Genomic DNA, 57,478 nt, shown 5'->3' with positions numbered 1-57,478 from the left:
GACGGCCATTACGTTCCTGTTCGGTGGTCTTTACTGCGCTTCAACCAACAAGCACATCCGTGTGGTTTTGATTTACGACGCCCTTTCTCCCGGCCTTCGGCGTGTCTTCGATGTCGCCATTTCCATTGCCTGCGCGATTGCCAGTGCCTTGTTCTCCTGGGCAGGCTGGCTGGTTGTGGAGCGCGCCATCTGGACACCCGCTGGTGATTTCCGACTGGAGACCTCCGGCTCGGCATGGAACCCGCCAACACCAGGTCTGCTGAAACTGTTCCTGCTTGGCATCCTTATTCTCATGTGCCTGCAATTTGCAATTCTGGCCGTCAACTACGCTAAGAAAAAATGACCGATTTACTCGTCCTGATCCCGGATTTTAAAGCTCTGGGCATCGAGCTGGCCACGGTTCTGATGTTCGGCTCATTGCTTCTGCTGCTGCTGACGGGCATGCCTCTAGCCTTCGTCACACTGCTTGTTGCTCTCATCTTCGCTCTGGGCTGGTTTGGCCCCGGCGCGGTTCCGCTAATCGTCAGCCGCATCTTCAGCTTTGTAAACTCTTTTGTCTTTGTCTCGGTTCCCATGTTCGTTCTCATGGCCGCGATCCTCGATCGATCGGGAATAGCCAAAGACCTGTTTGACGCCATGCGCCTTGTTGGCGGCCGCTTGCGCGGGGGCATCGCCATTCAAACACTGCTCGTCGCAGTGGTGCTTGCCGCGATGTCCGGCATTATCGGCGGGGAGGTGGTGTTGCTCGGCGTGATCGCACTGCCCCAGATGCTGCGCCTTGGTTACGACCGCAAACTCGCCATCGGCGTTTGCTGTGCAGGCGGCGCACTGGGCACGATGATCCCGCCCTCCATCGTTCTGATCATCTATGGCCTAACCGCTAGCGTTTCGATCGGTGACCTGTTCACGGCAGCCTTCTTCCCGGGTCTGATGCTGGCCTGCATGTATGCGGCCTATATCCTGATCCGCGCTTATAGCAACCCGGATGTGGCGCCGATTCCGGAAGTGGGTGAGATTCCAGTTGCAGAGAAGCTTCGACTGCTGAAAGGCCTGTTCCTGCCGATCCTCGTCGTGGTGTTCGTGCTTGGCTCGATCTACGGCGGTATTGCGAGCGTAACTGAAGCCTCGGCGATCGGCGTGCTGGGTGTAACACTCTCAACTATCATTCGCCGCGAGTTCACCGTCAAACTCATCATGGGAGCTGCAAAGCAAACCCTATCGACCGTTGGTATGATCGTCTGGATCGGTGTTGGCGCTTCAGCACTGGTCGGCGTTTTCAACTTGATGGGCGGCATTCGCTTCGTTCAGGCGCTGATAACCGGCATCTCGGATGACCCAACCGTTGTGATCCTGTTCATGATGCTCATCTTGTTCGTGCTGGGCATGTTCCTGGACTGGGTTGGTATCGCACTGCTCACCATGCCGATCTTTGTGCCGATCGTGATCCAACTCGGCTACAACCCAATCTGGTTTGGAGTGCTGTTTGCCATGAACATGCAGGTAAGCTTCCTGTCACCTCCGTTTGGCCCCGCAGCCTTCTACCTGAAGAGCGTGGCACCGCCGGACATAAGTCTGGGTGAGATCTTCCGGGCGCTGCTCCCGTTCATCATGATCCAGATGGTGGCCGTCGCCATGCTGATCATCTTCCCGGGCATTGCAGTGAGCTAACGCCAAACACCGCGAAACAGCAAAGAGCCTGCTGCACCACAGCAGGCTCTTTTTGGTTTTGGCGTTATTTTTGATAGGGAAGCTGACTATTTGCGGACAGCTCACACGTCTTACAATCCAGAGACCCTAACCAAGGATCCCGGTATTGGGGAACCAATGGGACCAGACCATCCAGAACACGCCATTTTGCATGGGGACCTTGCTAAGCTGCCCTGCTGGTGTATTCCCGAAGAAGTCCACTTCGGTTACGTCTACAGTCTCACCATCAATCCGGCGGTCAAACAACGTCACCACGTCCAAGTCTTCGTCGTAGTAAAGCAGAAACGGTTGCCCATCGAGCTCGAACGCAAAGAATGGATTCTGCTCTACGAACTCTTTGGTGATCGCAAACTGCCTGTCGTTCACGTTCAATCCCCACACCTGTTCTTTGTGCGGCAAGCGCGTGTCCTTCAAGTCCACTGTCGGAAAAATAGGTGGCTCCGCTTCGTCAAAATGTTGCTCCAGCGGCCCTTCAAACAAGTTCTGCAGGAATGTGTCCACGGGGCGGTTAAACTGGTATTCGAAAACAGTTGCCTCGGGATAGACCGTCTTGAACGTTTCCCAGCTCATCATGTCATTCGGATATTCGGTGACTTTGCCTCCGGAAAATTCCTTCTCTCCGGTGATTTGCTGGATCAACTCACCTGAGTTGCTGTCTTTCATCAGAAGGTTGTTGTGCACCTGAATAAGGATGGCCAGATCCATCTTTTCGCCGTTGCTGGACTGGTCGATGACAACCGGCAAATTCGAGAGCGCGCAGAACGTCATCGTGACATCTTCACCACCAATGGTATCACCGGCGATATGCGGGATCTCAAGATGATGCCTCGGGAACCCTCGAACATCACCGTTGATTTCCACGGCGTAAATGACGTCGTCCGGCTTCATGAATTTATCCGCTTCCTCAATACTCACATATTCAGCAGTGGTCTGAGACGATGGGAACATGGTCGGCAAGAGGAAATTGGCTGCAAAAATGCAAAGGAATACACCGACAGTCGCAAGCCCCATGAGGTACCTATGCATGAGTGCGTAACGTGCATTCAAGACCCACATGACCGCGAGCAAAATGAGGTTGATGCCGATGTAGACCCAGCGGTGCTCATAGTAGGTGATCAGCCATTGGCGCGGCCAATCCAGCAATTGCCCAACCTCTGTCATCAACATGGCAGCAAAAATAGCCATGAAAGCGGTGACCAGCCCCAGGACAAGGAAAACCCATATGAGCCCGGCGCTTGGCGTAATTCTTGTCTTCGTCATGTCGTTGCCTTTTTCCCGTGATCCTAGACAACAGAGGTAAGGCCATTGCAAATGACCTTGGTTAAAATTCTATGTAGTTGATTTTGGAGGGCTGTTCACACCACAGCTTAAGATGTCGGCCACTTGCTTCTAGTGCGCGAACATAGCCGCAGTGCCCGCGGCGCGAAAACCTCTGTTCAGTCGCTGTCAGTTAAACAATTTCGCAGAAGGTTCATTATGGAACTTATCACTCACAAAAACGGTTGGACGAGTTTGTTCAGCGCCTACTGCCAAGCTTTTTCTCTGGTTTTCATCAGCGGGTATGCAATGCATGTAAGGTGGTAATGCAGGTGTGTGGTTCCGGGTTGTCTTCAACAACCTCCTACCGCTTCAGTTACACTACCTAGGCAGCGTAACTGAAGCGCAGACAATTTTCGTAGGCCAGTTGCACCGAAGACCTGCGAGTTTCCAAGGGCGTTCACACGGGACCGATATTCGGCAAGTTTCACGCCTAAGTTCACGGAGTTGGACAAACTTACTGCGAGTTACGCAGCAGCCTGTCTTATGCTCCGTGTACGCTTCTCACAGCCGCATGTCCCATTACCAATGCCACAAGGTGCCATCTTCGAGCCGGTTTACGGGCAAGTATGCTGGCTCATACGGGTATTTTTTTGCGAGCTCTTCATCTATATCCACGCCGTGGCCGATTGCTTCGCCAGGGTGGAGGTAGCCATCGGAAATGCTCCAATTATGTGAAAAGACTTCGAGTGTTTCCGGTGTGTACTCGGTATATTCCTGAATGCCGAAGTTTGGTGCCCATAGGCCGAGTTGCATGTTGGTGGCAAAGCAAGCAGGAGACATATCCATCGCGCCATGACAGCCCGTGCGCACGTTATAAATCCCGGCAAGGTCCATGATACGGCGCAGTGAAGTTACGCCGCCAGCATGAACAGTTGTCATCCGAATATAATCAATGAGCTGTTCTTCAATCAGCAAGCGCGCATCCCACACCGTATTGAACACTTCGCCAACGGCCAGTGGAGTCACCGTGTGTTTTCTGATCAAACGAAAGCCTTCTTGGTGCTCAGCTGCGACCGTGTCCTCAAGCCAGAATAGTCTATATGGTTCAAGGTCTTTGCCTAAGCGCGCGGCTTCAATTGGCGTCAAGCGGTGGTGGGTATCATGCAGTAATTCCACATCCCATCCATGGGTCTCACGCAGAGCGGAAAACAGGTTCGGAACATGGCGTAGGTACTTGGAGGTTGACCACACTTCTTCATTGGGTAGCGCATTTAAAGCGGCGGTGTTGGTCGATGATTTATCGGTCCCATATACGGCAGGCAAGCCAGGGATTCCGACCTGCGCACGGATGGCTTTGTAGCCTTCGTCCATACGCTTCCCAACGGCCTCAACTGCTTCAGAAATTTCGCTGCCCTGCGCATGTACATAGCAAAGCAGCTTGTCACGGCTGGCGCCGCCAAAGAGCTGGTAGAGCGGCATGTTTGCAGCTTTGGCCTTGATATCCCAAAGGGCGGTATCAATTCCTGCGATTGCGGCCATTGTTACCGGTCCGCGGCGCCAATAGGCACCTTTATACAGGTACTGCCAGATATCTTCGATCCGACTTGGATCTTTGCCAATCAAGAGCGGAACGAGATGGTCCTCAAGGTAGGCAACAACCGCCTTTTCACGGCCATTCAGAGTGGCGTCGCCAATCCCGGTGAGCCCTTCATCTGTAAAGATTTTAACGGTGACGAAGTTCCGGCCAGGGGAGCATACGATTATTTTTACGTCTGTGATTTTCATATTGGCGTCCAAGGATTAGGCAGTAACTTCAGGTGCAAAACGAAAGCGATTGTGAAGGCGCCTGTCTAATGGGTCGGGGTTTGGTATGGCTGATAAGAGGGCTTGGGTATAAGCGTGTTGCGGATTGTTGATCACCTGATGCGTTTCACCAGTTTCTACAATTTTTCCGCGATGCATCACCGCCACTCGATCGCACATGTATCGGATTACGGACATATCGTGAGAGATGAACAGGTAGGAAAGTCCAAGCTCATCTTGCAGCTGCATCATCAGATCCAGCATTTGCGAGCGAAGAGAAACGTCCAACGCCGACGTCGCTTCATCTGCAATGATGAGACGGGGCTTCACGGATATCGCTCTGGCAATACCGATACGCTGGCGCTGGCCGCCGGAAAAAGCATGCGGGTAACGCTCTCGCCAGCTTGGAGGTAATCCAACCTGCTCCATGAGCGCGCAGACCTGCTCTTCAAGCTCTCTGCCTTTGACACCCATAAGATTGAGCGGCTCGGCGATAATCTGGCCAACAGTTTTACGGGGATTGAGGGACCCAACAGGGTCCTGAAAAATCATACGGATTTCGCGGCGCACAGCTTTAAGGTCAGCCTTATTGGCACCGGCAACTTCGCAGACGCTGCCATCGGAGCGTTTAAAGTCGATCCGGCCTGAAGATGGATCATAAATCCTCAGCAAGCACCGGCCGATGGTTGTTTTTCCTGACCCCGATTCCCCCACGATGCCCAGGGTTTCGCCGGAGTGGACCGTCAAGGACACATTGTTTACAGCGTGGTGACCGTTATCAAAAACCATTGACAGGTCAGAGACCTCTAACAGTGGCTTATATTCTGTTGAGGCATCTAACTGCTCGGCGCGAACTTCAGCTTTTTTCTCAAGCTTCACGACCGAGCTGATCAGGTTCTTTGTGTATTCATCCTCAGGGTCATGAAAGATTTTTTCGACTGATCCAGTTTCTTTTACCTTGCCGCGAAACATGACCAGCACTTCATCAGCGATCTCTGCAACCACGCCCATGTCATGGGTAATGAACATGACCGCCATGCCATTTTGTTGCTGCAGCTTACGAATGAGGTCGAGGATCTCCGCCTGAGTTGTCACATCCAGCGCTGTAGTGGGTTCGTCCGCAATCAAGAGTGCCGGATTACACGCCAAAGCCATGGCGATCATCACCCGCTGGCGCATCCCGCCCGAAAACTCAAAGGTGTATCGGTCGATCGCTTTCTCCGGATCTGGAATCTCTACCTGCTGAAGCAGTTCAATGACCCGTTGCCGGCGCTCTTTACGAGATAGCTTGAAATGGAGCTTAAGCACCTCCGCAATCTGATCACCAACCCGGTGTACAGGCGAGAGAGAGCTCATGGGCTCCTGAAAGATCATTGCAATTTCATTGCCGCGAACAGCCCTGATCTCCTGCCCTCGCGGGTTCAGCTGTGCCAGGTCTGTGATCGAACCATCGGGACGTGTCAGTTGGATTGATCCACCTTCAATCCGTCCCGGCGCATCTACAATTTGCAGGACAGAGCGCGCAGTTACAGATTTGCCTGACCCTGACTCGCCGACAATGCAAAGGGTTTTGCCACGTTTCACCTCAAATGAAACATCATCAACCGCCCTGAACATGCCTTTGCGTGTCGGGAAGTACGTTTTCAGGTTTTCAACTTTTAAGATGGTTTCTGCCGAGGCACTCATGTGGTCGCTCCGTATGGATCTGCTGCATCGCGAAGGCCATCACCGAGGAAGTTCAAGGACAATACGGCGATAACAATCGCAGCTGCCGGCGTAAACAAAAGCCAAGGGGCCTGAGCAACAGCGCGAATATTCTGAGCTTCTTGAAGTAGCGTTCCCCATGAAATGATCGGTGGCTGAAGCCCGATGCCGAGGAAGGACAACGCCGTTTCCGACAGGATCATCGTTGGAATTGCAAGTGTTAGAGTTGCGATGATGTGACTGATGAAAGACGGTACCAGGTGGTGGAATATGATGCCGATCTCACTCATGCCATCAAGCCGAGCCGCGATCACGTAATCCTCGTTTCGAAGCGAAAGGAACTTGCCGCGCACTTCCCTTGCAAGGCTGGTCCAGCCCAAAAGCGATACGATGAGCGTGATACAAAAATATGTTTGTAAGGGAGGCCAGCTCACAGGTATGGCGGTCGCCAATCCCATCCAAAGCGGGATTGTTGGGATCGAACGAAGCAACTCAATGAAACGCTGGATCAACACATCTACCCAGCCGCCGAAGAAACCGGATATGCCGCCAATGGCAACTCCAAGGACGAGGCTAACCACGACCCCGACAAGGCCAATCGACAGGGAAATTTGTGCGCCATAAAGCACACGGGAAAGAATATCCCGGCCCAGGCGATCCGCGCCAAACAGGTAAAGACTGTCGCCGATTTTTGGGTCTTTAATCCCGAAAAGCTTGGTTTCCATTGGAATTACGCCGAGAAGCATATAGGGCTTGGCGGGCACGAAAAATCCCAGGAACACCGGATTATCTGGATCTGCCGTAAATTCCCGCCGCAGCGACTCTTTGTTGAGCGTCATGCTCAACCGGCTCACATTGGGGGCAAACGATCCATCATGAAAGAGATGGAAGCCTTGCGGGGAAGCATATGTAAAGCGCGCGTTTGTGCTGTTGGGGTCAAAAGGTGCGATAAATTCCGCCAGCGCTGCAACAACGTACAGGCTGATGATCACAACCAGACTTATGACCGCCAAACGGTGTTTCTTAAAGCGCAACCAAAACAGCTGCCACTGACCGGCTGTCGTTAGATCTTCGCCGCGTGTAACAGTTTCAACTGCTGTATCGATGTTTGAATGCGTGGTCATTGAAGCCTAATCCGAGGATCTGCGAGGGCGAGAAGGATGTCTGATATGAGGGTGCCGATAATGGTGAGAACAGAAACCAAGAGGATGAGCGACCCAGCCAGATACATGTCCTGAGACAGCAAGGCGCGCAGAAGCAAAGGACCTGTCGTCGGTAAGCTCATGACAACGGAGACAAGGATTTCAGCTGAAACCGCTGCGGGCAAAATCCAGCCGATGGCGGATATAAGCGGGTTCAATGCAATTCGAACCGGGTACCGTATCAACAGCTTCAGCTCTGAAAGCCCTTTCGCCCTTGCAGTTGTAACGTAGGGCTTGCGCAGTTCATCCAGCAGGTTTGCGCGCATGATGCGCAGCAACGCGGCAAGAGATCCGGTACCGATAACAACAACTGGCAGCCAAATATGTGTAATCAGGTCCCATAGGCGGCCAAAGCTCCACGGAGCGTCGGCATATTCAGGTGAAAACAACCCGCCTACGCTTTTTCCGAAGTAAGTTGACACAACGTACATGACTGCCAGCGCCAAAACGAAGTTCGGCAGTGCCAGGAAAACGAAAGCCAGAAAGGTCGTGACATAGTCACCAATGGAATACTGGCGAACTGCTGAGAGGATGCCAATCGGAATGGCGACCGCCCAGGCAAAACACAGCGTCAGTACGGCTAAAAGGAATGAGTAGCCCAGTCGACCCCAGATGAGCTCAGCGACGGGTCGTCCATACTCAAATGACAAGCCGAAGTCTCCGGCCGTGACGATACCGGCGATCCATTTGTAGTATTGGATGTAGATCGGTTGATCGAGACCATATCGCTCTCGCAGAGCTGCCACGGTCCCCTGCTCTACCGCCCCACCTTGACTGGCCCAATCAGCCATCAAGGTTGTCATAAAATCTCCTGGAGGAAGCTGGATAATCCAGAAGGAAATTATGGAGACGGCGAATATCGTCGGAACCGCGTAGATCAGACGCCGTATTACAAAGTTAAACATATTTGCTTGCCCGAGAGAAATTCAGAAGTGGGTTCAGGCGAAAGACAGCAGCTTTCGCCTGAACCCGCAGTTATTACTTGCCGCCTTCAAAGTACCATGAGCTGAGCGTCGGAGCCGGATGCCAGAGGGTTCCGTTGATCGCTATTGGTTCAACGATATTCTTGAGATCGTTGGAAACCATCATGTACTTCAGACTTGGCTGCACGATGCCGATTGTTAGGAAGTTATCAGCAGAAAGCTCGAGGAAATCTTCCATCTTCGCTTTGCGGCTTGCATCGGAGCTAGCGGTGGTCACTTCATCATAAGCTGCCATGAGCTGCTGAATGTTCTCTGGTGGCTGTTGGCCGTTATCATGATCTGCGTACCAGTCTGCCCACTCAGGAGCATAAAACACATCGGCGCGCTGATAAGGCATATAGCAGCGAACATCGGTGTAAACCTCTGACAAGCCGCCTACACAGTTCCAGATGTAAGCATCCTGCTCGTTGGCATTCCACATTGTGGTCAAGCGAGAGCGGTCGGTTGTCCTGATCTGAATATCAAGACCAACGTCTTTCGCATATTGCTGCACCATCTGCATGACGTCTGGATAAGACAGCCCGAAGACGTCAGCCACCATGAAGTTTACGGTAAAGCGTTCGCCGTTTTTATCTAACCGGTAGCCCTCAGCATCTTTCTTTCCCAGCACCTTATCCAGATACTGGTTCGCCAGTTCCGGATCATACTCAGTAAATTGCTTGGATGCCTTCTCGTTGTACAGCTCATGTCGCTCACTGACTGCAACTTGCGACGGCGTTCCCTGACCGACGTAGATCAGATCGATGATCTCCTGGCGATTAAGCGCATGGCTCAGACCGATGCGGAAGTCTTTGTTATTGAAGATTTCGTTTTTGACCGGATCATCAATATTGAGGTTCAGCAGCAAGACCGCATCGTTTGCCGGGATGTCTTCAACATCGACAAACCGATAGTTGCCGGTTTCTGTGCCATCATAGAGAACCGAGCGGAATGTGGCGTTGTTGATATGACGGAAGGCAAAGTCAAACTCGCCAGCAGTCATCTTCAGCACCATCAGCTGAGGATCATCAATCTTCGCCCATGTAACCTTATCAATGTACGGAAGCTGATTACCGGCCTCATCAACCTTCCAGTAATACGGGTTACGGGTCGCGGCAACGCGGTTTCCGTCTGCATAAGGAACAGTCAGAACCCAAGGGTTCAGAGTCGGAAGCTCAGTGTTCTGCCAGAATGTTGGCATGAAGCTCGGAGACACTTTTGAATGGAACAGAGAAACCCAATCACTAGCCGTCGAGCTTTGCTCCAAGATTGCCGGAATTCCTTCCGAATTGTACCTCTCGTGGAACTGTTCCAGATAATGTCGCGGGTAAACGATAGGTTGGTGCCCTTGCCCATAGGCAAGCTGCTGCATGAACAGTCCGTAGGGCACGGTAAATTTAAACTCGACTGTTACGTCATCAATGCGACGTACCTTGACCGGCTCTCCGCCTGCCACAAATACGGAATTGGGGCTTGGTGTGAGCGCCTCATTCATGAAGACATCTTCGTACCAGAACATGATGTCATCTACAGTGAATGGCGCACCGTCGCTCCACTTCAGCCCTTCGCGCAGTTTAAAGGTGAAGGTTGTAGCATCGTCAGATACGGTCACCTCTTCCGCGATTGAAGGCTCAATTTTAGTCCAGGACGTATCCCAGCGAACGAGCGTTTCATTCGCTACGGTTCGCGTGAGATTATATTGATCACCATTGGCAAGAATGGTTGTACGAAGGGTGCCGCCATAATCCCCAATACCGTCAATGCTGGCCTCAACATAAGGATTTGCAGGCAGCCGTTCTGCGACTGGTGGCAGGTCCCCGGATTGTACTTTTGACTCTAAAATTGGTGCCTGCGAGTAATCAGCTGCAAATGCAATGGCTGATGTGGCCAGCAATGCGCCCAGCAATGAGCCCCCAAATGCAGCCTTCTTAAATGTATAAGTTCCCACTTTTTTACATTGCCTCCCGGACAAGTTCCCTCGCATCGACTCCGTGATTTGCGGTAGATTTTCTGGCCTTTGTACTTCCCAAAACTCAGCGCAGAATTTGCTTTGATGCCCACCCAGATCATCAGCCAACGAGATCAATATGCGTTTTCTGTGTACTATAACGAGCAAATCGTACATTATTTTTCTGGAACTATGTATATAATTGAGTATTATCCACACAGATATTTCAGCGCGGCGCTGGAAAGGGGAAATTATGCAGGTATATGAGCGGATTACGCTCCTGGGACTGGCGTGATACCGAGAACAGGAGAGAGCCATTAGCGAACTGGCCGGGGGGCGGGAGTGCGCGCAGACCAGATCATTCACTGGGAAGAGCAGATCACTTTACCCATGCCAGTTGTGTCTGGGGCTTGCAAACAAGTCAGCCAACAGCCTGAAGGCGCCGTTGATAGACACACGCATCACTTGACTGGCATAGGCCCGATCAGGCTTATTACTAGCAGTTGCAGCACATTATCTCTGCCACTGCATACGCGGAGCGGAGCCACTTAGATACGGCGCACAACGCGCCGAGCAAACAAGGACGACCTCTGGCATCGGCATGAGCAACACATTTTCAAAGAGAGACAAACAAGAGCCTTACCCATGATCATACAGGGACAAGAATCAAAACCACCTTCAAAGACCACGGTATATTCCAGGCTCCGGGACGAAATAATTTTGGGCCGTGTGAAGCCGCACGACCGCTTGAAGGTGACGGAGATCGCCAAGAGGTTTGGCTCCTCGACCAATCCGGTACGCGAGGCACTTCAGCAATTATGTGGTGAAGGTTTTGTCGTCATGACCCCCAATCGGGGTGCACGTGTGCGTCCGATGGACGAAAATTTCGTACGAGACATCGTCGAAATTGAAATGCTGCTTGAACCGAAGCTGACCAGCTGGTTTGTCGAAATGGCAACAAGCGAGGACCTGGCAGAGCTGGAGGCAATTTGCGGCCAGATAGAAGACCTGAACTTTCAAGATAGCCTTGCGCACAACAAGCTGGATATGGATTTCCATCTTGTGATGTACAAAAAACACTACAATCAACACGCTCTTGAGCTGTGGCGTCGTCACAGGGATATTCTCTCAGCTATCAGCCAGCAATTCCCCAACTCAACCTCTCTGAAGCGGCAAAAAGAGATACTTGAAGAGCATCGGCTCATTATTAAGGCGGTTAGAGAACAGGATATTGATCAAGCCGTTGAAGTCATTTCAAAGCATGTTGATGGCGCTGGAAAGCATGTCATTGAGCAAATTAGATTACTCCGCAATGGCAGTCCTGAGGGCCTGATGTAAAAGTAACTGAGTGATGTATTGAAGCGGTTTTCTAGGTTCTTAAGCCCAAACAAAGCTTTGCACCAGAGCCCCAATCTTACGCGCCATGCCGCAAAATAATAAAAAGGTCTCCCAGATGGCCCCTTCAGAAAAAAAATCAATCGCCTGCATTGGGGAATGCATGCTGGAAATCGCGCCGGCCGGGGGTGGTTTGTTCAAGCAAGCCTTTGCTGGAGATACCTTCAACTCTGCGGTTTATCTAGCGCGACACTTCAGCGATGAATTGACCGTCTCTTACATCACCGGTCTGGGACAGGATGCGTACAGTCACAAGATGATGGCTGCATTTGAAGAAGAGAACATTCGCACAGATGCTATCCAGATTATTGCGGACCGTTCTCCAGGGCTCTATTTGATCGAAAATGACAGTTCCGGCGAGCGCTTCTTCCATTATTGGCGCTCTGCCTCAGCTTCCAGATACATGTTTGACGGCTGGACATCCACCGACATCGCAAAGCTCTTGCGCAACTACGATTGCCTTTATCTCTCCGGCATTTCACTTGCAATTCTTGACGAAACGCAGCGGCAAAACCTGATTGAGGCGCTGCATACTGTCAAGCAAAACTGTTTCATCGCATACGATCCAAACTACCGCGCCAACCTATGGCCAGATACCGACGCTTGCCGGAAAACCAACAAACAGCTTGCTCAATTAGCTGATATCGCACTGATCTCCAAAGAGGATCACATAGCCCTGTGGGACTCTGCATCCTCCGGCACCATCGCAGCCGAATGGGCATCTTGGGGCGCAAAAGAGGTCGTCGTCAAAGACGGCGGCGCAGACTGTCTGATCTTAACGGACAAGAATGAAACCCATGTCTCCGCTCAAGACAACATCACCCCTATCGACACCACAGGAGCAGGAGATTCCTTCGCCGCAGGCTATGTAGGCGCACGCTTACTCGGCCGCTCCCCCTCTGAGGCAGCCACAGCCGCGCATTCCATCGCAGCAAAGGTAATTCAGCATCGAGGAGCGATTATTGCGCAAAAAACGCGCCGTAAGAACGTGAGCGATGGCTGAATGACGAAGACAAGCGTGCAGCTTGCCAGGAGGTATTGCGCGGCAGCATCCTTCCCTCAGGAAACAAGTCGATGAGTTACTAGTTTATCTATGCACAGAACGCATGCTATTCAACTTGGCATTGCCAGTGACGCTCTTGGACGGCAAGCGCTCGAGAAGCCGCAGAGAAAAACTGAAATGGAGGCCCTACGACCTTCTTAGGCAGTCCAGCTTTATGACTTAAAATTCGAGTGCTTGTTTGACTTGTTTAACGGTCATTTTGCTGACACGCAAATTGGATTGTACCGTCACGCCTGCAATATGCGGTGTTAAAATCAAGTTGGGGCAATCATCAAAGATGGATGCGTTGCCGTAAGTTAAAGGCTCGTTTTCGAAAACATCTAAGGCCGCGCCCGTCAAGCTAAGGTCTTTCAACTTTCTAACCAAAGCGCCTTCATCAACCACACCACCACGTGCGGTATTGATCAAGACCGCATTGGTCTTCATTAAATCAAGCTTTTCCTCATTCACCATATGCCGTGTTTCATCGGTCAGTGGAACGTGCAAGCTTAGGGCATCTGCCTCCCTGAAAACCTCATTCAGCTTGCATCGCCTCGTTGTTTGCCAGCCTTCATCATTTGGCGCCAAATACGGGTCATATGCGATAGTTTTCATTCCAAGTGCACGAGCCTTTTCCGCAACTGTTTTTGCAATGTTACCAAAGCCAATAAATCCCATGGTCGTCTTTTGGATTTCGTTGCCCATCGACAGGCTCTCACGAGGCCAGTTGCCGGAAAGCATTAGGTGCTTGGCAAACACCACATTGCGCTGCAGAGTTAAAACCGCGCCAATCACGTATTCTGCGACCGCGTGAGCATTTGCCCCTGTTGCGGCTTTGACTTGAACCTTGCGCTTCTGACAGGCAATCAGATCAAAATTATCAAGACCAACACCAAGCCGGCCAACTACTTTCAACTTGGGGGCTGCATTGAGGAGCTCTTGATCAACAACCGTTTTATTTCTCACAATAAGCGCATCGGTATCATGAACGGCCTGCAATAACCTTGGGCGATCGTTTGCGAGGGCTGGGTCATAGAGGATAGAATAACCGCTCTCGAAATCATCGAGAGCGGTTTCAGCCATAAACTCAGTTATGACTATACGTTTCATTTTAGGCGGACCTGTACAGCTTCGTCATCGAAAATTCGCGGTGCCCAAGTGCTTCTGCAGAGGTATACCGACCATTTGCAGTGCGAATGATTGAATCAATCAAAGCATCACCGGCCTGGTCAATGGTCTGCGTTCTCGTCAAGACACCAGTTACATCCACATCAATGTGCTCAGACATTGTACGCAGCGTGCGCGGGTTACCTGAAATTTTGATGACCGGTACAATCGGATTGCCGACCACATTTCCCTGTCCAGTTGGGAATGTATGAATGACGTAACCTGCTGCGGCCATCAAAACCACGCATTCAGCCGCCGCTGAGGAGGTATCCATATAATACAGACCCGGACCTTTTTCCGGAGCGACTGCCGGTCCGACAGCATCGATGTATCGTGACGTTTTGCCAATCTTCTCAAGATTGCCCAGGGCTTTTTCTTCGATAGTGGTCAGACCACCAAGAATATTCCCCTTGGTCGGTTGGCTGTCAGATAAGTCATCGGTCTGGTGCGCAAAGATCACATCGCGGGAGTACGCTTCCCAGATTTTCATGAACTTTGCGCCAGCTTCCGGAGTTGCGGCACGCTTCTCACAGATATGTTCTGCCCCAGTGATCTCAGAGGTTTCTCCAAAACAGCCGTAAATGCCATCTGGCAACAACTTGTCATACATATTGCCAACAGTCGGGCAAGATGAAAGACCTGTTGTTGTGTCGCTCTCTCCGCACTTGGTAGAAATCCAAAGATCGGATAGGGGGCAATCTTCCTTCTGCAGTTCCGTTGCCCAATGAACAAATTCTTTTGCTTTTTTGGAGGCTTGCTTGATCGTTTCAAAATCGCCGTTCTGCTCAATGGAAAAACCCTCCACAGGTTTGCCGGTCTTGGCAATTCCATCAACGATCACTTTGGTCCATTCCGGTTCAATCCCAATCACAACAACCGCTGCAACGTTTGGATTTGCGCCCGTGCCAATGATGGTGCGGAAATGAAGATCCAGATCTTCCCCAAACTGCAAACGGCCATAGGCATGAGGAATTGCCATAGTCCCTTTGACATTGTTGGCAACAGCTTCACAAGCTGCGTTTGAAATGTCATCGACTGGCAAAATTAGCACGTGATTGCGGACGCCGACGCGACCATTTTCGCGGCGCCAAGCTTTTACTGTTTGGTTTTTATACTGAGACATCTTACCACCGTTTAGTTTTGCAATTATGGGTGTGAACGTGTTCGCCAACGGCAACAGGCGCAACTATTCGGCCAATGTCCTCACCGTACTTCGTCACCGTCTGGCCTTCTGACAAATCACTCAGAGCAACCTTGTGGCCAATCGGAATGTCAGACTTCACGACCAGCCTGAAATCTGAATTGTCAGCGGTGACGACACAGAGCATTTCTGTGTTGGCTTTCAAATCCTCGACAACAACAACACCAACGTTGTCCTCTTTGTCGTGAACCAATAAATGCGGATGATCCATTACAGACCCTTTCATCTGCTTTGAGGTTAAGTAATTAGGGGAGCGCGACCCCCAAAAGTTGCGTGAATAAAAGGCAGCACGCGACGATTACAAAGGCGACTGAGCCAATCAGAACCAGCTTGTGTTTGGTGGAATATTGGTCATGCTGCGCAGGGATAATGAGCACTAAGCCCATCATTGTTGTTGCCCCAATAAAGCCTATGGTTGGAATGAGAAATGCAGCAATAAGCATCACGACCGGAACGCTTAGCATACGCACCAACGAGCCTTTAATCGGCGTATCGACTACTTGTTTGGTCGTCAGAGTTTTTAAGAAAGCCAGAGCAACCAACACCAGCATTGCAGTCGCAATGGTGCGTGGAAAGACAGCTGCATCTACATTCAGGTCGTTTGATTGGACATAGAATATCAGGCCAACAGCACCCATTATCGCAATGCCAAATAGATCAAATCCAACCTTGAATCCGTCCGCCTTACTTTCACTTGTCGGAAGAACGGCAGGAAAAACACGCGGCAGTAGCAATGTTTTTAAATACGGCATGAACGGGTAAAGAACGCTGACCAATGTTAGGCCAATGATCACCATAGAAATTGGCCGGCCAAAGAACTGTCCGGACAAGTTGCCCATGGCATCACCAATCGTCCAGCTTTGAACAAAACCCTCTTCTGCAATGCGGCCTAAGATAAGACCCAAAACAATCGGTGAGGCAGAGAACCCACGTTTTGACGCGATCCATCCAATCACCCCTAAGACAATCATAATGATTGAATCAGAGATATTGTTTCTGATTGCGAAACTGCCAATCACCGTCATAAAGGCAACCAGTGGAACCAAGGCAGCTTTTGGTGCTTTGACAATCGCTTTATAAGCGTAGCGGCCAATCAACAAACCGGTCGGCAACATCAATAGTGTTGCAAGAAGCAAGCCGAAAATGAAAGTGTAAACCACACTCGCACTATCGGTAAATAACGTAGGACCGGTTCGCACGCCCTGAACAAGTAGTGCACCTAGAATGACAGCATCTGGCGGAGTGCCCGGAATACCCAGAACCAGAGTGGGTATGAACCCACCTCCAACGGTCGCGTTGTTCGCAGACTCCGTTGCAACGATACCGCCTGGATTACCCGTTCCAAATTTGGGAGCAGCTTTGTTTGTGCGCTGAGCTTCTGAATAGGCAATTAAGCCAGCAATCGATCCGCCAGCACCAGGAAGGGCGCCAACAAAAGTTCCGATAATGGAACTGCGCACGGCGTTTAGTTTGTTGAAGCGGAATATTGAAAACGCTTCTTTTAAACGGAAATCTGCTGTGTTCTGTTTAACATTCAGATGTCGATCTGGTGTTGCAACCAAGTCAATCAAAACCGGGATGCAGTAAAGTCCGATCAATGCAGAAACGATTTCTACGCCGCCAATGAGCGTTGTGGACCCGAAAGTGTAGCGGACCTCTGCACTTACCTCTGAAACCCCAATCATGGCCAGAAGGATCCCGAAACACGCGCCGATCAGGCCTTTTATAAAGTCGCCATCTGAAAGGCCCGCAATCAAAGACAATCCGAAAACTGCAAGCCAGAAATATTCAGTAGATCCAAATGCAAGTGCTGCTTTTGCAAGGGGCGGCGCCAGAAACAGCAACGCCAAAGCCCCGATCAATCCACCAAATACGGAAGACAGGCAAGCAACAGAGACAGCAAGATCACCCTTGCCTGATTTGGCCATCGGGAAGCCGTCGAATGTTGTTGCAATGGCTGATGGAGTGCCTGGTGTGTTGAGCAAGATCGCCGCATAAGCGCCGCCGTAAATCGCTCCTGTATAAATCGCCCCCATAAGGATCAATGCGGAATCTGTCGGCATTGTGAAGGTAAGCGGAACGAGAACAGCAACAGCCATAGTTGCCGTTAGTCCTGGAATGGATCCAATAATCGTTCCTGCAGTCACCCCCAGGAGCGCCAGAACAATGTTAAATGGGGAGGCCGCCGATAAGATGAAATCAAGCATCGTCTATTCCGCAGATTGGAGAAGAAAACGGCGTGCACCAACTCATGCACGCCGTTCTAAAAGCTAATCGATAATACCTGCAGACCGCGCGGCACTTATGTATTCACTCGATTTCTCAGCCATGAAGGAATCCATTGATTGACCGTAGGAAACGTCAATCATGGCAAAACCTGCATCAATCATCTGCTGTTGGAACATCTTATCATTGTTGATTGCAGCAATGGCGTCGGACATTTGCTGGCGAGTTTCCTCGGACGCGCCTTTTGGAACAGCAACGCCGCGATAGGCTCCAGACACCATATCAATTCCAAGTTCTTTGAATGTTGGAACATCCGGGAATGCAGGATGGCGATTGTCCATAGCAACAGCTAAGAGCCGGACTGAATCGCCCTGTGCTTTTCCAACCGTGGTATATCCCCATTGGGCCGTAACCATATTGCCAAGCAAAGCGGTGACTGCCGCACTCGTTCCCTTAAATGAAACGTAGGTGGTGTTTACTCCTGTCTGCTTGTCAAAGTTGACTTGAGCAAGATGGTTCGCCGTTCCCTTGCCTGATCCGGAGAAGATTACTTTTTTGGGGTTACTCTGTGCGTCATCAATCAGATCTTGAAGCGTTTGATATGGGCTGTCTGCTTTAACAACGACTGCATCTGGCGTGTAGTGGAACCAGTAAACTGCAGTAATGTCGTCAGTCTTAAACCCAACATCGCCCTGTTCAGGTTTCACAACAATATGGGGCAAGTTAATGCCCATCATCGTGGATCCGTCTTCTTTCAGACTATTGAGACGTGACCAACTGACAGCACCGCCACCGCCCGGTTGATAGGCAACAACAAGTTGCTGGTTATAGAGCTTTTCGAAATAGGGCTGTTGTAATCGCGCGGTGATGTCTGATTCACCACCTGGATTGAATGGAATGACGTAGTTGACAGAACCTGATGGAAAATCTTGAGCAACAGCATTGCCAGATAGCAAAACCGTGGCTGCGATAAAAATATGTCTGAACCTCATATGTATCTCCCCCGAATATATTATTCTAAGATATTGATATGATTATTATTTTTATTGATTCCTGATCATGCAGCAATTACGTAATTGACTATCTTGTATAGTTATTCTTATATAAGAGTCAATATGGATACACCGACCTTTGGCAAAAGGAAAATGTCTTGAGTGACAAATTGTACCTAACTGTTTTCGATGCAGTTGTTCAGCGGATCGTAAGCGGCGAGTATCCGCCGGGTTTGCAATTGCCAAATGAATTCAAGCTCGGTCAGGAATTTAATGTAAGCCAGGGCACTGCGCGCAAAGCCCTTATCGAACTGGAAAAGAAAAACATTGTTCAGCGCCGCCAAGGGCGTGGATCTTTCGTCACACTACAGACACCTGAAAACTCGTTATTTAAGTTTTTCCGGTTGCGGGACGAAAACGGAAATCCCGTCACCCCAAACTTGGTCAATCAAACAGTTCTTAAACGTCGGGCAACAGACAAAGAGCAAAATACTTTGTACGGGAAGCCCAAATACGTTTTTGATATCAATCGGTTTCGATCATTCAAGAATCAGCCGCTCAGTTTTGAAAACTGCGTTGTATCCGCTGACCTGTTCCCGGGACTCGATAGCCGAGGACCGTTGCCGAACACACTTTACGTATTGTTTCAACAAGCTTATTCGATTGTGGTGATCAGCGCAAAAGATGACATAACCGCTGAGCCTTTGGCAAAGAAACCTGCTGAAATCATGGAGATGGCGACCGGCATACCTGCTTTGGTTTGTCGCAGAAAGGCATTTGATATTCTGGAACGCGTCGTTGAGTTACGCACCAGCATATTTGTAACAAAGGACATGCACTACAGCGTTGAAATGTGATGAGAGGCGCTTGCCTCCCCGTCGTTATATTGCAGTCAGCGTGTAAGGCAGCGTTGTTCACGCCAGATTAGTTCGTGAGGGTAGACGACACGAACTGCTCAACTTCTCATTTGCGGGTTAGACTTGATCCCCTCACTGTCTCTCCCGATGCTGCAAGGCGACCTCAAGGACCCCCTTATGGAATGGACTTTCCTGATTTTGACGACATTTTTTGCTGCGACCCTGCAAGCAGCAACCGGTTTCGGCTTCGGGTTGGTTGGCGTCACAATCTTTGTCATTTTGTTGCAATCAACCAGCGCGGTTCAGATCGTTATCATCGTGACCTTTGCCATGTCGGTTTTTCATTGGCTCAAGATTAGATCACATGCGCCAGACCATCTGGTGAAGAAAATTATGCTTGGTTGCATGGTGGGTTACCCAATCGGCGTTCTGATTTTCAGCAATTTTGACCTCTACGCACTGAAGCTTTCTGTCGCCCTTCTTATCCTTGTCGTCAGCGCCCAAAATCTTTTCGAGATTCTGAAAACCCGGCGCGGAGGAACGCCGAACTTTCTGCCAATGCGCGGCAGGCATTTTGCGGGCGTCGGAGCCGTATCTGGCATAATGGCCAGCGCGCTTGCCATGCCCGGGCCTCCCGTCATCGCCTATCTGGCGCAATGCGAACTGGACAAAAACGCCATTCGTGCAACCGTAATTACATGTTCGACTTTCTCCTATGGCGTAGCGCTTATCTTGCAAGCATCGTTCATCGGCATCGATACAACGACGATGACCACATCAGCTATTCTCATCCCCATTGCGCTTATAGGTACTTTGTTCGGCGACTATATTGCTCGCTTTATCAACCCTACCCTTTTCAAAAACATTGTGTTGGTCGTTCTGCTCTTTAGCGGCCTGAACATGGTTATCAACTTGTAATTATTTGGGAATTTGCGGAGGATACGAAGAAATGCTGTCCAAGAAATTTAATAAGGTACAGCTTGGTCACTTGCCAACTCCATTAGAAAGCATGCCGAACCTGAGCAAACGCCTGAATGGTCCAAACATCTGGATCAAGCGGGATGACACAACGGGCCTTGCCATGGGGGGCAATAAGGTTCGTCAGCTGGAATATTACTTCGGAAAAGCTGAAACGGATGGCTGCAATGCGGTTTTGACAACTGGTGCGGTGCAGTCTAACCACGTCCGTCAGACCATCGCCGCCGCCCGCAAGCTGGGCTGGTATGTTGAAGCGCAACTGGAGCGCCGTGTTGAAGGCCGGAAGCCTGAGTATAACACCAGCGGCAATGCTTTTCTCGACAAGCTGATGGGCGCTAAACTGCATTACTACCCTGTCGGCGAAGACGAGCACGGCGCTGATAAAGCCATGTATGACCGCGCCGAAGAGCTGAAAGAAGAAGGCTACAAACCCTATGTGATCCCACTAGGTGCCGTGGGTAAAACGCCGTGGGGTTCATTAGGCTACGTGGAATGCATGGAAGAACTCATTTCGCAATCTACGGCAACGGGTCTTAAGATCGATGGCATTGTGGTTCCAACCGGCTCCGCAAATACTCATGCAGGCATCCTTGCCGGACTAACTAGCTTGGGCGCTGATATTCCCGTCTACGGTTTTTGTGTGCGCCGCGACAAGGTCGCCCAAACAGAACGCGTTCTTACTAAGACCCGCAAAGTGCTGCAGCTTCTGGGTCTTGATGAATCTCTCGTCACCGAAGACTTGGTGAACTGTGAAGATTGGGTGTTAGAGCCGGGCTACGGGCAACTAAACGATGCGACGGAAGAGGCCATCGAGCTTGCCGCTTTCGAAGACGCCATTCTGCTAGACCCCACTTACACAGGTAAAAGCATGGCCGGATTGATTGGAATGATCCGCGATGGAGCATTCACCGAAGATCAGAACATCGTCTACCTGCACACAGGCGGCGCCCCTGCCCTGTTCGGCTACCCGGAACTGGTTGAAGAAAAATAAGAGAGCAACGGGGGGAAACAGGAGGTGAGTAAGCCCCCATTGGGAGGCTGTTCTCCTCAATCCTGCGGGTATTTTGGTCCGCAGGATTATGAATGCAGGTCGGCGCTCACCGTCAAATGGTTACGTCAGTCAACCAGAAAGACGAAGGCAGATCGCTCTAGCTATCATCAATCAGGGCTAACGCAGGAAAATGGTGCATAGTGTCAAACTCGCAAAACTCCAGAGGTCCGAAATCTACCTGCCGGACCGAGTCAAGATAGGTATCATACAAATCCGTTGCTGCATCCCAATAGGCCTCCGCCGCAGCAGTCTCAAGCCACTTGGTCTGATAGGACAGCGTAACGTGGAATCGATAGCTCGAGATGTCCGCTCTATAAATACCCGTCAAATCTTGAAGGCTGTCGCGGATCTGCTGTAATGCACGCGCATCTTTTTCGCTGGCTGGTTCCATGCGGATCCGGTTTGGGGAATCTGGTCCAACAGGTTTCACCGAAACCCTCTGAGGTAACTGCAACATCTTGAAGCGTCTAAGATAACACTCTGTTATCTCCCGCAGACCTGTTCCTCTTTCAAATTCTTTTGGCCAACCGTCCGAGCCAAGCGGAGAACCGCTGACCCCACAAAACTGCGTCATATGAAAACTTGGCTCAGGCAAAAAGGTAAAATGAGAAGCTTGCGGCAGTTCCTTCAAGCCGCGCTGCATTTTACAAAGCGCCTCGTAAAAATACGTCCTCGGATTAACAGAATAAATGAAGGTGTTTCCTGGAAAATTGAGCGGTTCCCCAGAACTTGTGAACTTTCCTCCTCCTCCCGGCCGAGATATTGACGGCGGGAGCTCGTCCGACGAATTCGCTCCCGTCAAATTGTCAATAACAATCGACCTTTCGCGTGACGGCGAGCGCGCGAGCGACTTAAGCATTTGCAAATCTCCACGCGTCCTCAACTATTGATTTGAGATCGCTCCGCATTGGGCGCCAGTTCAGCAGTTGATTTGCAACACTTGGATCTGCGACGAGAACCGCCGGATCTCCCGGACGACGTTCAGCCTCTATAATTTTCACAGGCTTTTTCGATATTTCCGCAACCGCATTGATGACCTGCAGGACGCTATATCCTTGGCCAGTCCCCAAATTAGCAGCATGAAAGCAGCCAGTATTCTGCCCTTGAAGGAAGTTTAAAGCAGCAACGTGCCCTTCTGCCAGATCGTAGACATGAATATAGTCTCGGATACAGGTCCCATCGGGTGTTTCATAGTCTTTTCCAAAAACCGAAATGTGCTCCCTGACACCCTGCGCTGTCTGGATAATCAATGGAATGAGGTGTGTTTCCGGATCGTGCCGTTCGCCTGTCCGACATTCTGGATCAGCGCCCGCTGCATTAAAATATCTCAGTGCAAAGGCCTGCAATCCATAAGCGGTGGCAGCTGACTCCAATATGGTTTCTACCATGGCCTTGCTGTGCCCGTAAGGATTGATTGGAGCTTTACTCAGAGTTTCAGACAACGGGGAGCTAGTGGTCTGGTCACCGTAGACGGCTGCCGTAGAAGAAAACACGATCCTCTTAACATTGGCATCTTGCATCGCTTCAAGAAGAGCAAGGGTGGAGGCAACATTGTTTTGATAAAATGACAGGGGATCAACAACGGATACACCTGCTTCGATGAGTGCCGCAAAATGCACCACTCCCTCGATCTCATGTTTTTCCATAACCTCGGCGAGCTTTGCCCGGTCCTTCAGTTCGCCTTCTACGAAAACATCACCAAAGCAGGCATCTCTGTGACCGGTCGAGAGGTTATCGTATACAACAACCGTGTAGCCCGCTTCTTTGAGAGCGAGGGTGGTATGCGAACCAATGTATCCCGCACCACCGACAACAAGTATATTTTTTGTTGAACTCATTTTTGTTTTACTGCCTTTTCAAGATAGTGCACTTTGCTTTGGTCCCGCAATCGTTCGGCAGCGATCTCTGGCGTTATATCTCGTTGCGCATCGGCCAATAGCTCATATCCCACCATGAACTTTTTCACTGTCGCTGACCGCAAAAGTGGCGGATAAAAATGTGCATGCAAACGCCAGTGAGAAGTGTCTTCTTGATGACAGGGTGCCCCATGCCATCCCATTGAGTAGGGGAATTCAGTTTCGAACAGATTGTCGTATTGCACTGTCAGGCGTTGCAAAGCACCAGCAAGATCCTCAGATTGTTCTGGCGACAGGTCAGACAGCCGGGCTGTATGAGTTAATGGCAACAGCAATGTTTCGAAAGGCCAAGTCGCCCAAAATGGTACAACACATAACCAATGCTCGGTAGAAAATACCACGCGTTCGCCTGATTTCAGTTCTCGCTGAGCGTAATCGTCCAGCAAGTTCCGACCAGTCTTCACCAAGTATTCTTTTTGATGCTTATCTTCGAGAGAAACGGTCGTCGGAACGGAATCGGATGCCCAGATTTGTCCATGAGGGTGTGGATTTGAACACCCCATAGCAGCGCCTTTGTTTTCAAAAATCGCCACCCATTCGTATTTTTTTGACAGCTCGTCATATTGTGTCTTCCAGCAATCAACCACTTGTCTGATACTGGACTTAGAGAGGCGCGGCATCGAAAGGTCATGCCGCTCGGAGTAACAGATAACGCGGGCCTCTCCGTTCACTGCCTCTGCTCTCAGCAGCTCGTCACTCGGAAAACTCTCTAAATCACCATCGGGGAGAAGTGCTGGAAAATCGTTGGGAAAAACATAAGGGCCGCAATAGTCGGGGTTAGTGACACCATTGATGCGGGTATTTCCCGCACACAGGTAGCAGCCTTCGTCGTGTTTCGGAACTTCTGATTGCGGGGGCTGCTCGACTGCCCCTTTCCAAGGGCGTTGCCCTCGCTGTGGAGAGACCAATACCCATTCACCGGTGAGTGCATTAAATCTTCTATGCGGTTTCCCAAAACCCGCAAGATGGCTTTCCGGCAGTTCGGGCGACGCGTTCTTATTGTGATAATTCATGGGATTGGTCCAATGATAGCTTGATTGGAGACTGGCTCTTGTCGGCTGTATTTCGTTCAACGTCACGCTATCTGGCGCACACCCGTGCCCATGTGAGATCGACCGCCCAGCAAAGTGGAGGTTGCATTGACGTTAATCGTTAGCCCGGATCAGGGGGCGCTTTTATTTGAAATCGGGATACATGGCAGACCGATAGGTAAGTATCGATCTGCCATGAGCTTTAGAGACGAAATGCTCAGCGTTCGAAGATGACGTTGTCGATGAACAAATCAGCGACTTTGTTCTGGAATGGCTGGGCCGCCCACTCTGCGCGGAACTTACGTTGCGCTGCAGGTACGAGTGCAAAACTATCGTCTGCGGCTTCGTTCATTGGTGCAGTACCGAAGTCACGGTTAAACGCAGTTTGTGTTTCTGGAGACGTCAGCCAATTGATAAATACCGCAGCTGCTGCCGGGTTTTCTGCATTTCGCGGAATTGCGACACCATTGCCACCGCCGTTCATGCCCATTTCCGGGATGTAGAACTTGATGTCTTTACGAACCTGTCCACGTTTTTGGAGGCCTGAAAGATGATCTTCCCAAGCAGGCGCCATCGCAAGCTCGCCATCACTAATCCTGGTAATGCTGTCAGAATTGGATGTTGTTATCAGGTAGTTTTCTGCATGCTCATTGAAAAAGTCGAAGCCAGATTGCAATGCGGAAACTTTTTCATCTGTGACTTCTCCATTCGAGAAGTCCTTACCTGAGATAACGCGCAGCACATTTTGATAGAAGGATGGTCCAGAGCCACCGTTCTGATAGTTGAAGCCGAATTTGTTTGGATACGCATCCCAGTATTGTGCAATCTCTTCCGGTGTTTGAGGCAGAGCGGTTTCATCTACCTGTGCAGGATCATAGGCAATGCCTGTCTGATTGCCCCAATAAGCCCGTATATAGTCACCACCATCAAGACCGCCGAACTCGGACACCCGGCCATCATCTTCGGGCAGCATCGTCAACGGAGAAAACAGGGCTGATGCATCAAGTGTCTGAAACGCGTCGGATGATGCAGCAAAGACATCAATGTCTCCGGTTTCACGATTACGTTCAGCTAAAAGTTTCTCGTTGTTTCCGGTATCGGTTCCCTCCGGAATAACAACATCAATCCCGTATTCCTCCTCAAAGGATTGAATAGCACGGCGAAGGTCGTCTTTCAGATGCCAGACATACCAGGTCACTTTGCCTTCTTCTTTGGCCTGAGAAACAATTTGATCCCAACTCATGCCAGATAGGTCATTGGCAAATCCGGCGGTGGTGCCGACTGTCAGGGCAGCTGCTGTAAGTAGAAGTCTCTTTAACAAGGATTTTCCCCCCATGGTTTTTGTTATCCCTATCAACCTTTGCCCGATGACAATGTTGGATTAGCGGATTTGAGAAGCCATTCCAAAACCAGCATCAAAATCACATTCGGGACGACAAGGATTAGTGAAAGCACTGCCGCATTTGGGCGCACAAAATCTTGACCAAGTGCGGAGAAGAGCAGCGTTGGGATTGTTACGATGCTCGGAGAGCCAACGATGAATGCGATAGCGAACTCTTCAATTGATTGGATGAATACAATCAGGAGCGCCGCAAAAATCCCCGGCTTCAATGCAGGTAAATAAGCAACGCGGAACCTGGCCCAGTGACTTGCCCCAAGATCCCTTGCAGCATCGATATGTTCCTGACGGACCTGTTCAAAGCTCACCGTCAAGATCCGAATTGCATAAGGCAAAAACAATACAGCATGCGCAAAGAGGATCGCACCGAACCGCCAACCGGTAAAACCTAACTGGAACAGCACGCTCGAAAAGAAAATCGAGGTGATAAATGGAGGTACGACAAGCGGTAGCAGACAAAGCGTCTTGGCTACTTCACGACCTGGGAACTTAAAACGGCCAAGTGCGAACGCGGTAGGCGCTGCCAGCAGCAGGCACAAAACGGCGGCTGATGGCGCCAGCGCATATGACGTGAACAACGCACTTTTTAGCGATGAGTTCTGCCACATATCGATCCAGCGATAAAATGACATGGCAGGCGGCAAGAGCTTGTCAGCTGTCCAAGGCTGGGATGGATCCACCAGAGACCAAAGCACTGCCATAGTGAAAGGCACAACAAGCCACAAGGTACAGATGACGAGCAACGAGATCATCAATACCTTGTTTAGTTTACTCATAGTCATGTCAGGCGCCTCCGCAACATCAACCTTGCACCAATGGCCATAAGCGCCGACCCGATAAGTGCGATCATCATAAGAGAGACACCGACTACTGCTGCGGAGTTCCAGTCTCCGCGATCTTTAAAGGTCACCATTAACTGAGACATGGACTGAAGATTTGTAGGTCCTGCAATCACCTGAAAACTGAAATCCGACACCGCTCCGATAAAGATGATGACCAGAGATGCCTGCATGCCTGAGACGGTAAGCGGTGCAATGACTTTGCTGAAACGCGCCCAAGTCCCGGCTCCCAGATCTCGCGCTGCGTCGAGCACTTCATCGGAGATCCCCCGGACTGCGCCGGTCAACAGAAGGAGAGCAAACGGCAGGTTCTTCCAGGTTTGAAGGATCAGGACACCAATCGCGTTGGAATCGTTCTGCATCCTTATGGGCGCGTCAGAGAAACCAAGCCACTGGATGAGCTGGTTGACGATACCATTGTAGGAAATGATATTGATAAACAGGAATGCAGCAACCAAACCGGGGATCAGCAAGGGCGCTTTGAGAACAGCCCCAATGGCCATAGAGCCTGCGAACGGTTTTCTGAGCCATAGCGCCAACGGGTATGCCAATGCGACCGAGAAGATCGCGCTAAGCACACCCACATAGATCGAATAATTGATTGATCTGGAGAAGAGCTTTCGCCCGATCATATCCGACCAGAATTGCGTGGTGAAGCCACTCTCACCTGTTATGGTATAGAACCCGAATGACTGAGCAACAGCGATATAAACTACGGTGCCGATCAGCACCAGGATTAGACCGAGCCCCGGTGTGAGCAACGCGGCTATCAGGAGCCACTTACGCGCACTCATGCTGTACGCTCCAAAAGGATCAGCTGCTCGGGAGGAATTGAGATATTTACCGTATCGCCTTCCTGGGCAGAAGTTGCTCTGCTTTGGACACGATAAGACACACCTTTGGTTTCAATCATCAGATCAGTAAAATGACCCTGAAACGCCCGGTTAATTACTTTGCCCGTATGCCCCGCGTCCCCTAACACTGCACTTTCGGGGCGCCAACATAGATCGACATCTTTTTCCTTCGGTGGCGTTGATGTCGCCACATCGTAAGTCCCCATGGCTGTTTCAACACGCCATAGACCGGGCTGTACTTCTCCCTGAACTGTTCCGGAGAAAACATTTGCATCACCAATAAAGTCAGCCACAAAACGCGTTTTCGGGGCGTGGTACAGAGCCTCAGGCGTGTCAATTTGCTCGACCCGGCCACCATTGAGCACAACAACACGGTCCGACATCGCCAGCGCTTCGTTCTGATCATGTGTCACATAAATCGCTGTGAGCCCGTATTCTTTCTGAATCCGCCGGATTTCAATTCTGACCTGATCACGCAGTTTGGCATCCAGATTTGACAATGGCTCATCAAACAGGATCACGCTCGGCCGCATGACCAACGCTCTTCCCAGAGAGACACGTTGTTGCTGCCCCCCGGAAAGTTGATTGGGCAACTTGTCCATCTGGGCATGCAGACTGAGTTTCTCCGCAACGTCGTCCACACGCGCCTTACGGTCATGCGCTGAAATACGTTTTTGGCGAGGGCCAAACTCCAGGTTTTCTCTGACGGTCAAGTGTGGAAATAGTGCGTAAGATTGGAAACAAAGGGCCGTGTCACGCGCTTCAGGCGGCGTGCGGGTTACATCTTTTCCATTGATGTGGATAGTGCCCTCGGTCGGATCAAGAAAACCAGAAATAAGCTTGAGAAGTGTTGTCTTTCCGCACCCCGAAGGACCAAGCAACGTCACAAACTCTTCTTGTTCAACCTCTAATGATAGCTTCGCTAACGCAGTAAACGCCTCGAACTGTTTGGTCAGCTCGTCTATTCTTATTGCCACCATCACATTTACCCACCCCTACTATGATGATTATTACCCATTGTATGTGAAATTATTATTACTCATGTCAAGTAATAATAGTTGCAGAATCGGCGAAAAAGACTAAAGAACTAGAGCGGGGGCCTTGTGAAGGCTTTGAAATTATCGGTCAAAACAAGTGTATTGATGTGTTGAAAAAAATTAATTTATTAAGCTCAAGCGAAAGAGAGATACTCTCGATAGTGCAGCGAGAAGGCAAAATTGCGCGCGCGGCCATCACTGAGCACTCCAAATTGTCACAGCAATCGGTCCACCGGGTAATCGACGGTCTCGAAAGCCGCGGTTTCCTGTCTTATAGCGCCGCAATCAACAAAGCACGCGGCAAGCCAAGCCCCATGGTTGAGATCGCAGCAAATGGTTACGCCACACTCGGCATCTCATTTACTACGGAAAACGTCGTAGTATGTTTCATGAATTTGAAAGGCGAAATTTTGGCGCAATACGACTTGGGAACCAACCCAAATGCGCCTCGCGACGTTCTGTTGGCGCTTCAAAACAGTATAGAGGCAGAGCGAAATAACGCTTTGCGACATCGGCAACTACTGGGTGTCGGTATTGCCATGCAGGGTATTAGAAGCGGCTCGGACAACAAGTTTCGTCCACCAGAACCACTTGCAGCATGGAGTGACATCCCGCTAGCTACGCTGTTCGAGGATAGGCTTGGGCTTCCAGCCTTTGCAGAAAATAACGCGACCGCCAGCGCGACAGCCGAACATTTTCTAGGCGGGGGACGAGATCACGTTTGTTTTGCGTATCTTTCTTTCAACTACGGGTTCGGGGTAGGCCTCTTTTGGAACCACCAGCCCATCCAAGGCGGGTTTGGTAACGCCGGAGAAATCAGCTCAATCTACTCGCAGGAACAGGCCGTTCATCGCCCCGCACTTGGCGAGTTGGTCAAGAGATTGTCTCGTCACGATCTGCGTATTCAAGGGATCAACGATATCCCGTTTGATGCGACGAATGTGAATTCTATCGTTAAGAGTTGGTCGGAAGAAACAGGCCCCTATCTCAGACAATCCCTTATCTCGATAAAAGGTGTTCTTGACCCCACCGCCATATTCTTCGGCGGACAGGCCCCTTCAGCACTGAGAAAACTTCTGATCGCAGAAGGTCACGCAGCCTTTACAAACCAAACATCCCGATGCCCAGTCTTAATCGAAAGCAGATTAGAGGGCGACGCAGCTCACTTAGGCGCAGCCTTCCTACCACTGCACAATTTGGTCTTCTAGGGCGCTCAAGATAAGCTGACCGGCAATGCAGCATCCAATCGATGAGCAATTCTAGGCATTCATTTGTCCTGGGAGGAGCGCTTTCACTTCTTCGGGAATGATAGATTGCCCAAAGTGATCACTCAGCAACTGGATTGTGGGCTGAAGGGTATTCTCAAAATGGTTGGAGTGTTTGAATAAGCGTGCGGCTACATAATAGTTGTACAAAATTATTGCGGTTGCATCCCTTGCGGTAATTGCATTCAAACTCTCCTCGGCCCGCGCTGCGGGGGCGGATGGAAAAGCCCATGAAATTGAGAGGAGAGGCTTTGCTGCGGGCCTACGTTTGTACAATGTTTGCAGCTGGTGATCTAACTTCTCTTGTTCACCAGCCGCCAAGTAAGCCTGGCATTTCAGTACGAGTATGTAGGCTTCAATTTCCGAGCCTTCTTCACACAATTCCAAGGCTTGATCGAATAGTTGCAGCGCGTCGTCTATTTCGCCCAAAAAACTGCGCATCTGCCCCATTGCAGCGAAGGAAGCAACTACCGTGGTGGCGGTCTGATAAGAGGCTTCAGAAAGCTCAACAGCCATTCGGCGATAGCCACGATCAATAAAAAACAGAAGCTTGGCCGCAATCATGACCAAGTGAGGCTGATCTTGGATATGAGGCAGGGACGCAGAAATAAGACGTTCGATATTTTCCTCGTCTTCGGATCTTGGATCGTCAGGTCCCATGAAAATCTGATGCCCCATAAAAATATACTTAGAATGAATATTGGTGGCCTTCATGAGTTGAGCAGCGGCATCATCTGGATCTACTTCAATCACGCGGTTCAATCTACGCTCACTCTCCTTCCAGTTCGCCTTAACTCCAGACGTATCAATTGAAGCGTCATGCATGCTTATAGGGAGAGGCGCCAAGTCATCCGGATGTTTGGCATGAGCAACCCAGATATCCTTAACAACACACTCTGCAACCTTCTTAGCCACAAAGTATTTGCTTCGTTTCTCGCAAGAATTATCATTGATCACGTGCCTTTGAATCGCAATTAGCTTGGCCGTTTGAAAGTTCTTCGTATGTACCACGCATTCGAGGATATCGCCCTTTCTTACGAAAGCTAAACTGGCTTCGAATTTGGGAGGATCGGTTACAAAGGCATGTAGAGGAGGGCTGTTTGGGTCCAACACGACTTTGTTCGAAGGCCCGATTTGATGCGTGAGCTCTGCAAGGAGAAGTTTACTAAACTCTTGGGCTAGCGGCGAAGAGTCTCCGATATAGGAAAGGCCCCTTATAGGCCCAACAACTAAATAAGCCCCCGTTCCCAAGGGTTTGTTAGACGCCTTTTTAGCAACCCATATGTACCCTTCCCCGTATTGGGTGGCAATGAAACTGGGCTCGGATGGTCGATCATCCAACTTGCGGCGAAGCCGATTCACTATGAAATCTACATTCCGGTCGGCCTTATCAGAACCAGGCTCAGAGATTGCATCCAGGAGCTGGTTTCTGGTCAATAGAGCGCCGGCGTTATTGAGCATGTGCAACAACAAGAGCCTTTCCGAGCGCGAAAACCTGACGGTAAGCCCATCTTCTCGCGTAGCAGTTAGGAAATTTTGATCAAAAGTTGCGGTTCCGATTTGGATTGAAGCCTGGGTCATTGAAATCCATCAAATTAAAATCCCGATTTGCATGAAGTAAAGTACTCGGAATTAGGCAATCGGTCCTCTCCCAGATTTCGGTACAGGCAGAAGAAAGCTTATGAAACAAACGGTGCTTGCGGGATAGCTGTTTGGCAAGAGGAGGCCCCCTGCTCCTTCCAAACAAAGACATTCAATTTGCGCAAACCGACACTCCCAACCTCCCTGGTTAATTTTGACGAAAACACCAGTTCACACCTGAAACAACGCTTCGGGAGAGGGCCACCATAAGTAATCACGTTAGAGAAAAACCCATATGCAAATAATTCTGCAACAATTCGCGCACATCTCAAGGTAATCCGAAGTCTACCGTTCTTCTGATCAGGAAACATCGTTTTATACTAAGGTGAAACAATGATGACAATTGCATACTCAGAGATGGAAAATACAAATCCTGTAAATTCAGCCAAAGAAATATTTTCTGCGGTCAGCGCTCAGAAGTTTAACCTGAATGAGCCAAAGATTTCTCAATATAACCCGGCTGATGAAGTATCAAAATTTCCGTTTAAGGCGCTCTCAAGAGAGTTTAACGATGTGAGAGCAGGCGCTTATGCAGAAGCATATGGTCCCTCAATTCAGGGCAAAGGAGACGGCAAAGTCCTTCTCTATACTCTTATCGGGACCTCAACAGATAATGGGGCGATATCCTTACACCATAAGGCTGTCCTATTAGTTCCTGAGTATACAGAGACCGAATTCTTCAAGAACTTCCCACAATCAGTTCTCAATTATCTCAAGAGACTGGGCAAGCATGTCAGCCGCGAAATTCACCGCCACCAGACGCGACGCGCAACTGCCGTATTGCTGGGTCTGGAAACCAGGCTCCTGGATGACATTGGAATTAAACGCAGTGATGTGGTCAGTGCACTCGCCGAAAGTGGTAGCGAAGATGCTTCAAGGAAGCTAGCTGCAAGGGCAAAAGAGAATAGCGACCAGATGTGGGCTGAACTTACCAAAAAGCAGAACTCCAACAAAACCGAATGATCAGTTCGGTTTTCCCGGATAACCAGGTCGCAGGTTCCTAACATGCGATGCATGCTCTGATTGCTGCTGGTTTGACTGCGGCCTGGTACAATACTCCGAAAAGGTACATTTAGCCCAGTCGGAGTTCTCTGCTCTCAGGGAATAAATGCAAAGCTGATCATTGTCGGTAATTTCGGCTGCAGCGGAAGACGATTGCGCTAGAGCTTCAATTTCAACGCACAAAACCCGCAATTCTTTCAAACCAACGCACATTACAACGCAAACACGTACAGAGAGGTTCACTGGCTCGAGATCAAAAGCGGATCTCGCGGGGCTTTTCCGCTGTGCTTAGCGGAACCGTTATGGAACCAAAGAACCTGAGTTCACGGCTCCAACAGCTTTCGAATGGACTTTACCAGCGCTTGTTTTGTTTCTGCGCTGTCGGCATTTTCTGTCAGGAGCCAGCGGGTTAACAGTCGGTGCGCCATTCCCATGACCATCTGCCCGAGCAATTCTGGCGGGGTTTCATTCCACACTGAGCCGTCAGTTTGCCCTTGTACGATGGTTTCCGTGGCTTCGGTATTAAGGGCCGCATGCACCGACTGGCTCCGCCCCACCCAATAGGCCTGCGGGATATTCAGGAAAACAATGCGCGCGATAATGGGATTGGCAAAGTAGAAATCACACCAAACTTCCAAGAAGGCCAAATATTTGTCGACTGTGTTTTCTTCCGCTCTGGCAGCTTTCAGGCCTTCTGCATGCAGGTCCTCCAGATCTTTTTTGATACACGCAAAAAACATCTGTTCCTTGTTGCCGAAGTACTTATAGACCGTTTGCGGACTCACTCTGGCTTGCTGACAAATCTGCCGGATGCCCACATCCTGATACATCCCGGAAGAAAAGATCTCTAGGATGGTTCGACGCAATGTTTCGAGTGCTTCCGGTTTAATTGTTCTGTGATCAACGTCTACTGTCATTCCAATTGGCTCCCCCCAATCGCGCGATTGTATCCGGTTTTTGCCTGTCTCATAGACGCCTTCTCCGAAGATCTACGAAAAAGAACACCGACTTAGGTCAAGACCAACAGTGTTTCGCACAGCAACATTGCGGAAACCGTGTGTAATATTCGCAGATTAGTCAGTTCTATGCTTCTTACACAAAAAGAAGCAAGAGCACGAGAGTACGCATGACTGTTTGCTCAACTGTCTGATCGCAGTAATGTTAGTGAATCATCGGCAAATCAAGGGGGGATACTGCCATGAGTGACACCAATGGGAGCCACAATCAGCAGTTTTCAAGTTTCAAAGAGTTCTATCCGTTTTATCTGGCAGAACACCAGAATGTCGTCAGTCGGCGGCTACACTTTACTGGAACAGCGTTGGTGCTTGCTCTGGTCGTCTATATTCTGGCGTCTGGCCTCTGGGGATTTCTGCTTGCTGTGCCAGTCGTTGGCTATGGCTTTGCCTGGATTGGGCATTTCTTCTTCGAGAAGAACAAACCAGCCACCTTCAAATACCCGCTCTACAGCCTGCTCGGCGACTTTGTGATGTTCTTTGACATCCTGCGTGGCAAGGTTTCAATCCGAAAGTGAACAAGCTGCCCACACACAGCAGATCGACGTCGTATTTCAACGCCAAGCAATTGTGCATGGGCAGCTTATAGGTAATTAGATCAATCAGGACAACAGCTTAGTAGGTACCAGGCTCGAAGGGACTGTCGATGGCATAGACCCAGTTTCCGTTTTCATCCCGGCGGAGAACTTCCAAGGCGTGGGATTCTGCATTCACAGAGCCATCGGGTGCAGTGATGCGCCAAAAGGCTTTCACAAGTGCGCTGTCCTCCGCTTCGTGAATGGTGCTGCGCACATGGTCCAGCTTGCTGGTCGTCGAAAAGAATGGGCGCAGCACTTCTTTGATGTTTTCCCAGCCGACGACATCAGGCTGTCCCGGTCCTTGCACCAGAACACTGTCTTCGTCATAGAGCGCAGCAAGCCCGTCAACATCCTGATTATCCCAGGCTTTATGGAACACTTCAGCAACTGCCGCAGGAGTTTTAGCCACTTCTGGCTGCGCAAATGCGACCCCGCCCATAGCGGCGAGTCCGATTGTGGTAAGGAGTAAAATCTTTTTCATCTGCTTTCCTTTCTTACTTCAATCATAGTTTGACCCCGTGGAATGATGGGACGGAGTCCGGGTGCGCAAAGTTCAGCCAGCTGTTTCAAGTTGCTGCTGAACAAGCGCGGAAAAGTCTTCTGGGCGGGAGTAATAAGCGGCGTGGTCAAGACGGCGCATTTGCCCGGCACTTTCAAGAACAAACGTTGGGAACCCTGATCCGCCAGACTTGGCCAGGAGCGTCCGCGTAGCCTCAACGTGGTGCTCGACATCTGCTTCGGAAATATTCGCGAGCCAACTATCAAAATCTGTTTCCGAATAGCCCGTTAGTGCTGCCACTTCGCGGAGACCATCCAGTTCGCAGATATTAACGCCATTGAGAAAGTGCTGTTTCTGCAATTCCTTTAGAAAAGGAAGTGGATCGTTGGTACCAAATTCAACGGCCAGTTCACCGCGAATAATTGTGTAGGAATCAACCCGTTCCGGATTGCCTTTAATGAAAGCATCCATGAAGGGCTCTCCAAATACCTGTCCGGTCAACTCAGCAATTTTTGCGGCAAATGAAGGAATTGCGCTGCGCAAGTCACTCGATAATGCAACCGGTCCTCGGATCATGCCGCCGCCGTGAAGTTTCAGCTCAATATCCTTGGGTAGATTAAGACGAAGCGCTGACACCAGCGGGTCTGCTGCATAACACCAGCCGCAGAGAGGATCATGAATGTAATGGAGTGTTCTATCTTGCATTATGTGCCTATTGCCTGCCGATAATTGGTTAACTCGGGATCATGCATATTGTATATACTGGCTAGACAGTTACACGTAAGACAGGCATTCATGGATACTCTGTTTAGGAAAACTAACCAATGACAGCTGAGCTTTATCGCGCAATGGCAATCTTTGCGAAGGTCGTTGATTTGGGTTCGTTTAGCGCTGCAGCGCGCGACTTAAATGTGACGCGCTCTGCCGTTAGTCAGCAAATTCAGCAGCTTGAAGACCGAATTGGAACAAGCCTGCTCAACCGGACGACACGGTCGCTGAGTTTGACCGAGGCTGGAAGCGAGCTTTACCAGGAATGTACCGTTATCGCTGAAGCCGCAGACCGCGGGCTGCAGCGTGTTGCATCCTTACGTGATCGACTGACCGGTGATTTGCGCATATCCTCGCCGGTAAACTTTGGCATTACAAAGCTCATTCCTGCACTTAATGATTTCATGATGCAGAACTGCGATCTCAACGTCAGGTTGGAGTTTGCTGACGATATTCGCGATATGGTGCAGGACCGAATTGATATCGCCATACGGGTCGGCACTCTTCAAGATTCAGCGTTTATTGCGCAGCGTTTGACACCTCTTGATGAGGTGCTTTGCGCTTCACCACACTACCTTGAGAAAAACCCGGCGCCTACTTCGGTTCAACAATTGGAACAACACCACTTTGTGCTCCTCTCGCTACTGGGCGAGCCACAATACCTGCATTATTTTGATGACAAAGGTGAGTTGCAGCGCACACGGCTGAGGGGGCGCACCATTACAAATTCGGTCGCTGCATCGATTGATCTGGCAAAGCGTGGCTTCGGAATCTTGCACGCACAGCACTATGACATTGAGCAGGACCTTGCCCAAGGCACCTTGGTCAAAGTGCTCGACAAACTCCCGATCCGCTCATCTAATGCTTATGCGGTGACCTTGCGCCGCGACAATCGCCCCACAAAAATTACGCGTTGCATAGCTCACTTGGTCAACTACTTCACAAACGAGCAACGAAAGAACGCAACGATGTAAGGAACGAAATTTACTCGCACCATAAACTGCGAACTTCAGGAAAACTGATCCTGCCGCAATCCTTGTGTGTTGCGCCAAGCCCTCGTCGATAGCGTCCTCAGGATCAACTCGTCAGGTCCTGCTCAACTGGGGAAGTCCTTCATCCCAATACGGAACGTCGCCGCCAATCTCTTCAGAGATAAATTCGATGAAGGCGCGGACTTTGGAGGGGAGATATTTTCGTTCCGGGAAGACAGCGTACATGGTTTGGACGGGAAGTTTGTATCGAGGCAGTATTTGGACAAGTTGGCCGGATCTCAGATACTCCCCTGCAGTGAATGTGGTGAGTCTGCCTATGCCGCAGCCGCCAAGGACAGCAACTGCCAGAGCGTCTCCGTTGTTGACCTGAAAATTGCCCGAAGTTTCAACGCGTATGACACCTTCTGGTCCTTCTAACGACCATTCCTGATGATCGCTGAAGTAAGCGTAATGTAGACAATTATGTTGATGCAGGTCTTCTGGAACTGTGGGAGCTCCATGCTTCTCAATATACTTGGGCGATGCGGCGAGCACGTTATAGCAGGGCGCAATTTTCCGGGCGATCAACGATGAATCGTCAAGGCGCCCTCCCCTGATTGCTAAGTCAAATCCACCATCAATCAAATCAACCCGGCGATCATCCATTATCATATCAATGCTGATTTCTGGATTGAGTTTGAGGAACTTTGGGATGAGCGGCGCGATGTGCAACCTGCCAAACGTCATGGGTGCATTGAGTTTAAGTCTGCCCTTTGGCTTACCCTGCAACTGAGAGACCGCCTTTTCAGCCTCTTGTGCTGCAGCTAACGCATCAACTGCTCGCGCATAATATTGCTCGCCCGCTTCCGTAAGACTGATGTTGCGCGTGGACCGGTTTAAAAGCCTTGCTCCCAGATACTCCTCCAGCAGTGAAATGCGTTTGCTGATCGCAGACTTAGAAACTCCCAATTGCCTTCCAGCAGCTGCAAATCCTTTGTTCTCAACCACCGCAACAAACACCGGCAATGCACCAATATGTTCCAAATTCAGCCTCTAACCGTTCTCTTTTGCTCACCTATTAGTTTCTATATTAGACGATTATCACAGTAATGGAAACCAAGTAGCCTCTCAGCATCAAAAGAGGAACGTGCTATGGCTATGATGCTTATTAATGGTGAACTGCGTGAGAAACCCGTTTCAACTGACGGTAAACTCATCCGATTTAACAGCGATATCCGTCACTGGATCGAGCCCCATGAGGGTGCTGAATTTCCTGTCGAGGCTGGCAGGTACCATCTTTACACCTCTCATGCCTGCCCTTGGTGTCACCGCGCCATGGTGATGCGTGCATTGACGGGATTAGAGAGTGCAATATCTATAACCGAGATGCATCCCTTCATGGGCGAAAAGGGCTGGCAGATCGATCAATCATTATTTGACGAAGCTGCAGGTGTACCAAGGGATGAGTTCATCTTTGAGGTCTATCTGCGCGCCCTCCCCCGATACACCGGTCCTCTGACAGTTCCGCTCCTGGTAGACAAGAAGACGGGCAAGATCGTCAGCAATAACTCCGCAGATATTATGCGGATGCTGAACACATCCTTCGGCGCTCTCGCTTCTTCACCCGTCAATTATCATCCTGATGAGCTATCTCACGAAATTGACGAGATTTCTGGCTTGATACAGAACACTGTAAACTCAGGCGTTTACAAAGCTGGCTTTGCCACGTCACAGGCTGCCTACACAGAAGCCGTAAGCGAGTTGTTTGATACGCTAGATAAGTTAGACAACCTGTTGGGTTACCAAAGATATCTGGTAGGGCATCAGATTACAGAGGCTGACTGGAGGTTGTTTGCGACACTAATCCGGTTTGACGCGGTTTACGTCACGCATTTCAAAACGGACCTGCGGAGAATTGCAGATTACACGAACCTGGGACCGTATCTGCGCGAGCTCTATCAAATCCCCGGCATCGCAGAAACAGTGAACTTCAAGCGGATGCGGGAGCACTATTTTCGCAGTCATCTGCAGATAAACCCGAATGGCATTATCCCTATCGGACCAGAGCTGGACCTGACCAAACCTCATGGCCGCGACCATATCGGCATTATCCAAAAAGGAGCAGCATGATGAGCAACGGTGCTGTTCTCTCCATTTCAGAAAAACCCGGTAATCCAACGGGGTACATCATCCTTATTGGAGCGATTGTCGGCGTGAATTATGCGCTCGCCAAACTGGTGATGCAGGCAGGCGTAACTGCACTGAGCGCTACATTGATGCAGATGCTTGTCGCTGGTTTATTTTTGTATCTGTTGCTTCACTATAAACAGGAGAAAATCTTTCTCAGACTGCGCCACATTAGATACTACCTGCTGAATGGCTTTCTCGGCGTCACTATACCATCTCTGGTGGCCTACATTGCGCTCCAGCACATACCTGCCTGGTTACTGACGGTTATGACCACCTTATCACCGATGGTGACTGCAGCCCTTAGTTCTGTTCTTGAGCGTAAATTGATTGCCCCTCAGCGGTTGTTCGGTATCTCACTCGGCTTGATTGGCATCAGCCTTGCGACATTAAGCGGAGCTCAGGTCGCACATTTTGATCCCAAATGGATCCTTGTAGGCGCTGGAATGCCCTTATCTCTCGCTATTTCAAATATTTACCGAAACAAAGCCTACCCAACTGATACGAGCCCGATTGCGACCGCAGCAGGTACTTTGTTCTCTCAAGTGCTATTGCTTGCCCCTGCACTATTGCTACTCGATAGTCTGACCAATGTTGTCGAGCCTTTGCAAAGTATCTGGTGGGTCCTGCTTACAATCGGCTTCTTATCAGCCGGAAGCTTTGCATTGACATTTTTCATTCAGAGCAGAACCGACAGCGTGGGCTTTAGTCAAGTTGGATACTTTGCGACCGTATCAGGCATTCTAGTCGCAGCGATCGCCTTCAAAGAACCAGTCAGCATCACAATTTTTGCATCGATCGCTGTGCTGTTTCTGGGCCTTGCACTCACCAATGGTCATGTTCAGTTCCCACGATCTCGCCTCAGATAAGCTCTGACCAAATTCTTAGCAGGCGCACCTGAGTGACTGCTCCCAACCCCGAAATAAATCATAGGAAATTCCATGGTACAGCTTGTAGAAGTCTCCATTAACGCTCGTGAATTTTCAGAGCAGCTATATAAAGCCGTCGATTCCCTGAGTGCAGAAGGCGTTGGCGCCTTTCTGACGCCAAACGTTCGTTTCCAGCTTGGCAATTTTGATGAAATAGTTGGATATGACGCCGTTGTTGAAGCAAACCGGGCCTTCTTCCAATCCATCGTAGCTATGTCTCACACAATTAAGGATGCGTGGACAGTAGACGAAAACGTCATCTGTACTGGGTATGTGCACTACACCCGCCACGACAAGAGCACACTGCAAATTCCCTTCTCTGCAGTCTTGAAGCTCAAAGACAATCTGATTTCGGACTACCAAGTCTACGTGGATGTCTCTCCGCTTTAATTTGACGTGAGCGCTGCGGCCTCACGTTTGATATGCCCATGATCCAAGATGTAGCGAGGCACCTCATTGTTCCTCGCTACATTCGTTTATCCGCTGCAAAGCCATTCAAATCCCCCTGAGATCTTCCAATTCATGTCACCTGAGAACATGAACTATTCTTACCTCTCTCAAGTCTACGGAATTTGAAACCATCCCCCTTAGGGGCCACAAGACAGGCGGTTCGATGGTACGAGCATCTCAGGCCGGTTTTCGTTCAGACATAGAAGGGATGAGAGGTCTTGCGGTCCTTGCCGTACTCCTCTTTCACTTCAAATTGCTCGGTGTCGAAGGCGGTTTTGTCGGGGTCGATATCTTTTTTGTTCTTTCCGGCTACCTGATGACACAAATTGTTATGTCACAACGGTTTATCTGGACACCTAGCGGAGTGTTGGGGTTTTATCGAAAGCGCTTCTGGCGGATCGCCCCTGCCTACTACGTGACCTTGATTGTCACCATGCTCACTATCTTTGTCTCAGGTTGGACCTACGGGCTGCCAGAGCTCTATGATAATCTGGTTCCAGCTTCAATATTTGCCTATAACATCACCGCCCCTGAAGGACCGGGATATTTCGCTACGACTGCCAACTTCAAACCATTTCTGCATACCTGGTCCCTAGGGGTGGAAGTTCAGTTCTATCTTGTCTGGCCATTGATCTGCTTTGGGATACTGAAGTGCTCCCCCAAAGCACACATTCCGATCTTTGTATGTATCATCGCCCTTTCCTTTACTGCCTCGTTGATCCTGGCATTCAACGATCCAGATGTCGCCTATTACTCCCTCCCCACACGCCTGTGGCAGTTTGCACTCGGGGGCCTGATCGTATGTCTCAAGGAGAGGCAGTTCGATTGGTCCGGGGCGTGGCAGGTTGCTTTGTCTCAACTTGCCGCAAGCGCAGTCATTATATTCAGTATCTTCACAGCCAGTGGAGCGGCGTGGCCCTCGTTCCCTGCGCTTGCGCTAACTGTGTCAGTTGCCTTCTTGTTGCTTTCTGGCAATCTGCGCGGCGCAATCATATCATCAGCCTTAAGTTGCCTTCCCCTACGCCTTCTAGGCAGGGTCTCCTACAGTCTATACCTCGTCCATTGGCCTGTTTTTGTCCTCTCCTATTCCTTCATTGAGGATTACCCAAGCAGCCCAATTCTCAGGGGCTTAGGCCTGTTAATCTCACTTGGGTTGGCGATTGTTTTATACGTTGGAGTTGAGCGACCCATGCGCGAATTGGGAAGGAAGCCCGCACGTTTCAGAGAGCTATCTGCACCAGTTGGCGCAACGACGCTCCTGCTGATCATGGCCTTTGTAATCTCAGACACCGACCGGATGAGATGGGTCTTCCCGGAACAAAACCTAACCCACGTATTGGCCGTCAATTACCGCAATACGTTCCAGCAACACTACTGCAACACCCCAGGATGGAACGGCAATTTATGCGCCCTTGGTGATCAGCAGAAACAGCCTGTGCAAAGTGTAATCTGGGGAGACTCTCATGCCGAGCACTTCGCGTTTGGAATGAACGACGTCTTTTCGAAACGAGAGAAGAGCTTACACCTGTTTCAAAAACCCGGCTGCGCCCCAGTGAAAGATCGGGGTAGCTGGAGCTCAACGAACGCACGAACAGAGTGCAACACCTACAATGCGCGCGTCTTGGAGTTCCTGAAGAATGAACTCAAACCAAAGCGGATTTTTATGGCTGGGTACTGGAGCGCGAACATCTCAACGGAGGTTGATGGCGTTACCAAAGAGGACCCGATAAGGGCCAAGCAGTTTTTCTCCAGTCTCGAAGAGGTGATTACTCAGTTTGACGGGGCTGCAACAAGCATCACACTTGTCAATCAGGTCCCGGGAATAAGCAACGGCAAACATGTGCGCCCGTGTAAGTACGGCGCGATCAATGCCGAGAAGTGCATTCTGAACCTTTCTGAAACCGAAAAGCAAAATGTCATTGCCCAATCCCACCTCCAAAACATTGCGGAGCGCTACGATAATGTCGACTTTATTGATCCGAAAGCAGTTTTCTGTCCCGATGGCATCTGCGAGTTAGTTAAGGAAGGTCGGTTTTTATATCGTGATCACAATCACCTGAACCAATTCGGCTCCAGGATCATCGCAGAGCAACTCTTCAAATAAGTCGTAGTGCAGAATGCTTGAATATGAACTGAGGCAGTATCCTAACGCTTCGGCATCCTAACTCACAGTTTGGCGGTATCGGGGCTTCGGGTGACACCTGAAATTTCGGTGCTTGTGCTGGTCACATGGGTAACCAACAATGCGCTATGACCAATACATAGCTGAACCCCATGAAAAACCTGAGCCTTGCCTTTTTCCTGCTCATTACGTCTTCCAGCCTTACATCTGCAGGCGTGAGCTTTGAACTCAACATCGCAATTGCAAACATGTGTGAGAAGCTGAAGGCCTGTGCGTTTGAGAAAATGGGTATCGACGCCTCCACAAGGCAGCACCCCACAGCAACCGCTATCAACAACAGCGTCAATCAGGCCTGCGCCCTGATCAAGGCAGATTTCAGCAACGTGATAACAACACGGGCCCAGAATCAACGCGCAATAGCCTGCGTATCATCGGTCACAAGAAAGACATGCGCCGAACTCAGCCAACCCAACGCCCCCAGCCCAACCGCCTGCAAAGGCTTCCAAAGCTTCAGTGGCCGCTAGATCTGGAATATCGCGATGGATTGCACACTGGCGGTTAAGCCACGCTACCCACTTCCCTATACACGCTCACTATAACGCTCCCGCAGGATGTTTTTTTGGACTTTGCCCATGGTGTTGCGTGGGAGATTGTCGATTAGCAGGAGCTTTTGGGGATGTTTGAAGCGGGCGAGGCGTTGCTTTACGCTGGCCATGATCTGGTCAAGGTCCGGTGCATGGTCCTTTTCCGGCACTATGAGGCCAAGGGGAGCTTCGCCGAAATCTGTGTGGGGCACGCCGATGACGGCGCTCTCCAGAACACCGGGTTGTTCATCAAGCACAAGCTCAATCTCTTTTGGGTAGATGTTGTATCCGCCTGAGATGATGAGATCCTTGTTGCGCCCGACAATATGGACATAGCCGTCTTCATCTATCTTGCCCATATCACCGGTGATGAAGAACCCATCTTCGCGCAATTCTGTTGCGGTTTTCTCCGGCATCTGCCAGTAGCCTTTGAAGACATTACGGCCCCTGATCTCAATGACACCGATACTACCCTTCTGCAATTCCACACCGCTTTCGGGGTCGGTGATTTTTAGTTCAACACCCGGAAGCGGGAAGCCAACCGTTCCGGCCCGCCGCTCTCCATCGTAGGGGTTGGACGTATTCATATTGGTCTCGGTCATTCCGTAGCGTTCCAGAATTCTATGACCGGTACGCTGCTCAAACTGTCGATGGGTGTCGGCCAATAACGGCGCGCTTCCAGAGGTGAATAGGCGCATATGCGTTGTGAGCTCTTTGGTGAAACGATCATCCCCCAGCAACCGGGTATAGAAGGTCGGCACGCCCATCATTGAGGTTGCCTGCGGGAGCCGTTCCACGATGGCATCCTGATCGAACTTGGGCAGAAAGATCATGGAACCACCAACCGCTAGAATTACATTGCTCGCCACAAACAACCCGTGGGTATGGAAAATTGGTAGGGCGTGCAGCAGCACATCCTCTTCGGAAAAGCGCCAGTAGTCGACCAGTACGTCCGCGTTGGAAAGCAGATTGTCCTGTGTCAGCATAGCCCCTTTGGATCGTCCGGTCGTACCGGATGTATAGAGGAACGCCGCAAGGTCCTGCAGGTCCCGGTCTACTGTTGTAAACGTGCTCGGCTGCGCACTTGCCTCACCCATCAATGAGCCTGAGCCACCACCGTTCAGGGTCTCAAGAAGCACACCTGAACCTTCAGCCAGCAGGCGAAGCTGATCTGCCTTTGCTCCATCACAGACGAGCAGAGAAGCACCACTATTTTCAAGGAAATAGGCAAGTTCCTCGCTGGTGTAAGCGGTATTGAGCGGCAGGAAGACAAGCCCCGCTTGCACGCAGGCCCCGTAAAGCGCCAACGCTTCAGGGGACTTTTCAACTTGCACAGCCACCCGGTCATCCGGTTTTAGTCCATGATTGACAAGCACATGGGCAAGCTGGGCGGTTGTGGCAAGAAACGCTCTGTAGGAAATCGGGGTACCATCCTCAAGCAGCAAAAAAGGTTTGCTTTTGCCGGCATGGATCCCGAACAAACGATCATAAAGCGGGTTAGCCATGAGAGTACCTTTCTCTGCTGCAACGGGTCTTCATTCCGCTGGCACGGAAACTGATTCATCCAGACAAGAATAATCAGATCAGGATGCTGTGAACAGACAGCCTGTAAAGCTTTCGAGCCGTTGGTTTGGTCAGGATTTGTACAAGCGGCCCTTGCGTTCTATGGTGCTGTTTCTGTTTGGGAGAACTCATTTCACAATGAACGAACGTACCATTTTCACGGACCCTCATCTGGCTCAATTTTACGAGCTGGCACCGCATGATCGCACCGATCACACCTTTTGCAAAGATCTTGCCAGTGACGCAGATTCAGTCCTTGATTTGGGATGCGGCACCGGCGAACTGACGGTTCAATTGGCAAAGGGCCGTCATGTGGTTGGATTGGATCCTGCTGCTGCCATGTTGGAGATTGCGCGCAGCCGTCCTGGCGGTGATCAGGTTACCTGGGTTGAAGGAGATGCACGCCATTTCGAGCTTGGTGAGACGTTTGATCTGATCTGCCTGACAGGGCATTCCTTCCAGTTCTTTCTGACTGAAGAAGACCAGCGTTTGGCACTCAGCAAGATTGCCATGCATTTGAAACCAACTGGCCAGTTTGTCTTTGACACCCGCAACCCAAATTTTCCGGGAAGGAAGACCCGCAGCAAGAGCGAAACACTAAAGCGGACGCAGCACGAAGAACTGGGTGAAATCGAAAGCTGGAACATATCCCACTACGACGAGCCAACGCAGGTTTTGAGCTTTACAAACGCCTACAAGGATCTGGAAAGCGGTCAGGTATTCAGCGCGCCCTCGCAAATCAAATATACGGCAAAGGAAAGGCTAGACCAGCTTTTGCAAGAAGCTGGTCTGCGCGTGGAAACATGGCTGGGTGAATGGACCGGTGAGCCTTTCCATGCCGCCTCTCGCGAGATCATTCCAATTGGGAGGAAAGCCTGAGTTTATCGCTCAAAACGCGCCAGTGCGAGACCCACACCTGAGCCAATAAAGAGCAGACCGGTGAGCTTGTTACGCAAGTGGCCGATGCTTCGGAAGAGCGGTGTTGCGGAGCGTGCCAGCGCTGCCCAGCATAGATCTCCGCACAAGACCACAGCAAGGTAGAGTAGTGCAGGCTGCGCCAAGGCATAGGTGGCACTCTGATCAGCCACAAACTGCGGAAGAAAGGCTGCGCTGAAGATAAGCGTCTTAGGATTGATCATGGCAAGCAGCATGCCCTGCCAGAATAAACGGCTCAAAGGGGTGGTGCTCGCCTCAGCATTCTGCAGCATCTCCGTCCGTTCACGCCACGACTTGATGCCAAGATAGACAAGATATGCAGCGCCCAGCCACTTCACCCATAAAAATGCGTCGGCGACCAACGCCAGCAAGGCTGAGAATCCGAGCACAACAATACTGAGCTGAACAGCAACGCCAAGAGTGGTACCAAGCACTGTAACTGCGCCGAAGCGGAACCCATGGCTGATGGTATTGGCAATGATGAGTGCCACGTTGGGGCCTGGAATGGCCACCAAAGCTGCTGTCGCAAACACCAATGCAAAAATCATTTCAATGGACATGAGTTCCCCCCTAAAACAATCGTGGAGAGGCTAGAGGGTTCCCTGCCAGGTTGCAAGACAGACCTTTAGCAGCCTGCCCTCGCTGTTTTGCAAGCCTTAGTGAACAGCGCCAAGTTTGTCCGGATTTCGCTGTGCGTAGATGGCGTTGACTTTCATGTCCTCATCATAGCCAAACGTGAAGACAGTCGTGATACCGCCGCCGTCTACGGTAACCAGTGACAGGCTGGAGTTGAGTTCTTCCACCCAGGCTTTGCCACTGCGCGTTGCTGGTGAAATCGCCTTGTCGATAAAGTCAACCACCTTTTCCAGTCCCATGAGAGGTTCCGGAATGGCATTGACCTTGCCGCCGCCATCAGAGATGAGGACAACATCTGCAGCAAGATGTTGGGATAGTTCTGCGGTTTCGCCGGTCTCCAGCGCATTTTGGAACATACCGATCATCGCGCGCTGCTTCTCCTCAGGTACGGTGAAGCGATTGGCTTTTTGCTGAACGTTGGTCTTTGCCCGCGAAACCAGTTTGCGGCAACTGGTTGGGCTGACTTCCAGTATCTCAGCTACTTCTTCATAGCTTGCGGAGAACACTTCGCGCAGCAAAAAGGCGGCCCGCTCTTTGGGAGCCAGACGTTCCATCACCACAAGAAACGCCGTGGTGAGGCTTTGCGAAAGCTCCACATGGTCTTCAGGCGTGTCCAGCGTTGCGGTGTGTAAGGGTTCTGGCAGCCACATACCGACGTAATTTTCGCGTTTTTTACGTGCTGATTTGAGCTGATCAAGTGCTTTACGCGTGCAAACCGTCGTTAGCCATGCATCGGGATTGTCAATGTCCGCTTGGTTGGCAGACGACCAACTGAGGTAGGTTTCCTGCACCACGTCTTCGGCTTCGGCGGTTGTTCCGAGCAAGCGGTAAGCCAGCCCCATTAACATGGGTCTGGCCTGTTCAAATGCATTCAGTGATTTATCTGTGTTCATGCTCAATGGTTCGATATTGCTACCCGGTTCCAAAGATTGATCATGCCGATCATTGCCGTCATGGTGGAAATTTCCTGATCGCTGTAATGGGCCCTGAGTTCTTTTCTCAAGCGAGGCAGATCTTCTTCTTTGTCCAGTCTCGTCAGCGCTTCGGTCCATTCAAACGCCAGCTTCTCTTTTTCTGAAAAATCATCGGAGTGGCGCCAGATGATGAGGTGATCCAGACGATGGTTGGTTTCGCCAGCCTTGCGGGCATCACGGGAATGCATCTTCACACAGAAGCCGCAGCCGTTGATCTGGGAAGCACGCAGCAAAATGAGGTGGTGAAGCTTCTCGTCAAATCCGGTGGCGGCAATGGCCGCTTCCACGCCCTCAAGGGCCTTCATGATCTGGGCACCGCTTTCGTAGTGGTTGATGGTGTTATCGGTGTTCATAGTCATCTCCAGTGATTGTTTTGTTGTCTTCACAGGCTCGACGAGGCAACTGCTGCAGATGTGACGTGGTGATGAGAAAAAAGCGGAATCTTTTTTGGCAGCGCGTTAAGGAGCTGGATGGCGGTAGACTAAATCATCCGGATCAAGGCAGGGCGCATCGGGGTCGATCACCGCACCCATCCGTTCGGCCAGCTTGCAAGAACGCTCGTTTTTCTGGTCGATGTAGCTGACAAGCGTTTTCAGGCCAAACTCCTCAAACCCCCATTGGCGCATCCTCAAGGCAGCTTCCAGAGCATACCCATGCCCTTCAAAACCGTCATACAGGAACCATCCGAGCTCAGTTTCTGGAAAAAGTGGGCCGTGATTAAGACCGACCTGACCAACGGTTTTGTCCGTGGTTTTGTCATCAATCATCAACGCCCCATGGCCAAACAACGTCCAATGGGCAATGTCGTGGCTAAAAATGCCCCATGTGACGTATTTAGGGGTTGGCCCCCCCATAAAGCGCGAGCGTTCAGACCGCATCAATTGCTCATAAGCAGGCCAATCCTCGATCGTCATCGGCCTCAAGCGCAATCTTTTTGTTTCAAGTGTCGGTATCACAGTCATTTGATCAGTCCAGCAATGCAAAAAATGAATCTCAAAGTTTAGTATATGCAGCGAACAATATTCCGGTTGGTGTTTTGAGAAAAGCAATTTTTAGTTAGGCACACAACCGGTTTAGGTGCTGGACAATACGCTCGGAAGTTACGTCCAATACCTTGTTTTTGATGGGATACTTGACTTTAATGGGGTGCCACCCATTTGTTGAGTAGAAGAGTGCAGTATAAATAACTGCCCGTACCCATTTGCATACAATATTTACGGAGCCACAATTTCATGAGTGACAGCCAAGAATATACCCCACCAAAGGTTTGGAAGTGGGACCAGGAAAGCGGCGGCCGGTTTGCAAACATCAACCGTCCGATTGCGGGCCCAACCCATGACAAGGACCTGCCGGTTGGCAAGCACCCACTCCAGCTTTATTCGCTGGCGACACCTAATGGTGTGAAAGTCACCATCATGCTGGAAGAGCTGCTGGCTGCTGGCTTTACCGAGGCAGAGTATGACGCATGGCTGATCAAGATCGGCGACGGCGACCAGTTCTCGAGCGGATTTGTTGAGGCCAACCCAAACTCCAAGATCCCGGCGCTGATTGATCACAGCACCAAAACACCGACCCGTGTCTTTGAATCCGGGTCTATTCTGGTTTATCTGGCAGAAAAGTTCGGCGCGTTCCTGCCAAAAGACCCAGCAGCGAGAACAGAAACGCTCAACTGGCTATTCTGGCAGATGGGGTCAGCTCCTTATCTGGGCGGTGGTTTCGGCCACTTCTATGCGTATGCGCCAGAAAAATATGAATACCCGATCAATCGCTTTTCCATGGAAGTGAAGCGCCAGCTGGACGTGCTGGACCGCAATCTGGCCGAGCGCCGCTTTATGGCTGGTGATGAGTACACCATTGCTGATATGGCGATTTTCCCATGGTACGGCGGTCTGGTGCTGGGTTACCTTTATGATGCCGCCGAATTCCTTGAAGTAGACGACTATAAAAACGTCAAGCGTTGGGCAGAGGAAATCGCAGAGCGTCCTGCGGTTAAACGCGGCAAGCGCGTGAACCGTACATGGGGTGAGGAAAGCCAGCAGGTACCGGAACGCCACGATGCGAGCGATCTGGACACAACGAAAGCTTCCGAAAACGCATAGTTTCTGCGTTGGGCGTCAAAAAATACAAAACCCGGCTTCATTAGAGCCGGGTTTTTTCTATTTGAGCTCACAACTCCTGACCGTTCCCAGGTGACAGCCATTTCCTCGCGTCCGTAAGCCGGACACCTAAAACATTGTACCAAGCACCAGCGGTATGGTCGGTATCGCGGTGAAGAAGGAAACAGACGCCAGGAATATCAACGAGATGACATTCAGAACCACAAGAACGATCCCCATGCCGAGCTCACGCCCCTTGAAGGACCTGATCAGGTACAGGTTATAGAGATTCATTAGAAGAAAGACTGCGATAGACAGCACCGAAAAGTCGGGGCTGCTCTGAATTGGCAGTGCAATCAGGATATTTCTCACAAGACCAATCAGGTAGTCATAGGCCCAGGGGATGAGAATATTGTTGATCGCAAGCAGATGATATTTATTGCGAAAATCTACTGTAACAGCGTCTTTTAGTTGCATCTTCTCTCACCAATGACGTTTTTTTTATCGCTCACCCGCCGGATTCAATCACCATTTTGTTAAGAAAGCGGTGGTGTGTATCATACAACTACACCCCCTGAAGAGAGAGACTGCACAGTACCGGCACCCATCAAATGGCTCTGCGAAGCTCCGCGCCAATGTGCCTGTGCATCGCAGCAATTTTCAAAGCCAAAATTGCGATAGTTCAAATCCTCAAGTCTTGCGCAGGTTTAAGATTGCCTCTTAAGAGCAAGAAGGATTTGACCCATGATGGAGCTGACGAAACGGTTTAAGGGCATTGCTGAAGACCCTGGCCTCTCCTTTGCGCAAAAGGCGCGGTACCTCTCGCTGGAAGCAGAAAACTCTCTGCCTTATCCTGAGCTTGATGAAGAAACCGCCAAGGCGCTGGAAGAGCGCGTTATCTGCGACATGTACGAGGGCCATGCGCCTTTCAAACCGCGCTATGTGATGCCTGATTATTCCATTGTTCTGGAAAAGGGCAGCACCTACCTTGAGCTGGATCCTGCCACAACGCTGGATGAAGCGATCAACTCCCTGACGATTGCCTACCATCACGTACCGTCGGTCACCAACATGCCGGTGTTTATCGGACGCCTTGATGATCTGTTACTGCCCTACTGTGACGATGTCAGCGACGAAGACCTTTACAAAAAGCTCGAGCTTTTCTGGCGGTATCTGGACCGCGTTCTGCCGGATGCGTTCATGCATGCCAACGTGGGGCCAACCGATAATCGTGTTGCCCGCACAATCATGCGCATTGACGCCGAGCTGAAGCAGATCGCGCCGAACGTGACATTTATCTGGGACCCTGAAGTCAGCTCTGACGAAATTTTCAGTCAGGCCTGCCAAAGCATCATCGAATGTTCAAAGCCACACATTGCCAACAACCCGCTCAATCAGCCCCTGTTTGATGAGTACGGCTACGGTATCGCCAGCTGCTATAACGTGCTGCCTCTATGCGGCGGTGCCTCCACGCTGACCCGCATCAACCTGCGTGAAGTGGCGCGCCGGTCCAAAGACACGGCAGATTTCTTTGAAAACACGTTGCCAAAGTACATCGACCTCAACTTCCGTCTCACCGAAGCGCGCATCGATCATCTCTTCAATAAGTCTGGCTTCTTTGAAAGCTTCCTCGTGAAAGAAGGCTGGATCCGAAAAGACCGCTTTGCCGCCATGTATGGCATCTTCGCCATGGCGCAGTGCGTTGATGAATTGCAGGCAAAAGAAGGCCGCACCGGCAAGTACGGGCATGACGAGACCGCCAATAAGCTTGGCCACCGCATTTCCAAGGCTCTTTATGATGCTGTTGAAGCCCGTCCGATTGAAAACGTCTGGCGCGGCAAAGCCATGCTACATTCCCAGGCGGGCCTTAGCGATGATGATGGCTGCACACCGGGCGTTCGTATTCCATACGGCAGCGAGCCGGATCCGGTAAGTCATGTTCAGGCGCTGGCAGAACACCACGCGTTCTATCCATCCGGTGTGTCGGAAATCCTGACACTCGACGAAACCGTCGAGAACAACCTGGCAGCACTGAAGCAGCTGGTGAAGGGCGCATTCTCGCAGGGCTTCCGAGAGTTTTCCGCAAATATCTCCAACAATGATCTGGTGCGTATCACGGGCTACATGGTGCGGCTGTCAGACATTGCCAAGTTCAAAGAGTGTGGTGGGTCGCGTACCAACACCACGGTGTTGGGTGCTGAAGCTGCCGACAAGGGGAAGATACTGGAGCGTGCTCCAAGAGTGATGAGCCATGAACTTGCCCCTCGCTACAGTCAGTAAGGTTCTGAAGTTTTCCTGCGTGGACGGGCCGGGTAGCCGGCTTGTCCTGTTTTTGCAAGGATGCAACTTTGCCTGCCCAAGTTGCCACAATCCGCACACCATGAAGCTGTGTAATGATTGCGGTGACTGCCTGCCTGTCTGTTCAACCGGCGCGCTAACCATAGTGCAAGGCAAGGTGCTGTACGATCCCAGCATTTGCGAGCACTGCGACAAGTGTCTGGACATCTGCCCCATCAACGCCAACCCCAAGGTAACGCAGTACAGCGTTGATAATGTGCTGGCGCTGCTCGACCAGAACAAACCGTTCCTCAATGGCATTACGGTCTCTGGTGGCGAAGCAACCATGCAGCTCAAGTTCATCATCGCCCTGTTCACGGCGATCAAAGCGAATGACAAGCTGAAGGACTTGACGTGCTTCATCGACAGCAACGGCTATCTCCCCGAAGCAGCATGGAAGACTGTTCTGCCGGTGACCGATGGCGTGATGCTGGACATCAAAGCCTTTGAAGGGGACCTACACAGCCAGCTCACCACACGCAGCAACGAGCGGGTTCTCTCCTCTGCCAGACTACTGTTTGAGGCAGGCAAGCTGCACGAGCTGCGCTATCTGCTTATTCCGGAACGAACTGATACCGCCAAGGAAATTGCAGAACTCTCTAGGTTCGTCGGAGCTCTGGACAGCAACTTGCCGCTACGCCTCAACGCCTTCCAGCACCACGGCGTGCAAGGCGAGGCCCGCAACTGGCCCACAATGAAACAGCCAGATGTGGAACGCATTGCACAGGACTTGCGGGCAGCGGGCTTGAGCAACGTGGTGACACCTGCGGTCTATATCTAGGCACCAACCGCTGCCCTGCCAACGGGCAGTTGCACTAAACCAACCCAACGCATCGCCCCTTCATCAGGGCGGTGCGTTGGTTCGTTGCGTTTGGGCTTACTCAGCAAGTGGGTAGTTGCGGATAAAGCGATCTGTGAAGATGAGCAGAATGACGCCGGGGACGGAGGCGATCAGGGCGATGCCTGCTCCTGTGGCATCCAGAGCCCCACCAGAGATCTTGGCAAACAGCAGCGTTGGCAGCGTGACGATGTGACCTTGTCCGATGAAGAAGGTCAGCAGGAACAGGTTGGTGGACACCAGAAAGGTGAACAGGCAACCGGCAATCACACCGGGCAGGATCATGGGCAATGTCACGCGGAAGAAAATCTGCCGCCTGTTGGCACCCAGCACGCGGGCGTGGTCTTCCGCGTCTGTGCCGTGGCCCTGATACACGGAAGTCAGCGTACGCGCCATATAGGGGATCGTCGGGATCAGGTGTACGATAATGACACCCACATAGGTGCCCGCCAAATCCAGTGCGATGAAGATCATCAGCAAGGCGATGCCAATTGCAGCTTCCGGCAAGAGCAGCGGCAGGGCGATCAGGAACTCAAGCTGGTTCTTGCCGCGAAAGGTGCGCTGCCCCAGCACACGGGCCGCAGGCAGGCAGATCACCAGACACAGGAGCGTCACCGTTATGCCGATGCCCAGTGTGTTGATGGTTGCTTCAACAACACGAGAGCTTGGCGAGAAGACATAGTCCCATGCAAGCGGAAACGGCGAGCGCTGACGCTGTTCAAACCACCAGACCGTTGGCAGGATGTTCGGCCATGCCCATCGAAACGCCAGTGACTGGATGATCAGCGGTGCAAAGGGGGCGATGGTAAAGACCGCCATGGCAAGCACAAGCAGGCGCTGCCATGGGTTGATCGCCTTGATATCACGAAGTTTGGAAGCCGTTCCGATCATCACACACGCCCCCTCGCCCGTTCAAATCTGCGGTAGCCCTGTAAGTAGGCGGCGAGGAAGAGGCCGGAAACCAATGCCAGTGAAACGACCACGGCCATGCCCTGCAGCTGGAAGGCATAGTTCGCATCCTGAAAATAGCGCCATGCCAGCACAGGCAATGTATCGGGATAGCCGCCGCCAAGGATGAGCGGAGCCTCAAACGCACCGATGTTGAAAGCAAAGCAGATCAGCGAGGCGGAAACGATGCCCGGCATAATTTGTGGAAGTGTGACGCGCCAGAAGATCTGCCGGGAACTGGCCCCCAGCACCATGGCCGCTTCCACTGTATCGTCCCCTGTGCGGGCGAGCACGGCAGACAAATTCAGTGTCATGAACGGCACCTGCTTCCACACGTAAACGAGGATAATCCCACAGCCCCCATGGGTCTTGAGGATCTGCACAAACTGCGAGGGGTCATCGATCAGGCCAAGCCCTGCGGACATGCGGGACAGCAGCCCCCCGTTGCCAAGCATCACAAGCGCCAGTGCAATGCCAACGGTATACGGCACCATTAACGGCAGCCGGATGAGCGCACTGAACAGGCGTGAGGCTTTGAACCTCTTGGAAAGAGCAATGCTCAACGGCACCGAGATCACAAGCCCGATCAAGGTCGCCGCAAAGGCATAATAGAGCGTCAGCCCCAAGGAGAACCAGAAATCGGAGGAGAGCCAGAGCCGTTCAAAGTAACGGGTGGTTGGAAACTCGTTGATGCCGAACCACGGCGCATAGCCAAAACTTTGCAGGAGGCCTAGCACCAAGGCGCCACCAAACAGGCCCAGCAGAACCACAAGCAGCGGTGTCATTTCCACCACATCGCGCAGGTTTTGCATGAACGCGGGAGAGGCAGTTCTCATCATCTTGGCCGGAAGTGCCTTTGGCATCATGTTTTCATTTCACAATTGGAGCGGATGGCAGCACGCCGCCATCCGAAAGATTATCAGTTGTTCAATTCGCCGGAAACCTGGGCCACAATATCGGCCAATGGCTTGTCTTCCTTGCGTTCAATAACCGCCAACCAGGTTGCCTCAATCACATCAACAAGGCTTGCGTTGGTGTCCGGTGCAATGTTGGCGTCCAGTTCCTGCTGCGTAACGCCGTAATGTGGAGGCGCCGCGGCAGCTATCTCCGCAGCATCTTCATCGTTCAAGCGCCACAAATCCAGACCAACCGGCATACCGGCGGCCTGCAGCTTGGAGGCCTGCGCACCAACGGAGGAGAAGTAGTTGATGGCAACAAGGGCCGCAGCCGGATGCGGGCTGTTAAGCGGAACAGTAAGGTAGTTCTTGTTCTTGATCATGTTGCCAACCGGGAAGATCATCTCTTCCGCCTGCTCCGGATATGTCCCGGTGATCAGACCGTTGTGATTGGCAAACACGCCGAACTTGCAATCGAAGTGCACCTCGGAATTGAGGAACAGGTTATCCAGCTCATCAGAGTTTTCCGGATAGCGCGGACTGCCGTTGGCGCCCCCCAGCAGGAGCGGTTCAAGGCTCTTTAAGTACTCCATACCCGGCTCCATCAAGCGCGCCAGCTCTGCGCCGCCCAGCTCCTCAAAGCTCTTCTGGTAAGGCGCCGCGCCGGTTCCGTCCGGATTGTGCGCATAAAGCACGGATTGCACGAAGGTGTTGCCGAGGTAATGCGGCGGCTTCACATAGGTGAACTTGCCCGGATTAGCCTCAAGATAGGCCTTGAGCTGCGCAAACGTTGCAGGTGTTTGATCTACTGGAACATGGGCACGGTTGACGGAACAGACATACTGCTCTCCAGACCACGGCATTTCCTGCAAGCCGGTTTCAACACCGAAATCACGCAGGTTGAGAAGAGACCGAGGATCGCTCTCGTCCCATTCAAAATTCACCGAGTTTGGCAGACGGTCGGCAAAAGCGCCCCACAGTGCATTTTGCTGCTTGAGGGAAAAGAAATTCTCTCCGTTCACCCAGACCAGATCCACACTGCCTTCTTCCTCGCCGCGGCCAGCGGCCAGTTCGGCAATCACCACATCCACGGTGTCTTTGGTGGATGTAATGCGCACAGGATTCAGCGTCACACCTTCCGCCGCCAATGCAGGTGTTGCCACCTGATCAATCCAAAGGTTGATGATATCCGAGCCACCCCAGTAGTAGAAGTTGACGGTGCCCTCCGCACGGGCTTTCGCAGTCACCTCTGGCCATCCCATATTGCCCTGCAAAAACTCACTGCGGAACATGCCCGGAGCGTCCTCTGCCTGCACCGCACCGCTCCAGCTGACAACAGCGAGCGTGCTTGCAAGCAACATCTGCTTGGCGCGTGATTTTGTCTTTTTCATAGATTGCCCCCAACCGGCTTGGCTGCTTATTGCAGCAACCAGATTTGCTCAGGCGGAAGGGTCAGTGAGACCGCCTCGCCTGTTTTTCTTTTGAACGAAGACGCTTCCTCGACGGTTAGAAATCCCTCTCCCACCTGAAGCGTGTAGCGCATCATTGCGCCAAGAAACTCTGCTCGCGTGATCGTGCCGGAAACAACATTACTTTGCGACTGATCAACGCTCTCAACAATCCGGATACTCTCATAGCGCACCATGGCCTTTCTCGGCAGTTTCAAGCCACGGTTTGACCCTGCTCCAAGCTTGAGCGGGCCAAATAGACTTTCCACATAGCCATCAGACACAGGTGTACAATCAAAGATGTTGGAATGCCCCATGAAGCGGGCTGTCCGCTCATCGGCGGGCTGCTGATAAATCTCATCGGGAGCAGCGAGCTGGGCGACCCTGCCATCAAACATCACCGCAATCCTGTCCGCCAGATCCATGGCCTCGATCTGATCATGGGTGACGAGCAGCGTGGTCATGCCATATTCCTCATGCAAATCACGGATGAACTGGCGCATCTCCGCCCGCAGCAGCGTATCAAGGCTCGCCATGGGCTCGTCCAGTAGTAGCACTTTTGGCCGTGTTACGAGCGTGCGGGCAATGGCCACCCGTTGCATCTGCCCGCCCGACAGTTGCGCCGGAAAACGTCCGGCAAAGTCCGTAAGACGCACAATCTCCAGCATCTCGCCAACGTGCCGCTTCTGTTCACTCTCCGCCATACCGCCTACAGACAGCCCAAAGGCGACGTTCTGCTCAACCGTCATATGCGGGAACAAACCGAAGCGCTGGGAAACAAGGCCAACTTTTCGTTTCTGGACAGGCAGATTGGTCACCTCCTGTCCATTGAACCAAATGGACCCGGATGTCGGTTGCTCCAGCCCGCAGACCATGCGCAGACTGGTGGTTTTGCCACAGCCAGATGGCCCCAGCAGCACCAGAAACTCACCACACGCCACATCAACATTGATGGCATCGACCGCCGGTGTCCCGGAGAACACTTTCGAGAGGTTTTTAAGTTGAACCTGCGTCACACGGCGCCTCTACACTCATCTTGATCGGGACGTTCTCGTCCATCTGTCATTATTATTGCTTTCAAGCTGCAGCGAAACCTGCGCAAAAGCGCAAGGCCACCCGATAAATCGGAGAGGACCAATTTCTCCCGTCAGTTGAGTGGTTTGCACACTATTCCAGCACGCTGCTAACGGTACAGTAAAACCGACGTGAGGTCGGCGTTATGATGACCGAACGGCACTATATCAGCAGCCGGATCGCTCCCAAAGCTGTTCTTTTTACACTACCGCCGCGCAATCAAGTTCAGGCTCGGCAAATTACACCTTCACCTAACCCGTTACGATTACAGATATTTTTAAAAAACAATCAGAAAAATAACGCAATAAAGGCTAATCAGGCATCCGTTTTAGCAAAGGCAAACCAGAACTGTTCTGTCACGGGTTTAGACTGTGAATAGATTTTCCGGAATGGTGTCGGGAAGTTTGCTTTGGCAAAAGCCACGTCTCCTTCGCGAAAATGTTTGCGATAAATCACCTCAATATCCTTGGAGAGGACCATGGCCTGCTCGCCTTGCTTGCAGTAGTCCAGCGCACTTTTCAGCAGAACAGTGCGAAGGCCCTGATCTTCAATGGCAGAGAGCTGCGGAATGACGGAAAGACCGAGCTCGTTAAGCCCAGAATTTGCCCGGTAGCAGAGATCCTCCGGCTCAAGCAGGTTCTTCTCATAGAACTTGTTGATGCAAGCAACAAACTCCTCCGGGTACTTTTCCATCGCTTCCTGAGGCAAATAGGTAACGGGTAGTTTATCCAGCTGATCCTCCAAAGTTTGCCAGGAAAAGGCGGGTGTCACCGCATTGTTTGCAAACTCATGGAAGGTTTTGGGAGTGTCCTGCCACGCAAGGCTATCCAGAAAGTACGAGACTAAAAAGTCGGTGCGATTGCGCACGGTGACCAGTGTCTTGACCTCAATACCGCGCCTTTGCAGTTCCCGGACAAGCTGAACATACCGCTCCACATTGGGATAAAACTGCCTATGCACAAAAGCCTTTCCCAAGAGCCTTTCGTGAGAAAGGCGGCAGGTCTCAGTATCAGGCTTGAAGAGTGCTTCCTGAAACAGATCCGCCAGCTCCCCTGCTTCTGGCTTAACACTGTGATCTTCGTAGAGTTGCAAAAACCGGCTTGCTTTGAACTGCGTAGGATCATCAAACAAATCCGGATGTTTGGCGTAAAG

Annotated in this window: 54 protein-coding genes (2 of these 54 cut by a window edge); 20 read left to right on the top strand and 34 right to left on the bottom strand. The window is 51.1% G+C overall.

Going from position 1 to position 57,478, the window contains the following annotated elements:
- Together IE076_RS18360 and IE076_RS18355 are read left to right on the top strand one after the other, a co-directional pair.
- A protein-coding gene (locus tag IE076_RS18360; protein ID WP_189438238.1) for a TRAP transporter small permease subunit crosses the window boundary here: on the top strand, window positions 1-343 show its 3' portion. It extends 200 nt beyond the left edge of the window; 343 of the gene's 543 nt are visible here — the last part of the coding sequence; its start codon lies off the left edge, out of view; its stop codon occupies window positions 341-343.
- The gene (locus IE076_RS18355; protein WP_189438237.1) at window positions 340-1,668 is read left to right on the top strand and encodes a TRAP transporter large permease; all 1,329 of its coding nucleotides are present in this window, start codon (window positions 340-342) and stop codon (window positions 1,666-1,668) included. Before IE076_RS18360 ends, IE076_RS18355 begins: the two co-directional genes overlap by 4 nt.
- 126 nt (window positions 1,669-1,794) lie before the next feature.
- On the opposite strand, the gene IE076_RS18350 is transcribed toward IE076_RS18355, so the two are convergent.
- The 6 genes from IE076_RS18350 to IE076_RS18325 form a co-directional block, all read right to left on the bottom strand.
- Entirely contained in the window at window positions 1,795-2,967 is a 1,173-nt protein-coding gene (locus tag IE076_RS18350; RefSeq protein ID WP_189438236.1) for a DUF3179 domain-containing (seleno)protein, read from the bottom strand.
- A 579-nt stretch (window positions 2,968-3,546) separates the two neighbouring features.
- Window positions 3,547-4,752, bottom strand: coding sequence for a D-mannonate dehydratase ManD (gene manD / locus IE076_RS18345; protein ID WP_189438235.1), 1,206 nt, complete (start codon window positions 4,750-4,752; stop codon window positions 3,547-3,549).
- A gap of 15 nt (window positions 4,753-4,767) precedes the next feature.
- On the bottom strand, window positions 4,768-6,456 hold the full coding sequence (locus IE076_RS18340) for an ABC transporter ATP-binding protein (RefSeq protein WP_189438234.1): 1,689 nt from the start codon (window positions 6,454-6,456) through the stop codon (window positions 4,768-4,770).
- A complete protein-coding gene (locus IE076_RS18335) occupies window positions 6,453-7,598 on the bottom strand; it encodes an ABC transporter permease (RefSeq protein WP_189438233.1) in 1,146 nt (381 codons plus the stop codon). Before IE076_RS18335 ends, IE076_RS18340 begins: the two co-directional genes overlap by 4 nt.
- Entirely contained in the window at window positions 7,595-8,581 is a 987-nt protein-coding gene (locus tag IE076_RS18330; protein WP_189438232.1) for an ABC transporter permease, read from the bottom strand. Before IE076_RS18330 ends, IE076_RS18335 begins: the two co-directional genes overlap by 4 nt.
- A gap of 73 nt (window positions 8,582-8,654) precedes the next feature.
- Window positions 8,655-10,586, bottom strand: coding sequence for an ABC transporter substrate-binding protein (locus IE076_RS18325; protein WP_244649722.1), 1,932 nt, complete (start codon window positions 10,584-10,586; stop codon window positions 8,655-8,657).
- Window positions 10,587-11,231: 645 nt separating this feature from the next.
- On the opposite strand from IE076_RS18325, the gene IE076_RS18320 reads away from it, so the two are divergent.
- Together IE076_RS18320 and IE076_RS18315 are read left to right on the top strand one after the other, a co-directional pair.
- On the top strand, window positions 11,232-11,924 hold the full coding sequence (locus IE076_RS18320) for a GntR family transcriptional regulator (RefSeq protein ID WP_189438230.1): 693 nt from the start codon (window positions 11,232-11,234) through the stop codon (window positions 11,922-11,924).
- An 85-nt stretch (window positions 11,925-12,009) separates the two neighbouring features.
- Complete coding sequence (locus IE076_RS18315) at window positions 12,010-12,984, top strand: sugar kinase (RefSeq protein ID WP_308936441.1); 975 nt, start codon at window positions 12,010-12,012, stop codon at window positions 12,982-12,984.
- 219 nt (window positions 12,985-13,203) lie between these two features.
- On the opposite strand, the gene IE076_RS18310 is transcribed toward IE076_RS18315, so the two are convergent.
- From IE076_RS18310 to IE076_RS18290, 5 genes are all read right to left on the bottom strand, one after another.
- Window positions 13,204-14,133 carry a hydroxyacid dehydrogenase gene (locus tag IE076_RS18310; RefSeq protein WP_189438228.1) on the bottom strand — a complete coding sequence of 310 codons (930 nt, stop codon included), beginning with the start codon at window positions 14,131-14,133 and terminating at the stop codon, window positions 13,204-13,206.
- A gap of 1 nt (window position 14,134) precedes the next feature.
- Complete coding sequence (locus IE076_RS18305; RefSeq protein WP_189438227.1) at window positions 14,135-15,313, bottom strand: UxaA family hydrolase; 1,179 nt, start codon at window positions 15,311-15,313, stop codon at window positions 14,135-14,137.
- Window position 15,314: 1 nt separating this feature from the next.
- Window positions 15,315-15,602 carry a UxaA family hydrolase gene (locus IE076_RS18300; protein WP_189438226.1) on the bottom strand — a complete coding sequence of 96 codons (288 nt, stop codon included), beginning with the start codon at window positions 15,600-15,602 and terminating at the stop codon, window positions 15,315-15,317.
- Window positions 15,603-15,636: 34 nt separating this feature from the next.
- The gene (locus IE076_RS18295; protein WP_189438225.1) at window positions 15,637-17,598 is read right to left on the bottom strand and encodes a tripartite tricarboxylate transporter permease; all 1,962 of its coding nucleotides are present in this window, start codon (window positions 17,596-17,598) and stop codon (window positions 15,637-15,639) included.
- A 63-nt stretch (window positions 17,599-17,661) separates the two neighbouring features.
- A complete protein-coding gene (locus IE076_RS18290) occupies window positions 17,662-18,573 on the bottom strand; it encodes a tripartite tricarboxylate transporter substrate binding protein (RefSeq protein WP_308936440.1) in 912 nt (303 codons plus the stop codon).
- 194 nt (window positions 18,574-18,767) lie between these two features.
- Here IE076_RS18290 and IE076_RS18285 point away from each other — a divergent pair, with 194 nt between their 5' ends.
- From IE076_RS18285 to IE076_RS18275, 3 genes are all read left to right on the top strand, one after another.
- Window positions 18,768-19,466, top strand: a complete 699-nt coding sequence (locus tag IE076_RS18285; protein ID WP_189438223.1) for a GntR family transcriptional regulator — start codon at window positions 18,768-18,770, stop codon at window positions 19,464-19,466.
- A 147-nt stretch (window positions 19,467-19,613) separates the two neighbouring features.
- On the top strand, window positions 19,614-20,384 hold the full coding sequence (locus IE076_RS18280) for a sulfite exporter TauE/SafE family protein (RefSeq protein ID WP_209009234.1): 771 nt from the start codon (window positions 19,614-19,616) through the stop codon (window positions 20,382-20,384).
- Window positions 20,385-20,415: 31 nt separating this feature from the next.
- Complete coding sequence (locus IE076_RS18275; protein ID WP_189438222.1) at window positions 20,416-21,435, top strand: D-cysteine desulfhydrase family protein; 1,020 nt, start codon at window positions 20,416-20,418, stop codon at window positions 21,433-21,435.
- 157 nt (window positions 21,436-21,592) lie between these two features.
- On the opposite strand, the gene IE076_RS18270 is transcribed toward IE076_RS18275, so the two are convergent.
- The 7 genes from IE076_RS18270 to IE076_RS18240 form a co-directional block, all read right to left on the bottom strand.
- The gene (locus tag IE076_RS18270; RefSeq protein ID WP_189438221.1) at window positions 21,593-22,354 is read right to left on the bottom strand and encodes a DUF1868 domain-containing protein; all 762 of its coding nucleotides are present in this window, start codon (window positions 22,352-22,354) and stop codon (window positions 21,593-21,595) included.
- Window positions 22,347-23,333, bottom strand: a complete 987-nt coding sequence (gene galE, locus IE076_RS18265) for a UDP-glucose 4-epimerase GalE (protein ID WP_189438220.1) — start codon at window positions 23,331-23,333, stop codon at window positions 22,347-22,349. Before galE ends, IE076_RS18270 begins: the two co-directional genes overlap by 8 nt.
- Window positions 23,330-24,424 carry a UDP-glucose--hexose-1-phosphate uridylyltransferase gene (locus tag IE076_RS18260; protein WP_189438219.1) on the bottom strand — a complete coding sequence of 365 codons (1,095 nt, stop codon included), beginning with the start codon at window positions 24,422-24,424 and terminating at the stop codon, window positions 23,330-23,332. The genes galE and IE076_RS18260 overlap by 4 nt, the downstream gene beginning before the upstream one ends.
- A gap of 235 nt (window positions 24,425-24,659) precedes the next feature.
- On the bottom strand, window positions 24,660-25,763 hold the full coding sequence (locus IE076_RS18255; protein WP_209009233.1) for an extracellular solute-binding protein: 1,104 nt from the start codon (window positions 25,761-25,763) through the stop codon (window positions 24,660-24,662).
- Window positions 25,764-25,795: 32 nt separating this feature from the next.
- Window positions 25,796-26,623, bottom strand: coding sequence for an ABC transporter permease (locus tag IE076_RS18250; RefSeq protein ID WP_189438217.1), 828 nt, complete (start codon window positions 26,621-26,623; stop codon window positions 25,796-25,798).
- Window positions 26,620-27,474 carry an ABC transporter permease gene (locus IE076_RS18245; RefSeq protein WP_189438216.1) on the bottom strand — a complete coding sequence of 285 codons (855 nt, stop codon included), beginning with the start codon at window positions 27,472-27,474 and terminating at the stop codon, window positions 26,620-26,622. The genes IE076_RS18250 and IE076_RS18245 overlap by 4 nt, the downstream gene beginning before the upstream one ends.
- Window positions 27,471-28,514: an ABC transporter ATP-binding protein gene (locus IE076_RS18240; protein ID WP_189438258.1), complete on the bottom strand. Its 1,044-nt coding sequence runs from the start codon at window positions 28,512-28,514 to the stop codon at window positions 27,471-27,473. Before IE076_RS18240 ends, IE076_RS18245 begins: the two co-directional genes overlap by 4 nt.
- 164 nt (window positions 28,515-28,678) lie before the next feature.
- Here IE076_RS18240 and IE076_RS18235 point away from each other — a divergent pair, with 164 nt between their 5' ends.
- Window positions 28,679-29,779 (top strand): ROK family transcriptional regulator, encoded by a 1,101-nt coding sequence (locus IE076_RS18235; RefSeq protein ID WP_209009232.1) that lies wholly within the window; start codon window positions 28,679-28,681, stop codon window positions 29,777-29,779.
- 51 nt (window positions 29,780-29,830) lie between these two features.
- Here the strand turns inward: IE076_RS18235 and IE076_RS18230 are convergent, their stop codons facing one another.
- Window positions 29,831-31,417: a winged helix-turn-helix domain-containing protein gene (locus IE076_RS18230; RefSeq protein WP_189438215.1), complete on the bottom strand. Its 1,587-nt coding sequence runs from the start codon at window positions 31,415-31,417 to the stop codon at window positions 29,831-29,833.
- A 393-nt stretch (window positions 31,418-31,810) separates the two neighbouring features.
- Between IE076_RS18230 and IE076_RS18225 the strand changes: the two genes are divergently transcribed.
- Window positions 31,811-32,440, top strand: a complete 630-nt coding sequence (locus IE076_RS18225) for a DUF1127 domain-containing protein (RefSeq protein WP_189438214.1) — start codon at window positions 31,811-31,813, stop codon at window positions 32,438-32,440.
- 362 nt (window positions 32,441-32,802) lie between these two features.
- Here the strand turns inward: IE076_RS18225 and IE076_RS18220 are convergent, their stop codons facing one another.
- Window positions 32,803-33,396, bottom strand: coding sequence for a TetR/AcrR family transcriptional regulator (locus IE076_RS18220; RefSeq protein ID WP_189438213.1), 594 nt, complete (start codon window positions 33,394-33,396; stop codon window positions 32,803-32,805).
- 281 nt (window positions 33,397-33,677) lie between these two features.
- Between IE076_RS18220 and IE076_RS18215 the strand changes: the two genes are divergently transcribed.
- Window positions 33,678-34,010 carry an Mpo1-like protein gene (locus IE076_RS18215; protein ID WP_189438212.1) on the top strand — a complete coding sequence of 111 codons (333 nt, stop codon included), beginning with the start codon at window positions 33,678-33,680 and terminating at the stop codon, window positions 34,008-34,010.
- Between the two features lie 97 nt (window positions 34,011-34,107).
- On the opposite strand, the gene IE076_RS18210 is transcribed toward IE076_RS18215, so the two are convergent.
- Window positions 34,108-34,551, bottom strand: a complete 444-nt coding sequence (locus tag IE076_RS18210) for a YybH family protein (RefSeq protein ID WP_189438211.1) — start codon at window positions 34,549-34,551, stop codon at window positions 34,108-34,110.
- A 72-nt stretch (window positions 34,552-34,623) separates the two neighbouring features.
- The gene (locus IE076_RS18205; RefSeq protein WP_189438210.1) at window positions 34,624-35,274 is read right to left on the bottom strand and encodes a DsbA family protein; all 651 of its coding nucleotides are present in this window, start codon (window positions 35,272-35,274) and stop codon (window positions 34,624-34,626) included.
- Window positions 35,275-35,393: 119 nt separating this feature from the next.
- On the opposite strand from IE076_RS18205, the gene IE076_RS18200 reads away from it, so the two are divergent.
- A complete protein-coding gene (locus tag IE076_RS18200) occupies window positions 35,394-36,311 on the top strand; it encodes a LysR family transcriptional regulator (protein WP_189438209.1) in 918 nt (305 codons plus the stop codon).
- A gap of 111 nt (window positions 36,312-36,422) precedes the next feature.
- On the opposite strand, the gene IE076_RS18195 is transcribed toward IE076_RS18200, so the two are convergent.
- Entirely contained in the window at window positions 36,423-37,328 is a 906-nt protein-coding gene (locus tag IE076_RS18195) for a LysR family transcriptional regulator (protein ID WP_209009231.1), read from the bottom strand.
- 132 nt (window positions 37,329-37,460) lie between these two features.
- On the opposite strand from IE076_RS18195, the gene IE076_RS18190 reads away from it, so the two are divergent.
- From IE076_RS18190 to IE076_RS18170, 5 genes are all read left to right on the top strand, one after another.
- A complete protein-coding gene (locus IE076_RS18190; RefSeq protein WP_189438207.1) occupies window positions 37,461-38,438 on the top strand; it encodes a glutathione S-transferase family protein in 978 nt (325 codons plus the stop codon).
- On the top strand, window positions 38,438-39,364 hold the full coding sequence (locus tag IE076_RS18185; RefSeq protein WP_189438206.1) for a DMT family transporter: 927 nt from the start codon (window positions 38,438-38,440) through the stop codon (window positions 39,362-39,364). The genes IE076_RS18190 and IE076_RS18185 overlap by 1 nt, the downstream gene beginning before the upstream one ends.
- A gap of 72 nt (window positions 39,365-39,436) precedes the next feature.
- Window positions 39,437-39,814 (top strand): nuclear transport factor 2 family protein, encoded by a 378-nt coding sequence (locus IE076_RS18180; RefSeq protein ID WP_189438205.1) that lies wholly within the window; start codon window positions 39,437-39,439, stop codon window positions 39,812-39,814.
- 223 nt (window positions 39,815-40,037) lie between these two features.
- The gene (locus IE076_RS18175; protein ID WP_189438204.1) at window positions 40,038-41,978 is read left to right on the top strand and encodes an acyltransferase family protein; all 1,941 of its coding nucleotides are present in this window, start codon (window positions 40,038-40,040) and stop codon (window positions 41,976-41,978) included.
- Between the two features lie 170 nt (window positions 41,979-42,148).
- Complete coding sequence (locus tag IE076_RS18170) at window positions 42,149-42,520, top strand: hypothetical protein (RefSeq protein WP_189438203.1); 372 nt, start codon at window positions 42,149-42,151, stop codon at window positions 42,518-42,520.
- A 56-nt stretch (window positions 42,521-42,576) separates the two neighbouring features.
- Here IE076_RS18170 and IE076_RS18165 read toward each other — a convergent pair whose 3' ends face one another.
- Complete coding sequence (locus IE076_RS18165) at window positions 42,577-44,085, bottom strand: malonate--CoA ligase (RefSeq protein WP_189438202.1); 1,509 nt, start codon at window positions 44,083-44,085, stop codon at window positions 42,577-42,579.
- Window positions 44,086-44,281: 196 nt separating this feature from the next.
- Here IE076_RS18165 and IE076_RS18160 point away from each other — a divergent pair, with 196 nt between their 5' ends.
- Window positions 44,282-45,022 (top strand): class I SAM-dependent methyltransferase, encoded by a 741-nt coding sequence (locus IE076_RS18160; protein ID WP_189438201.1) that lies wholly within the window; start codon window positions 44,282-44,284, stop codon window positions 45,020-45,022.
- A 2-nt stretch (window positions 45,023-45,024) separates the two neighbouring features.
- Here the strand turns inward: IE076_RS18160 and IE076_RS18155 are convergent, their stop codons facing one another.
- From IE076_RS18155 to IE076_RS18140, 4 genes are all read right to left on the bottom strand, one after another.
- The gene (locus tag IE076_RS18155) at window positions 45,025-45,639 is read right to left on the bottom strand and encodes a LysE family translocator (RefSeq protein ID WP_189438200.1); all 615 of its coding nucleotides are present in this window, start codon (window positions 45,637-45,639) and stop codon (window positions 45,025-45,027) included.
- A 96-nt stretch (window positions 45,640-45,735) separates the two neighbouring features.
- On the bottom strand, window positions 45,736-46,608 hold the full coding sequence (sigJ, locus tag IE076_RS18150; RefSeq protein WP_189438199.1) for an RNA polymerase sigma factor SigJ: 873 nt from the start codon (window positions 46,606-46,608) through the stop codon (window positions 45,736-45,738).
- Between the two features lie 2 nt (window positions 46,609-46,610).
- The gene (locus IE076_RS18145; RefSeq protein WP_189438198.1) at window positions 46,611-47,042 is read right to left on the bottom strand and encodes a carboxymuconolactone decarboxylase family protein; all 432 of its coding nucleotides are present in this window, start codon (window positions 47,040-47,042) and stop codon (window positions 46,611-46,613) included.
- Between the two features lie 105 nt (window positions 47,043-47,147).
- The gene (locus tag IE076_RS18140; RefSeq protein ID WP_189438197.1) at window positions 47,148-47,651 is read right to left on the bottom strand and encodes a GNAT family N-acetyltransferase; all 504 of its coding nucleotides are present in this window, start codon (window positions 47,649-47,651) and stop codon (window positions 47,148-47,150) included.
- A 270-nt stretch (window positions 47,652-47,921) separates the two neighbouring features.
- Here IE076_RS18140 and yghU point away from each other — a divergent pair, with 270 nt between their 5' ends.
- Window positions 47,922-48,788 carry a glutathione-dependent disulfide-bond oxidoreductase gene (gene yghU, locus IE076_RS18135; RefSeq protein ID WP_189438196.1) on the top strand — a complete coding sequence of 289 codons (867 nt, stop codon included), beginning with the start codon at window positions 47,922-47,924 and terminating at the stop codon, window positions 48,786-48,788.
- 126 nt (window positions 48,789-48,914) lie between these two features.
- Here yghU and IE076_RS18130 read toward each other — a convergent pair whose 3' ends face one another.
- Window positions 48,915-49,262, bottom strand: a complete 348-nt coding sequence (locus IE076_RS18130; RefSeq protein WP_189438195.1) for a hypothetical protein — start codon at window positions 49,260-49,262, stop codon at window positions 48,915-48,917.
- Window positions 49,263-49,529: 267 nt separating this feature from the next.
- Between IE076_RS18130 and IE076_RS18125 the strand changes: the two genes are divergently transcribed.
- Both IE076_RS18125 and IE076_RS18120 read left to right on the top strand, forming a co-directional pair.
- Window positions 49,530-51,065 (top strand): YjjI family glycine radical enzyme, encoded by a 1,536-nt coding sequence (locus IE076_RS18125; protein WP_189438194.1) that lies wholly within the window; start codon window positions 49,530-49,532, stop codon window positions 51,063-51,065.
- Window positions 51,037-51,903, top strand: a complete 867-nt coding sequence (locus IE076_RS18120; protein ID WP_189438193.1) for a YjjW family glycine radical enzyme activase — start codon at window positions 51,037-51,039, stop codon at window positions 51,901-51,903. The genes IE076_RS18125 and IE076_RS18120 overlap by 29 nt, the downstream gene beginning before the upstream one ends.
- A 96-nt stretch (window positions 51,904-51,999) precedes the next feature.
- On the opposite strand, the gene IE076_RS18115 is transcribed toward IE076_RS18120, so the two are convergent.
- The 5 genes from IE076_RS18115 to IE076_RS18095 all read right to left on the bottom strand — a co-directional run.
- Entirely contained in the window at window positions 52,000-52,851 is an 852-nt protein-coding gene (locus tag IE076_RS18115) for an ABC transporter permease (protein ID WP_209009229.1), read from the bottom strand.
- Window positions 52,851-53,771 (bottom strand): ABC transporter permease, encoded by a 921-nt coding sequence (locus IE076_RS18110; protein ID WP_209009228.1) that lies wholly within the window; start codon window positions 53,769-53,771, stop codon window positions 52,851-52,853. The genes IE076_RS18115 and IE076_RS18110 overlap by 1 nt, the downstream gene beginning before the upstream one ends.
- Before the next feature lie 56 nt (window positions 53,772-53,827).
- A complete protein-coding gene (locus tag IE076_RS18105) occupies window positions 53,828-55,195 on the bottom strand; it encodes an ABC transporter substrate-binding protein (RefSeq protein ID WP_189438191.1) in 1,368 nt (455 codons plus the stop codon).
- Between the two features lie 26 nt (window positions 55,196-55,221).
- Window positions 55,222-56,268, bottom strand: a complete 1,047-nt coding sequence (locus IE076_RS18100; protein WP_189438190.1) for an ABC transporter ATP-binding protein — start codon at window positions 56,266-56,268, stop codon at window positions 55,222-55,224.
- A 373-nt stretch (window positions 56,269-56,641) separates the two neighbouring features.
- A protein-coding gene (locus tag IE076_RS18095; protein ID WP_189438189.1) for a hypothetical protein crosses the window boundary here: on the bottom strand, window positions 56,642-57,478 show its 3' portion. Its footprint extends 63 nt past the window's final position; only the last 837 of its 900 coding nucleotides appear in the window; the start codon falls outside the window, past its right edge; its stop codon occupies window positions 56,642-56,644.

Source organism: Pseudovibrio japonicus (genome assembly GCF_014651595.1).
Classification (GTDB): domain Bacteria; phylum Pseudomonadota; class Alphaproteobacteria; order Rhizobiales; family Stappiaceae; genus Pseudovibrio; species Pseudovibrio japonicus.
This window is presented reverse-complemented; position numbering and strand designations above follow the sequence as displayed.

What these genes read in the sequence shown, in the direction of transcription:
- IE076_RS18355 (WP_189438237.1), top strand. Translation starts at nt 340, where the DNA reads ATGACCGATTTACTCGTCCTGATCCCGGATTTTAAAGCTCTGGGCATC.
- IE076_RS18350 (WP_189438236.1), bottom strand. Translation starts at nt 2,967, where the DNA reads ATGACGAAGACAAGAATTACGCCAAGCGCCGGGCTCATATGGGTTTTC.
- manD (WP_189438235.1), bottom strand. Translation starts at nt 4,752, where the DNA reads ATGAAAATCACAGACGTAAAAATAATCGTATGCTCCCCTGGCCGGAAC.
- IE076_RS18340 (WP_189438234.1), bottom strand. Translation starts at nt 6,456, where the DNA reads ATGAGTGCCTCGGCAGAAACCATCTTAAAAGTTGAAAACCTGAAAACG.
- IE076_RS18335 (WP_189438233.1), bottom strand. Translation starts at nt 7,598, where the DNA reads ATGACCACGCATTCAAACATCGATACAGCAGTTGAAACTGTTACACGC.
- IE076_RS18330 (WP_189438232.1), bottom strand. Translation starts at nt 8,581, where the DNA reads ATGTTTAACTTTGTAATACGGCGTCTGATCTACGCGGTTCCGACGATA.
- IE076_RS18320 (WP_189438230.1), top strand. Translation starts at nt 11,232, where the DNA reads ATGATCATACAGGGACAAGAATCAAAACCACCTTCAAAGACCACGGTA.
- IE076_RS18315 (WP_308936441.1), top strand. Translation starts at nt 12,010, where the DNA reads ATGCCGCAAAATAATAAAAAGGTCTCCCAGATGGCCCCTTCAGAAAAA.
- IE076_RS18310 (WP_189438228.1), bottom strand. Translation starts at nt 14,133, where the DNA reads ATGAAACGTATAGTCATAACTGAGTTTATGGCTGAAACCGCTCTCGAT.
- IE076_RS18305 (WP_189438227.1), bottom strand. Translation starts at nt 15,313, where the DNA reads ATGTCTCAGTATAAAAACCAAACAGTAAAAGCTTGGCGCCGCGAAAAT.
- IE076_RS18300 (WP_189438226.1), bottom strand. Translation starts at nt 15,602, where the DNA reads ATGGATCATCCGCATTTATTGGTTCACGACAAAGAGGACAACGTTGGT.
- IE076_RS18295 (WP_189438225.1), bottom strand. Translation starts at nt 17,598, where the DNA reads ATGCTTGATTTCATCTTATCGGCGGCCTCCCCATTTAACATTGTTCTG.
- IE076_RS18280 (WP_209009234.1), top strand. Translation starts at nt 19,614, where the DNA reads ATGCTGCAAGGCGACCTCAAGGACCCCCTTATGGAATGGACTTTCCTG.
- IE076_RS18275 (WP_189438222.1), top strand. Translation starts at nt 20,416, where the DNA reads ATGCTGTCCAAGAAATTTAATAAGGTACAGCTTGGTCACTTGCCAACT.
- IE076_RS18270 (WP_189438221.1), bottom strand. Translation starts at nt 22,354, where the DNA reads ATGCTTAAGTCGCTCGCGCGCTCGCCGTCACGCGAAAGGTCGATTGTT.
- galE (WP_189438220.1), bottom strand. Translation starts at nt 23,333, where the DNA reads ATGAGTTCAACAAAAAATATACTTGTTGTCGGTGGTGCGGGATACATT.
- IE076_RS18260 (WP_189438219.1), bottom strand. Translation starts at nt 24,424, where the DNA reads ATGAATTATCACAATAAGAACGCGTCGCCCGAACTGCCGGAAAGCCAT.
- IE076_RS18250 (WP_189438217.1), bottom strand. Translation starts at nt 26,623, where the DNA reads ATGACTATGAGTAAACTAAACAAGGTATTGATGATCTCGTTGCTCGTC.
- IE076_RS18245 (WP_189438216.1), bottom strand. Translation starts at nt 27,474, where the DNA reads ATGAGTGCGCGTAAGTGGCTCCTGATAGCCGCGTTGCTCACACCGGGG.
- IE076_RS18240 (WP_189438258.1), bottom strand. Translation starts at nt 28,514, where the DNA reads ATGGTGGCAATAAGAATAGACGAGCTGACCAAACAGTTCGAGGCGTTT.
- IE076_RS18230 (WP_189438215.1), bottom strand. Translation starts at nt 31,417, where the DNA reads ATGACCCAGGCTTCAATCCAAATCGGAACCGCAACTTTTGATCAAAAT.
- IE076_RS18225 (WP_189438214.1), top strand. Translation starts at nt 31,811, where the DNA reads ATGATGACAATTGCATACTCAGAGATGGAAAATACAAATCCTGTAAAT.
- IE076_RS18220 (WP_189438213.1), bottom strand. Translation starts at nt 33,396, where the DNA reads ATGACAGTAGACGTTGATCACAGAACAATTAAACCGGAAGCACTCGAA.
- IE076_RS18215 (WP_189438212.1), top strand. Translation starts at nt 33,678, where the DNA reads ATGAGTGACACCAATGGGAGCCACAATCAGCAGTTTTCAAGTTTCAAA.
- IE076_RS18210 (WP_189438211.1), bottom strand. Translation starts at nt 34,551, where the DNA reads ATGAAAAAGATTTTACTCCTTACCACAATCGGACTCGCCGCTATGGGC.
- IE076_RS18205 (WP_189438210.1), bottom strand. Translation starts at nt 35,274, where the DNA reads ATGCAAGATAGAACACTCCATTACATTCATGATCCTCTCTGCGGCTGG.
- IE076_RS18200 (WP_189438209.1), top strand. Translation starts at nt 35,394, where the DNA reads ATGACAGCTGAGCTTTATCGCGCAATGGCAATCTTTGCGAAGGTCGTT.
- IE076_RS18190 (WP_189438207.1), top strand. Translation starts at nt 37,461, where the DNA reads ATGGCTATGATGCTTATTAATGGTGAACTGCGTGAGAAACCCGTTTCA.
- IE076_RS18185 (WP_189438206.1), top strand. Translation starts at nt 38,438, where the DNA reads ATGAGCAACGGTGCTGTTCTCTCCATTTCAGAAAAACCCGGTAATCCA.
- IE076_RS18180 (WP_189438205.1), top strand. Translation starts at nt 39,437, where the DNA reads ATGGTACAGCTTGTAGAAGTCTCCATTAACGCTCGTGAATTTTCAGAG.
- IE076_RS18175 (WP_189438204.1), top strand. Translation starts at nt 40,038, where the DNA reads ATGGTACGAGCATCTCAGGCCGGTTTTCGTTCAGACATAGAAGGGATG.
- IE076_RS18170 (WP_189438203.1), top strand. Translation starts at nt 42,149, where the DNA reads ATGAAAAACCTGAGCCTTGCCTTTTTCCTGCTCATTACGTCTTCCAGC.
- IE076_RS18165 (WP_189438202.1), bottom strand. Translation starts at nt 44,085, where the DNA reads ATGGCTAACCCGCTTTATGATCGTTTGTTCGGGATCCATGCCGGCAAA.
- IE076_RS18160 (WP_189438201.1), top strand. Translation starts at nt 44,282, where the DNA reads ATGAACGAACGTACCATTTTCACGGACCCTCATCTGGCTCAATTTTAC.
- IE076_RS18155 (WP_189438200.1), bottom strand. Translation starts at nt 45,639, where the DNA reads ATGTCCATTGAAATGATTTTTGCATTGGTGTTTGCGACAGCAGCTTTG.
- sigJ (WP_189438199.1), bottom strand. Translation starts at nt 46,608, where the DNA reads ATGAACACAGATAAATCACTGAATGCATTTGAACAGGCCAGACCCATG.
- IE076_RS18145 (WP_189438198.1), bottom strand. Translation starts at nt 47,042, where the DNA reads ATGAACACCGATAACACCATCAACCACTACGAAAGCGGTGCCCAGATC.
- IE076_RS18140 (WP_189438197.1), bottom strand. Translation starts at nt 47,651, where the DNA reads ATGACTGTGATACCGACACTTGAAACAAAAAGATTGCGCTTGAGGCCG.
- yghU (WP_189438196.1), top strand. Translation starts at nt 47,922, where the DNA reads ATGAGTGACAGCCAAGAATATACCCCACCAAAGGTTTGGAAGTGGGAC.
- IE076_RS18130 (WP_189438195.1), bottom strand. Translation starts at nt 49,262, where the DNA reads ATGCAACTAAAAGACGCTGTTACAGTAGATTTTCGCAATAAATATCAT.
- IE076_RS18125 (WP_189438194.1), top strand. Translation starts at nt 49,530, where the DNA reads ATGATGGAGCTGACGAAACGGTTTAAGGGCATTGCTGAAGACCCTGGC.
- IE076_RS18120 (WP_189438193.1), top strand. Translation starts at nt 51,037, where the DNA reads ATGAACTTGCCCCTCGCTACAGTCAGTAAGGTTCTGAAGTTTTCCTGC.
- IE076_RS18115 (WP_209009229.1), bottom strand. Translation starts at nt 52,851, where the DNA reads ATGATCGGAACGGCTTCCAAACTTCGTGATATCAAGGCGATCAACCCA.
- IE076_RS18110 (WP_209009228.1), bottom strand. Translation starts at nt 53,771, where the DNA reads ATGCCAAAGGCACTTCCGGCCAAGATGATGAGAACTGCCTCTCCCGCG.
- IE076_RS18105 (WP_189438191.1), bottom strand. Translation starts at nt 55,195, where the DNA reads ATGAAAAAGACAAAATCACGCGCCAAGCAGATGTTGCTTGCAAGCACG.